Annotated in this window: 49 protein-coding genes and 3 rRNA genes (2 of these 52 only partly in view); 15 read left to right on the forward strand and 37 right to left on the reverse strand. The window is 71.5% G+C overall.

Annotated elements, in window-relative coordinates; translation table 11 throughout:
• Positions 1-1065: the 5' portion of an alanine dehydrogenase gene (ald, locus tag O3597_RS14320; RefSeq protein WP_164450081.1), read on the reverse strand. 51 nt of this gene lie to the left of the window's left edge; 1065 of the gene's 1116 nt are visible here — the first part of the coding sequence; it begins with the start codon at positions 1063-1065; its stop codon lies off the left edge, out of view.
• A gap of 217 nt (positions 1066-1282) precedes the next feature.
• On the opposite strand from ald, the gene O3597_RS14325 reads away from it, so the two are divergent.
• Positions 1283-1615, forward strand: a complete 333-nt coding sequence (locus tag O3597_RS14325) for a TM2 domain-containing protein (RefSeq protein ID WP_348650362.1) — start codon at positions 1283-1285, stop codon at positions 1613-1615.
• 113 nt (positions 1616-1728) lie between these two features.
• On the opposite strand, the gene O3597_RS14330 is transcribed toward O3597_RS14325, so the two are convergent.
• The 13 genes from O3597_RS14330 to O3597_RS14390 form a co-directional block, all read right to left on the reverse strand.
• Positions 1729-2334, reverse strand: coding sequence for an NUDIX hydrolase (locus O3597_RS14330; protein WP_281601456.1), 606 nt, complete (start codon positions 2332-2334; stop codon positions 1729-1731).
• Between the two features lie 70 nt (positions 2335-2404).
• Positions 2405-4144 carry a CTP synthase gene (locus tag O3597_RS14335; RefSeq protein WP_164450078.1) on the reverse strand — a complete coding sequence of 580 codons (1740 nt, stop codon included), beginning with the start codon at positions 4142-4144 and terminating at the stop codon, positions 2405-2407.
• Between the two features lie 135 nt (positions 4145-4279).
• Complete coding sequence (locus O3597_RS14340; RefSeq protein ID WP_348650285.1) at positions 4280-6505, reverse strand: hypothetical protein; 2226 nt, start codon at positions 6503-6505, stop codon at positions 4280-4282.
• Positions 6505-7680, reverse strand: coding sequence for a glycosyltransferase family 4 protein (locus O3597_RS14345; protein ID WP_281601457.1), 1176 nt, complete (start codon positions 7678-7680; stop codon positions 6505-6507). Before O3597_RS14345 ends, O3597_RS14340 begins: the two co-directional genes overlap by 1 nt.
• Positions 7681-7842: 162 nt before the next feature.
• Positions 7843-9477, reverse strand: coding sequence for a lipid II flippase MurJ (locus O3597_RS14350; RefSeq protein WP_281601458.1), 1635 nt, complete (start codon positions 9475-9477; stop codon positions 7843-7845).
• Position 9478: 1 nt separating this feature from the next.
• A complete protein-coding gene (locus O3597_RS14355) occupies positions 9479-10345 on the reverse strand; it encodes a hypothetical protein (RefSeq protein WP_281604539.1) in 867 nt (288 codons plus the stop codon).
• Between the two features lie 173 nt (positions 10346-10518).
• A complete protein-coding gene (locus tag O3597_RS14360) occupies positions 10519-11460 on the reverse strand; it encodes a copper transporter (protein WP_164450075.1) in 942 nt (313 codons plus the stop codon).
• 27 nt (positions 11461-11487) lie between these two features.
• On the reverse strand, positions 11488-12666 hold the full coding sequence (gene steA / locus O3597_RS14365; RefSeq protein ID WP_164450074.1) for a putative cytokinetic ring protein SteA: 1179 nt from the start codon (positions 12664-12666) through the stop codon (positions 11488-11490).
• A 118-nt stretch (positions 12667-12784) separates the two neighbouring features.
• Positions 12785-14542 (reverse strand): DNA repair protein RecN, encoded by a 1758-nt coding sequence (gene recN, locus O3597_RS14370; protein ID WP_281601459.1) that lies wholly within the window; start codon positions 14540-14542, stop codon positions 12785-12787.
• A gap of 57 nt (positions 14543-14599) precedes the next feature.
• Positions 14600-15484 carry an NAD kinase gene (locus O3597_RS14375; RefSeq protein ID WP_164450072.1) on the reverse strand — a complete coding sequence of 295 codons (885 nt, stop codon included), beginning with the start codon at positions 15482-15484 and terminating at the stop codon, positions 14600-14602.
• A 203-nt stretch (positions 15485-15687) separates the two neighbouring features.
• A complete protein-coding gene (locus tag O3597_RS14380; RefSeq protein WP_164450071.1) occupies positions 15688-16548 on the reverse strand; it encodes a TlyA family RNA methyltransferase in 861 nt (286 codons plus the stop codon).
• 16 nt (positions 16549-16564) lie between these two features.
• Positions 16565-16783 carry a hypothetical protein gene (locus O3597_RS14385; protein WP_164450070.1) on the reverse strand — a complete coding sequence of 73 codons (219 nt, stop codon included), beginning with the start codon at positions 16781-16783 and terminating at the stop codon, positions 16565-16567.
• Between the two features lie 67 nt (positions 16784-16850).
• Positions 16851-17477 (reverse strand): hypothetical protein, encoded by a 627-nt coding sequence (locus O3597_RS14390; protein WP_281601460.1) that lies wholly within the window; start codon positions 17475-17477, stop codon positions 16851-16853.
• A 111-nt stretch (positions 17478-17588) separates the two neighbouring features.
• Here O3597_RS14390 and O3597_RS14395 point away from each other — a divergent pair, with 111 nt between their 5' ends.
• On the forward strand, positions 17589-17927 hold the full coding sequence (locus O3597_RS14395; protein ID WP_164450069.1) for an SCP2 sterol-binding domain-containing protein: 339 nt from the start codon (positions 17589-17591) through the stop codon (positions 17925-17927).
• Positions 17928-17932: 5 nt separating this feature from the next.
• On the opposite strand, the gene O3597_RS14400 is transcribed toward O3597_RS14395, so the two are convergent.
• Both O3597_RS14400 and O3597_RS14405 read right to left on the reverse strand, forming a co-directional pair.
• Positions 17933-18946, reverse strand: a complete 1014-nt coding sequence (locus O3597_RS14400) for an HAD-IIA family hydrolase (protein ID WP_281601461.1) — start codon at positions 18944-18946, stop codon at positions 17933-17935.
• Positions 18943-19836 (reverse strand): Replicase polyprotein 1ab, encoded by an 894-nt coding sequence (locus O3597_RS14405; protein ID WP_281604540.1) that lies wholly within the window; start codon positions 19834-19836, stop codon positions 18943-18945. Before O3597_RS14405 ends, O3597_RS14400 begins: the two co-directional genes overlap by 4 nt.
• Here O3597_RS14405 and O3597_RS14410 point away from each other — a divergent pair.
• Positions 19747-21348 carry a hypothetical protein gene (locus O3597_RS14410; RefSeq protein WP_281604663.1) on the forward strand — a complete coding sequence of 534 codons (1602 nt, stop codon included), beginning with the start codon at positions 19747-19749 and terminating at the stop codon, positions 21346-21348. The genes O3597_RS14405 and O3597_RS14410 overlap by 90 nt on opposite strands.
• A gap of 94 nt (positions 21349-21442) precedes the next feature.
• Here O3597_RS14410 and rrf read toward each other — a convergent pair.
• The 4 genes from rrf to tyrS all read right to left on the reverse strand — a co-directional run bounded on the left by rrf (position 21443) and on the right by tyrS (position 28564).
• Positions 21443-21559 (reverse strand): 5S ribosomal RNA (gene rrf / locus O3597_RS14415).
• A 100-nt stretch (positions 21560-21659) separates the two neighbouring features.
• A 23S ribosomal RNA gene (locus O3597_RS14420) occupies positions 21660-24768 on the reverse strand.
• Between the two features lie 369 nt (positions 24769-25137).
• A 16S ribosomal RNA gene (locus tag O3597_RS14425) occupies positions 25138-26652 on the reverse strand.
• Together the 16S, 23S and 5S rRNA genes form the textbook arrangement of a ribosomal RNA operon.
• Positions 26653-27277: 625 nt before the next feature.
• Complete coding sequence (gene tyrS / locus O3597_RS14430; protein ID WP_164445120.1) at positions 27278-28564, reverse strand: tyrosine--tRNA ligase; 1287 nt, start codon at positions 28562-28564, stop codon at positions 27278-27280.
• A 113-nt stretch (positions 28565-28677) separates the two neighbouring features.
• Here tyrS and O3597_RS14435 point away from each other — a divergent pair, with 113 nt between their 5' ends.
• The 4 genes from O3597_RS14435 to O3597_RS14450 all read left to right on the forward strand — a co-directional run bounded on the left by O3597_RS14435 (position 28678) and on the right by O3597_RS14450 (position 31134).
• Positions 28678-29058, forward strand: a complete 381-nt coding sequence (locus O3597_RS14435) for a PaaI family thioesterase (protein ID WP_166457921.1) — start codon at positions 28678-28680, stop codon at positions 29056-29058.
• A 156-nt stretch (positions 29059-29214) separates the two neighbouring features.
• On the forward strand, positions 29215-30441 hold the full coding sequence (locus tag O3597_RS14440) for a divalent metal cation transporter (RefSeq protein WP_281601462.1): 1227 nt from the start codon (positions 29215-29217) through the stop codon (positions 30439-30441).
• On the forward strand, positions 30438-30818 hold the full coding sequence (locus O3597_RS14445) for a hypothetical protein (RefSeq protein WP_164445122.1): 381 nt from the start codon (positions 30438-30440) through the stop codon (positions 30816-30818). Before O3597_RS14440 ends, O3597_RS14445 begins: the two co-directional genes overlap by 4 nt.
• The gene (locus O3597_RS14450; RefSeq protein WP_164445123.1) at positions 30805-31134 is read left to right on the forward strand and encodes a PRC-barrel domain containing protein; all 330 of its coding nucleotides are present in this window, start codon (positions 30805-30807) and stop codon (positions 31132-31134) included. Before O3597_RS14445 ends, O3597_RS14450 begins: the two co-directional genes overlap by 14 nt.
• 40 nt (positions 31135-31174) lie before the next feature.
• On the opposite strand, the gene O3597_RS14455 is transcribed toward O3597_RS14450, so the two are convergent.
• The 3 genes from O3597_RS14455 to O3597_RS14465 form a co-directional block, all read right to left on the reverse strand.
• Positions 31175-32575 (reverse strand): hemolysin family protein, encoded by a 1401-nt coding sequence (locus O3597_RS14455; RefSeq protein WP_281601463.1) that lies wholly within the window; start codon positions 32573-32575, stop codon positions 31175-31177.
• Between the two features lie 123 nt (positions 32576-32698).
• On the reverse strand, positions 32699-33334 hold the full coding sequence (locus tag O3597_RS14460; protein WP_281601464.1) for a hypothetical protein: 636 nt from the start codon (positions 33332-33334) through the stop codon (positions 32699-32701).
• Positions 33335-33382: 48 nt separating this feature from the next.
• Positions 33383-33883 (reverse strand): GNAT family N-acetyltransferase, encoded by a 501-nt coding sequence (locus O3597_RS14465; protein ID WP_164445126.1) that lies wholly within the window; start codon positions 33881-33883, stop codon positions 33383-33385.
• Positions 33884-34012: 129 nt separating this feature from the next.
• Between O3597_RS14465 and ppdK the strand changes: the two genes are divergently transcribed.
• From ppdK to O3597_RS14490, 5 genes are all read left to right on the forward strand, one after another.
• Positions 34013-36673 carry a pyruvate, phosphate dikinase gene (gene ppdK / locus O3597_RS14470; protein WP_281601465.1) on the forward strand — a complete coding sequence of 887 codons (2661 nt, stop codon included), beginning with the start codon at positions 34013-34015 and terminating at the stop codon, positions 36671-36673.
• Between the two features lie 12 nt (positions 36674-36685).
• Positions 36686-37126: a hypothetical protein gene (locus O3597_RS14475; RefSeq protein ID WP_281601466.1), complete on the forward strand. Its 441-nt coding sequence runs from the start codon at positions 36686-36688 to the stop codon at positions 37124-37126.
• A 286-nt stretch (positions 37127-37412) separates the two neighbouring features.
• On the forward strand, positions 37413-40055 hold the full coding sequence (locus O3597_RS14480; RefSeq protein ID WP_281601467.1) for a cation-transporting P-type ATPase: 2643 nt from the start codon (positions 37413-37415) through the stop codon (positions 40053-40055).
• On the forward strand, positions 40052-40948 hold the full coding sequence (locus tag O3597_RS14485; protein WP_281601468.1) for a universal stress protein: 897 nt from the start codon (positions 40052-40054) through the stop codon (positions 40946-40948). Before O3597_RS14480 ends, O3597_RS14485 begins: the two co-directional genes overlap by 4 nt.
• Positions 40949-41014: 66 nt before the next feature.
• On the forward strand, positions 41015-41860 hold the full coding sequence (locus O3597_RS14490; RefSeq protein ID WP_281601469.1) for a universal stress protein: 846 nt from the start codon (positions 41015-41017) through the stop codon (positions 41858-41860).
• Between the two features lie 46 nt (positions 41861-41906).
• On the opposite strand, the gene O3597_RS14495 is transcribed toward O3597_RS14490, so the two are convergent.
• From O3597_RS14495 to O3597_RS14515, 5 genes are all read right to left on the reverse strand, one after another.
• Positions 41907-42530, reverse strand: coding sequence for an FMN reductase (locus O3597_RS14495; protein ID WP_164445128.1), 624 nt, complete (start codon positions 42528-42530; stop codon positions 41907-41909).
• Complete coding sequence (locus O3597_RS14500; protein ID WP_164445129.1) at positions 42527-43666, reverse strand: LLM class flavin-dependent oxidoreductase; 1140 nt, start codon at positions 43664-43666, stop codon at positions 42527-42529. Before O3597_RS14500 ends, O3597_RS14495 begins: the two co-directional genes overlap by 4 nt.
• A gap of 158 nt (positions 43667-43824) precedes the next feature.
• Complete coding sequence (locus O3597_RS14505; RefSeq protein ID WP_281601470.1) at positions 43825-44430, reverse strand: DNA-3-methyladenine glycosylase; 606 nt, start codon at positions 44428-44430, stop codon at positions 43825-43827.
• 101 nt (positions 44431-44531) lie between these two features.
• Positions 44532-45224, reverse strand: a complete 693-nt coding sequence (locus O3597_RS14510) for a response regulator transcription factor (RefSeq protein WP_281601471.1) — start codon at positions 45222-45224, stop codon at positions 44532-44534.
• A complete protein-coding gene (locus tag O3597_RS14515; protein WP_281601472.1) occupies positions 45221-46081 on the reverse strand; it encodes a histidine kinase in 861 nt (286 codons plus the stop codon). The genes O3597_RS14510 and O3597_RS14515 overlap by 4 nt, the downstream gene beginning before the upstream one ends.
• Positions 46082-46205: 124 nt before the next feature.
• On the opposite strand from O3597_RS14515, the gene O3597_RS14520 reads away from it, so the two are divergent.
• Genes O3597_RS14520 through O3597_RS14530 form a run of 3 tightly spaced genes read left to right on the forward strand, consistent with a single transcriptional unit; the run spans position 46206 to position 48426 of the window.
• A complete protein-coding gene (locus O3597_RS14520; protein ID WP_235944344.1) occupies positions 46206-46925 on the forward strand; it encodes an ATP-binding cassette domain-containing protein in 720 nt (239 codons plus the stop codon).
• A complete protein-coding gene (locus tag O3597_RS14525; RefSeq protein ID WP_164445132.1) occupies positions 46922-47707 on the forward strand; it encodes an ABC transporter permease in 786 nt (261 codons plus the stop codon). The genes O3597_RS14520 and O3597_RS14525 overlap by 4 nt, the downstream gene beginning before the upstream one ends.
• The gene (locus tag O3597_RS14530; protein ID WP_281601473.1) at positions 47704-48426 is read left to right on the forward strand and encodes a hypothetical protein; all 723 of its coding nucleotides are present in this window, start codon (positions 47704-47706) and stop codon (positions 48424-48426) included. Before O3597_RS14525 ends, O3597_RS14530 begins: the two co-directional genes overlap by 4 nt.
• A 147-nt stretch (positions 48427-48573) precedes the next feature.
• On the opposite strand, the gene argH is transcribed toward O3597_RS14530, so the two are convergent.
• The 9 genes from argH to O3597_RS14575 form a co-directional block, all read right to left on the reverse strand.
• Positions 48574-50037 (reverse strand): argininosuccinate lyase, encoded by a 1464-nt coding sequence (argH, locus tag O3597_RS14535; RefSeq protein WP_281604541.1) that lies wholly within the window; start codon positions 50035-50037, stop codon positions 48574-48576.
• Between the two features lie 58 nt (positions 50038-50095).
• Positions 50096-50608 carry an arginine repressor gene (locus O3597_RS14540; RefSeq protein WP_164445134.1) on the reverse strand — a complete coding sequence of 171 codons (513 nt, stop codon included), beginning with the start codon at positions 50606-50608 and terminating at the stop codon, positions 50096-50098.
• A gap of 114 nt (positions 50609-50722) precedes the next feature.
• Positions 50723-51649 (reverse strand): ornithine carbamoyltransferase, encoded by a 927-nt coding sequence (gene argF / locus O3597_RS14545; RefSeq protein WP_164445135.1) that lies wholly within the window; start codon positions 51647-51649, stop codon positions 50723-50725.
• The gene (locus tag O3597_RS14550; protein WP_281601474.1) at positions 51646-52932 is read right to left on the reverse strand and encodes an acetylornithine transaminase; all 1287 of its coding nucleotides are present in this window, start codon (positions 52930-52932) and stop codon (positions 51646-51648) included. The genes argF and O3597_RS14550 overlap by 4 nt, the downstream gene beginning before the upstream one ends.
• Positions 52929-53816 carry an acetylglutamate kinase gene (argB, locus tag O3597_RS14555; protein ID WP_164445137.1) on the reverse strand — a complete coding sequence of 296 codons (888 nt, stop codon included), beginning with the start codon at positions 53814-53816 and terminating at the stop codon, positions 52929-52931. Before argB ends, O3597_RS14550 begins: the two co-directional genes overlap by 4 nt.
• Positions 53817-53989: 173 nt before the next feature.
• On the reverse strand, positions 53990-55159 hold the full coding sequence (gene argJ / locus O3597_RS14560; protein ID WP_281601475.1) for a bifunctional glutamate N-acetyltransferase/amino-acid acetyltransferase ArgJ: 1170 nt from the start codon (positions 55157-55159) through the stop codon (positions 53990-53992).
• A complete protein-coding gene (gene argC, locus O3597_RS14565; protein WP_281601476.1) occupies positions 55156-56157 on the reverse strand; it encodes an N-acetyl-gamma-glutamyl-phosphate reductase in 1002 nt (333 codons plus the stop codon). Before argC ends, argJ begins: the two co-directional genes overlap by 4 nt.
• Before the next feature lie 106 nt (positions 56158-56263).
• Positions 56264-57289, reverse strand: coding sequence for an NAD-dependent epimerase/dehydratase family protein (locus tag O3597_RS14570; RefSeq protein ID WP_164445140.1), 1026 nt, complete (start codon positions 57287-57289; stop codon positions 56264-56266).
• An 8-nt stretch (positions 57290-57297) separates the two neighbouring features.
• Positions 57298-57671: the 3' portion of a glycosyltransferase family 2 protein gene (locus O3597_RS14575; protein WP_281601477.1), read on the reverse strand. 406 nt of this gene lie beyond the right edge of the window; only the last 374 of its 780 coding nucleotides appear in the window; its start codon lies beyond the right edge, outside the window; it ends in the stop codon at positions 57298-57300.

The raw sequence follows: 57671 nt of genomic DNA on the forward strand, positions 1-57671 counted from the left end.
GACCGGACCGTAGACCACCTGTCCGTCGTGGGTGTTCAGACCCAGCGCCAGCGCCGGGTCGCGGCGGGCGGCCTCGCGCCAGCCGTGGTTGGCCAGTTCGAGGGCGTACGGGAGGGTGACGTTCGTCAGCGCGTAGGTGCTGGTGTTCGGCACCGCACCGGGCATGTTCGCCACGCAGTAGAAGATCGATTCGTGCACCCGGTAGACCGGGTCGGCGTGGGTGGTGGGTCGCGAGTCCTCGAAGCAGCCGCCCTGGTCGATGGCGATGTCGACGAGCACGCTGCCCGGCTTCATCCGGGAGACCAGCTCGTTGGAGATCAGTTTCGGCGCCTTCGCGCCGGGCACCAGCACCGCCCCGATCACCAGGTCCGCGTCCAGCACCGCCCGCTCGATCTCGTACGCGTTGGAGGCGACGGTCTGCAGGTGGCCCCGGTAGATGGCGTCGGCCTGGCGCAGCCGGCCGACGTTCTTGTCCAGCAGCAGCACCTCCGACTGCAGCCCCAGGGCGATCGCGGCGGCGTTCATGCCGGACACGCCGGCGCCGATGACCACGGTCTTGGCCGCGTACACGCCGGAGACGCCACCGGGCAGCACCCCCCGGCCACCGCCGGTACGCATCAGGTGGAACGCGCCGACCTGCGGGGCGAGCCGTCCGGCCACCTCGGACATCGGGGCGAGCAGCGGCAGCGACCGGTCCGGCAGTTCCACGGTCTCGTAGGCGATGCCGGTGATTTTCCGGTCGAGCAGCGCCTCGGTGCAGTCCCGGGAGGCGGCCAGGTGCAGGTAGGTGAAGAGCACCTGTCCCGCGCGCATCCGGTGGTACTCCTCGGCGACCGGCTCCTTGACCTTCAGCACCAGCTCGGCGGCCGCCCAGACCTCGTCGGCGCTCTCCAGGATCTTGGCACCGGCGGCGGCGAACTCCTCGTCGGTGATGCTCGACCCGAGCCCGGCGCCGGCCTCGACGAAGACCTGGTGACCGCCGCGGGTGAACTCGTTGACGCCGGCCGGCGTGATCGCCACCCGGTACTCGTGGTTCTTGACCTCGCGTGGGATGCCGACCTTCACGATGCTGACACCTCTCTTCGGGGCACGTTCACCCCGACTGCGCGGCGCCGTGGCGGCCCCATTGCCGCCCCGGTCGACCGGTCCCGCCGGCGGCAGTCTAGGCGTGACCGCAGGTCAGCGGAGCCTGCACTGTGACACCTGCTCGCCGTGGCCGTTGACGATGTGTCAGGTGTGAGTACCCTGGCCGGCGGTGTATGTCACATCAGCCGTGCGGACGGTGTTCGGCACCATCGTCCCATCTGGTGCGCACCGGTGCGGACAGCGCCTTAGTGGATCACTATTGTGTCGCTCCATGACTACTCCTCCCATTCCGCCCGGGTACCCCCAGGGCGTTTCCGACAAGAGCAAGGTCGTCGCGGGCGTCCTGCAGATCGTGCTGGGCGGCTTCGGCGTCGGCCGGTTCTACATGGGCGACACCAAGACCGGCGTCATTCAGCTGATCGTCACCTTGGTGACCTGCGGCATCGGCAGCATCTGGGGCCTGGTCGACGGCATCCTGATCCTGGTGAACGGCGGCGTCGACGCCCAGGGCCGGCCGCTGCGCGACTGATCCACGAAACCACGTGTGGGGGGCCGGGCGGCGCACCGCCCGGCCCCCACACCGTTCCCACGAGCCTGACGAAGATCCGGCCCACCCCGTGCCCTGGCACACACCGCGCCGGCTCAGCGGGGCAGCGGGGCGTCCGCCCGGCGCAATCCCGACCAGCCGGCGTCGCGAGCTCGGGCGGCGGCGAGCAGCCCGGCCACGCACGGTCCGTTGCTGATCTCACCGGCCAGCACCATGCCGACCGCCTCGTCCAGGTCGATCCGGACGATCTGCAGGTCGGCCTCCTCGTCGTGCCGGTCGTGTCGCTGTTCGGCGGGCACCTCGCCGAGCTCCCGGGCCAGGAAGACCCGGACCAGCTCGTCGGTGAACCCGGGCGAACTGTGCACGTCGACGAGCACGTCGAGCCGGCCGGCGGTGAGGTCGACCTCCTCGGCCAGCTCCCGCGTCGCCGTCACCGCCGGGTCCTCCCCGGAGACGTCGGTCAGCCCGGCCGGCAACTCCCACAAGCGCCGGCCGACCGGCTGGCGGTACTGCCGGATCAACACCACCTGACCGGCGTCGTCCAGTGCCACCACCGCCACCGCGCCGACGTGTCGCACGAGGTCACGTGCCGCGGTGCCACCGCCGGGCATGTCGACCTCCTCGGTGACCACCTCGAAGATCCGGCCGCGGTAGCGCAGCTCCCGCGAGCGCACCTCGTAACGGTGCTCGACGGCGCTCATCGGCCCACCACCGGGTCACCGGCGCCGGCCTCGGCCCTCATCGCCCCGTCGATTCCTGCGGACCGTCCGCTCACGAGGCCGAGGCCGCCTTCGTGGCGGCGCCGTTGCGGGTGGCCCGCTCGGCGGTGGCCCCGTCCAGATCGACCGGGAGCTGGTCGGCGTGCGAGTACGTCACCGCGGCGTGGACGAAGGCGGCGAACAGCGGGTGCGGCCGGGTGGGGCGGCTCTTGAGTTCCGGATGCGCCTGGGTGGCCACGAAGAACGGGTGCAGGTCCCGGTCCAGCTCGACGAACTCGACCAGCCGACCGTCCGGCGAGGTGCCCGAGATGTGCAGCCCGGCCTTGACGAGCTGGTCGCGGTAGGCGTTGTTCACCTCGTACCGGTGCCGGTGCCGCTCGCTGACCTGGGTACTGCCGTACGCCTCGGCGACGATCGACCCCTCGGTGAGCGTCGCCGGGTAGGCGCCCAGCCGCATCGTGCCGCCCAGGTCGCCCTTGCCGGCGACGATGTCCTGCTGGTCGGCCATGGTGGCGATGACCGGGTGCACCGCCTCGGCGTCGAACTCCAGGGAGTTGGCCCCGTCCAGGCCGGCCAGGTGCCGGGCCACCTCGATGGTCATGCACTGCAGGCCCAGGCAGAGCCCGAGCAGCGGAATGCCGTTCTCCCGGGCGTACCGGGCGGTGCCGATCTTGCCTTCGATGCCCCGGACGCCGAACCCACCGGGGATGACGATGCCGTCCACCCCGGCCAGGGCCGCCGCCGCGCCGGTCGGGGTGACGCAGTCGTCGCTGGGCACCCAGCGCAGCTGCACCCGGGCCCGGTGGCCGAAGCCGGCCGCCCGGATCGCCTCGCTGACCGACAGGTACGCGTCGGGCAGGTCGACGTACTTGCCGACCAGCGCGACGGTGATGGTGTGCCGGGGCTGGTGCACCCGCTCCAGCAGGTCGTCCCAGCCTTCCCAGTCCACGTCCCGGAAGGAGAGGTTCAGCCGGCGCACCACGTACGCGTCGAGCCCCTCCCGATGCAGCACCTTCGGGATGTCGTAGATGCTGGGCGCGTCCGGCGCGGCGATCACCGCCTCGGCGTCGACGTCGCAGTAGAGGGAGAGCTTGTGCTGGAGCTTCTCCGGAATGTCCCGGTCGGAACGGCAGACGATGGCGTCGGGCTGGATACCGATGCTGCGCAGCTGGGCCACCGAGTGCTGGGTGGGCTTCGTCTTCAGCTCGCCGGAGGGGGCGAGGTAGGGCACCAGCGAGACGTGCAGGTAGAAGCAATTGTCCCGGCCCAGGTCGTGGCGGACCTGGCGGATCGCCTCCAGGAACGGCAGCGACTCGATGTCACCGACCGTGCCGCCGACCTCGGTGATCACCACGTCCGGGGTACGGCCGTCGTCGTCCGGGTCGGCCATGGCCAGGATCCGGGACTTGATCTCGTTGGTGATGTGCGGGATCACCTGGACCGTGTCGCCCAGGTACTCACCGCGCCGTTCCTTGGCGATCACCTCGGAGTAGATCTGGCCGGTGGTGACGTTGGCCTTGCCGGACAGCGCCCGGTCCAGGAAACGCTCGTAGTGGCCGACGTCGAGATCCGTCTCGGCACCGTCCTCGGTCACGAAGACCTCACCGTGCTGGAACGGGTTCATCGTGCCCGGGTCGACGTTGAGGTACGGGTCGAGCTTCTGCATCACCACGCGCAGTCCGCGCGCGGTCAGCAGGTTGCCGAGGCTGGAGGCGGTGAGCCCTTTACCCAGCGAGGAGGCGACGCCTCCGGTGACGAATATGTGCCTGGTCGTCCGTGCTGAAGGGGCCAAGGCCTGCTCCCGTGTCGTCCGTCGCGGTCGTGCAGACCGCCGAGCCGATCAGCGAAGTGATCACGCGATCCACGGGATTCCACGGTAACACCTCCCCAACGGCCCTCCGGTGGCGCACCCGGTACCGTCGCCGAGTCACCCGGTCGCGACCTCGGCCGACGACCGCCCGCCCGAACCGCCACCGTCCGGATCGCCACCGCCCGTAACGCCACCGTCCGGATCGCCACCGGACGGCCCGCCGTCAGCCGGGCGGTCCATCCCCGGCCTGGTCCGGTCCGCCGAGTGGTCGAGCACCCGCAGCGCCGACAGTGCCGCCATCGGCACCACCACGGCCGCCGCGGCCCCCGCCACGTCCAGCGCCGCGGCACCCAGCAGACCGCCGATCACCGCCGCCACCGCGGTGCCCGCCATCGCCGCCCGGATCGCCGGGTAGATGCCGAACAGCCGCATGAGCCCGCCCCAGGGTTGCAGCAGCGCGAACCAGACCAGCAGCGCCCCCGCCAGCGCCAGCACCGTCAGCGGGCTGTTGACGAGCGTCTCGAAGCTGGCGGCGCTGGACCGTTGCACGGTCAACCCGCCGGTGCCGTCGCCCAGCGCGGCCAGGAACCGGCCGAGGCTGCCCCGCTCCGCCGGGGCCCGGCCCAGATCCACCACCGCGAACCCGACCGTCAGGGTCAGCCCGGCCATGGTCGCCCAGGCGAGCCGGGTCAGCGTCAGCCAGCCACCCGCGCTGACCGCCGCCGCCACGCCCACTCCGGCGGTCAGGGCGATCGCGCCGATCGAGTCGGCGCCCAGGTACGGGCTGCCGACGACCACCACGGCGGCCCCGCCCACGATCACCATGACGGTCGGTCGCCAGCCACGGCGTACCCGCTGGGCGAGCCAGCCGGCGCTGAGCAGGGCAGCGGCGACGAACACGCCGAGCCCGACGGTGCCCAGGCCGGCGTAGCGGCCACCCTCCAACGCGGAGTAGCCCACCACCCCGTTGAGCTGCAACCGGGCACCGGTGACGACGTCCAGGCCGACGGCCAACGTGGTCAACCCGGCCACCGCGCCGAGCGGGCCCAGCGTGCTGCGGTAGCCGGGGGCGAGCCGCACCAGCAGCGTCGTGGCCGCCAGCAGCACGGCGGTCAGCCCGGCGAACGAGGCAGCCGGATGGGCGAACCGCCACCACGGAGCGGCCTCGGCGACCAGCGCCGCCGGTATCGCGAGTGCGGCGGCGACCAGCAGCACCTCCACCGTCGCCACCACCGCACGCGGCACCGGTTTCGGTCCGTACGGTCCGGCGTGCCGGCGGGCCCGCCGCAGCAGCGGCAGCACCGCCACCGCGAGCGCCACCTGAACGACGGCCAGCAGGACGAAGAACCCGCCGGCCACCTCCCGCTGGGCGGCGGCCTCCCGGTCCGCGTCGGCCGGCTCGGCGATCGCGGCGGACAGGTCGGCGGGCCGGTCACCGACCGACTCGGCGGGCCGGCCGAGGAAGGGCCGGTCCGGCATCGGGCGGCCCAGGGCGGCCAGCGCGGTCGGGGCCAGGTCGATCAGTTGCAGGTAGCCCCGACGGTCCGTGCTGGGCGAGGTCAGCCAGCCCTCCTCCCAGCCGGGACCGTGGGCGACCGCCACGTGCAGCCGGGACGGCCGCTCGGTGTCGGAGACCCCGGCGACGATCACCAGCGAACGTGGCGGTCGACCGGCCAGCACCCGGGCCAGTTCGGCGTCGGCGGACTGGGCCGCCGCCGCCCGCACCGCCGGATCGTCGCCCGCCACCGTGCCGAGGTCGACGATGCTGAGCACACAGGAACCGAGCAGTCCGGCCGGTTCCTCGGGCAGCGTCGGCGCGTACCGGTCGACCCGGCCGAACGGGCGGGCGGCGGCCACCGCCGCGCCCGGTCCGACCGCCACCGAACACCGCACCGACTCCGACAGCGCACCGGGCACCGTGCCCCACGGCAGCCGCTCCTGGTTGTGCAGGACGACGCTCTCCTGGTCCGGCAGGTTCGCACCGATGCCGTCCGGCTGCTCCACCGTCACGTCGACGGGCGCACACTGCCCGTCCCCGGCCCGGTTGCCGGGCCAGGCGGCGAAGCTGCCCGCGCCGAGGGTCAACCAGCCGTCCACGGGACAGGTGGGGCGGTGCGCCGAACGCACCGACAGCGACCCGATCGAGCCTTCCCGGGCCAGCCGCCACAGCGTCGGCGTACGCTCCGGGTCCACGTCGTCCCAGCGCAGCCCGGCCACCCCGACGAGGACCACGTAGTCGGCGCTCGGTCGAGACGGTGGAGTCTGCGGGCGGACGGCCAGCGCGGTGACCCCGAGCGCCACCACCAGCACGGTGAGCAGGATCGGCGCGATACGGCGCAGCATCACCGGCGTCCCGTCGACGGGGTGTCGGCGCCCGGCGTCGCCGGCCCGGCCGGGCCGGGCACCAGCTCGGCGTAGAGCGCCAGCATCTGGGCGAGGGTCTGCGTCTCGGTCGGCCAGGTCGACGCCCGCTCCGCGCCGCGCCGCGCCAGCTCGGCGCGGCCCGTCTCGTCGTCAAGCAGGCCCCGCACCGCCGCGTCGACCGCGTCCACATCGCCCGGGGACACCAGCACCGCCGCGTCGCCGACCAGTTCCGGCAGCCCACCCACCGCGGTCGCGACCAGCGGTACGCCGGCCCGCAACGCCTCCTGCGCGAACAGTTGACGGGCCTCCCAGTCGCTGGTGACCACCGCGAGGTCGGCACCGGCGAGCAGATCAGCCACGTCGGTGCGGTGCCCCAGCAGGGTGACCGGCGCCCGGGCAGCGCTGATCCGCGCGGCCAGCGGCAGGTAGGCAGGTCCGCTGCCGGCGATCACGACCACCGGCGGCGGGGTGCGCTCACGCCAGCGGGCGGCGGCGTCCACCAGCACGTCGTACCGCTTCTGCGGATGCAGCCGGCCGACCGACAGGATCAACGGCTGGTCGGCGGCGACGGCGAACTCGGCCCGCACGGCGGCCCGGCGACGACGCGGCGCGGGCAGTTCCGGAGCGGCGACCGGGGCGAGCCGGGCATCCCGGGCGCCCAACGCGACGGCCCGCGCCACCAGGTCGGCGGAGGCACCGAGGGTCACCCGGGCACCCCGCGCCACGATCCGCTCCACCAGCCGGGACACGACACCGCGTACCCCGCCGGCCAGCACCGCGTTGTGCCAGGTGACCACGAGCGGAGCAGCCGGCCGGGCCAACAGCGCCACCAGCCCGGCGCGCAGCCCGTGCGCGTGCACCACGTCGGCCTGCTCGGCGGCGAGCAGCCGGCGCAGCGTGCCGACCGCCCGGCCGTCAGCCGGCGTGGGACTCGCCGGGATCTCCACCGGCCGAAACCGGGCACCGGCAGCCACGAAGTCGAACTGGTCCTGGGTCGCCGCCGGCCCGCAGACCAGCACCGGCCGCCCGGCCGCGACCAACCCCCGTGCCACCGACCGGACATGCTGGCCGACCCCGCCGGTGCTGGACGCCAACAGCAGCACCACCGTCCCCGGCCCACCCGCGACGGCCGCCGACCCGTTCGACGCACTCACCGGACCGACCCTTCGTTCGCGACTGCGGGGCTCGCAAGCTCACTCCTCGCGCTCACCGAACCAGCCTTCCGTTCGCGACTGCGGGGCTCGCAAGCTCACTCCTCGCGCTCACCGGACCGACTCCGTTCGCGACTGCGGGGCTCGCAAGCTCACTCCTCGCGCTCACCGGGACGCCTCCTCCTTCCGGTCGGCTGGCCGGGCCCGGCGTAGGCGTCGACCCAGGCCGGTCAGCAGTGGCCGCAGGTCCTGCCGGTCGACCAGCCACACCACGGCGAGGAACACGACAGCGACCAGGACTCCGGACAGCATGCCCTGCATCAGTGCCGTCCACCGCGCCGGGGGGTCGCCCCCGGCGTTCAGCAGCCGCAGCGTCGCCACCGCCACGACGGCGGCCGTACCGCCGGCCAGCAGACCGGCACCGGCGGCCCGACCGGCACCGGCGAGCGCCTCCCGCCCCGCCGACCGGGCGACCGCGACCAGCAGCAGCGCGCCGAGCAGCAGCATTCCCGCCGAGTTGGCCAACGCCACCGCCAGCACCCGATCGGCCACCGGGAGCAGCGCCGACAGTGGAAGCAACACCAGCGGCACCGCCAGCCAGCCGGCGGTGATGGTGACGGTCGCCGCCCGCGTCGCACCTCGGGCGTACAACGCGCGCGACAACACCGCGAACAACCCGTACCCGAGCAGCCCCGGCGCATAACCGGCGATCGCGGCGGCGGTCGCGTCGCTGTCGAGCGGGAAGAACCGGCCGATCGGACCGGCCGCACCGACCAGCGCCGCGGCACCGAGGAAGCTGCACAGCAGCACCCCGCGCAGCGTCGCCGACAGCACGTCCCGGTAGGTCCGCTCGTCCGCGCCCGCCGCCGTGGCCAGGGCCGGGTACGCGGCGGTGGCCAGCGGGACCGCCAGCACCGCCCAGGGCAGCAGGTAGAACGTCTGCGCCAGGTTGAACACCTGGAACGCCTCGGTCCGACCGCTGGAGAGCCGATAGAGGATCACCGCCAGCGCGACCTGCTGGGCGGTGACCGTCACCACACCGGCCACCGCCAGCCCGCGCACCCGGGCCCGGGCGTCGGGAGGCAACGCGTACCCGGGGCGCAGCGTCAGTCGCAGCCGACGCAGCGGGACCAGCAGCGACAGCGACAGCACCACGACGCCGAGGGTGGTGCCCACCGACAGGACCAACTCACCGCCACGGCCCGCCTGCGCCACGCTGGCTCCGGTACCGGCGACTTCGGCGAAGACCAGGTAGACGACGACCACCGTGAGACTGGACAACAGTGGGGCGATCACCGGCCAGGCGAACCGGCGGTGCGCCTGGAGCACGCCGGTGAGCACGATGCCGACGCCGTACAACGGCAGTTGCGGCGCGAAGACCCGCAGCATCCGGGCGGCGGCCGCCAACTCCTCCGGCGACCGGCCGTCGCCGAGCGCGTCGATGATCGGGCCGGCGCCCAGGGCCACCAGCGCCGCGAGCGGCACGAGCAGCGTCACCGTCCAGGTGAGCAGCGCGCCGGTGGTGGCCGCGACCGTCCGTCGGTCCCCCGCCGCGACCGCTCCGGCGAGCAGCGGTACGACCAGGCTGGCCAACGCCCCACCCGCGACGATCTCGAAGATGATGTTCGGGATGGTGTTCGCGAGCAGGTACATCGCACCCAGGTCGCTGTCCTGCACCACCCAGGTGAACACGGCGGTACGCCCGAACCCGGCCAGCCTGCTGAGCACGGTGAGTGCGGCGATGAGGGCCGCCGCTCCGGCCACCCGGCCGGCGCCGGCGAGGGGGGCCGGTCTGGTCACGTCAGTCGGCGCGTCGGCCCAGCGCGTCGAGTTCACGCAGCCCCGGCGTGCTCGCGATGACCTTCGTGAAGCTCACCTTCTCGCTGGCGGCGGTGAGCCCGGCGAGGACGGCCAGCAGCCCGGCCCGGCCGACCGGGCCGGTACGGGCGGCCAGCGCCACCCCGAGCACCGCGCCGAGGGCGTTCGCACCGCTGTCGCCGAGCATCACGTCCTCGGCGAGGTCGGCGGGGAGCAGCCCGGCGGCGGCACCGGCCGCGCCCGAGGCGATCCCGCCGTGGCGGCCGCCGCTCAGCGGGGCACCGAGCAGCAGACCCGACTTCAGCGCCCGTCCCGGGCGCAGGTCGAGCAGGTTGACCAGGTTCGCCGTGCCGGCCACCACCCCGGCGCCGAGCAGCACGTCGACGCTGCGCCCCACCGCGCCCTGTCGGCGCCGACGGGGATGCCCCGCCACGTCGCGATCGGCGGCGAGCAGGACCGCCGCCCCCAGACCGGCCGCACCCACTCCGACGATCTTGACGAGGCCGGCGGTGACCCGGCCCTGCCGCAACGCGGCCAGGTGCCCGGCGAAACCCTTGGCCGCCTTCTGCTCCGGGCGGGCACCGACGATGTCGTCGTAGAGACCCACGGCACCGGCGCCGAGCCCGGCGACCAGGGTGGCCGCCCCAGCCGGCACACTCGCCGCCCCGCAGGCCGCGGCGCCCGAGGCCCCCAGCGCGAGGGCCGGTCCGCCGGCCAGGGTCACGGTGCGTCCCCGGAAGTTGGTCCGTTCCAGGGCCGGCGCGGGCGGTGCGGTACGGATGACGCGGAGCGCGTACCGGGCGGCGACCGCCCCGGCCCCGGCCACCAGGAGTCGACCGAAGACCGTCACGTCACCGTCCCGCTCACTCACGCCATCCCCTCCCGCCGGCCGGCGGAGATCGTCGGATCGGGCACCTGGTGCCCCGTCAGACCACTGAACCCCTCGTCAGCCCGCCCCGCTCGGCCTAGGCGCCCGCCGGCGACCCGCCCGACACGTCGGCCCGTGCGGAGGGCGAGAAGGGTTCACTGGGGCAGTCTAGGCACCAGCGAGGCAGCGCTGTCACCGACGCCGAAGTGACCGGCCTTACGGTCGGCGAGCTGCTGCACCAGCGCCAGGGTGGTGACCAGCTGCCCCTGAACGGTGTTGGCGTTGTCGATGGTCGAGATGGTCTGGGCGAGCACCGCGTCGCCCCGGACGAAGGCCACCAGGTTCCCGCCGGCCGAACCGTTGCCGGCCACCACGATCGCCCCGGTCCGGTCGAACTGCTCGGCGATCTTGACCACGGACTCGTCCTTCTTGGCGGAGTCCTTGTCCACGTACGGCTGCCCGCTGACCACCACGACGGCCTCCGCCGGTGCGGTGATCCGCTCGCCGGTGGTCAGGTAGTTGGCGTTGCCGTACGCGGCCAGCACCGCCCGCCGGTCGGCCTCGGTGACCGGCTCGGCGCCGGCCGGCTGGTCCAGCAGCACGGTGGCCAGCAGGGCGCTGGAGGTCTCGACGCCGTGGCCGTTGCCGGGTAGCCCCGCGGTCGGCGCGTCGGTCGGCCGGGCCGCGGTGACCGCCAGTTCGAGCAGGTCGTTGTTGTTCTCCGGGTTGATGAACTTGTCCTGCAGGTCGACCCGCCCGGTGACGTCGGCGCCGGCCAGCTGGAGCATGTTGAGCACCCCCTCGGTGTGCTCGCGACCGGTGGGCAGGCTGAGCACCAGCACCCGCTTGCCGCTGAGCGTGCCCGGCAACATCACCTGGGCCATCTCGGCGGCGAACTCCTCCTCCAGCTCCAGTTCCCGTTGCATGTTCTGGACCGCCTGGCGCATCTGCTGGTTGTCCTTGCGCAGTTCGTTGACGGTCTCCCGGAGCGAGTCCGCGACCGGACCGTTGAGCGCGGCGGTGCCCACCACCAGGCCGATCGCCAGGGCGAGGAAGACCGCGGTCAGGGACACCACGTGGTACCGGAAGTTGATCACGCTTGAAGCCTCTTGATCGGTCGGGAGCTAGAAGAGCTGGCCGAGCTGGAACACGAAATTGTCCCACCACTCGGAGACCACGCCCAGGTACGCCTTGCCGACGGTGGAGACGGCCACCGCCGACGCCATGGCGGCCAGCGCCGACAGGACCAGCAGCAGCAGGGACGACCCCGAGATGCTCTGCCGGTACAGCCGGCTGACGCCCTTGGCGTCGACCAGCTTGCCACCGACCTTGAGCCGGGTGAGGAACGTCGACGCCATGCCGCCGCGCCCCTTGTCGAGGAACTCGACGAGCGTGGCGTGGGTACCCACCGCGACGATCAACGAGGCGCCCTTCTCGTCGGCCAGCAGCATGGCGAGATCCTCGCTGGTGGCGGCGGCGGGGAAGGTCACCGCCGGCACGCCGAGGCCGTTGACGCGGGGCAGTCCCGGCGCCCGCCCGTCCGGGTACGCGTGCACGATCACCTCGGCGCCGCAGCGCAGCACGTCGTCGGTGACCGAATCCATGTCGCCGATGATCATATCGGGCGTGTAGCCCGCCTCGACCAGAGCGTCGGCGCCCCCGTCGACGCCAATCAGCACCGGCTTGAACTCCCGGATGTACGGGCGCAGCACGTCCAGGTCGGCCTTGTAGTCGTAGCCCCGGACCACGATCAGACAGTGCCGGCCCTGCACCTCGGTGGCGATCTCGGGCACGCCGACACCATCGAGCAGCAGGTCGCGCTCCTGCTTGAGGTAGTCCATCGTGTTGGCGGCGAACGCCTCCAACTGCACCGACAGGCCCTCCCGGGCGTCGGTCATCGCCTTGGCCACGCTCTCGGCGTCCTGGAGGCTGCCGTGTGCCACCGGATCGTCGTCCAGGTAGACGGTGTTGCCCTCGATGCGCACCGTGTCACCCTCACGGATCCGCTCGAAGACGCCCTCACCGAGGTCGTCGAGCAGCGGGATGCCCGCCGAGATCAGCACCTCCGGCCCGAGGTTGGGGTAACGGCCGGAGACCGACGGCTTGGCGTTCAGCACCGCGCCGACACCGACCGCGACGAGCGAGTCGGCGGCGACCCGGTCCAGGTCGACGTGGTCGAGGACCGCGATGTCGCCGGGGCGGAGCCGGCCGACCAGCCTTTTCGTGCGGCGGTCCAGGCGCGCGGTGCCGAGGATCTGTCCCGGTTCCGCATTCCGGGCCCGGCGCAACGTGGGTAGACGCATCGTGACCATCCTGGCATGTGAGGCAGGGGAATCTGTCGCGACATGCCTGAGCAGGGCCGCCTACCCAGGGAAGCACACATGGGCGAAGGCCGGTGTGCCTCCGCTCACAATCGCGGTCTCAGGACCGCCGTTCCCTGGCCGCCACGGCCAGGAGTTCCTCGGCGTGGGCAATACCCAGATCCGAATCCGGCAAACCCGCGAGCATCCGGGCGAGTTCCCGGGCCCGCTCGGTGTCCTCCACCACCCGGACCCCGCTGGTGGTGACGGCGCCGCCGGTGTCCTTGGCCACCACCAGGTGCCGGTCGGCGAAGGCGGCGACCTGCGGCAGGTGGGTCACCACCAGGACCTGGTGGCTGCGGGCCAGCCGGGCCAGCCGGCGGCCGATCTCCACCGCCGCCTGGCCACCCACGCCCGCGTCGACCTCGTCGAAGACCAGGGTCGGTGGGCCGCCGGATCCGGCGAAGACCACCTCGATGGCGAGCATCACCCGGGACAGCTCGCCGCCGGAGGCACCCCGTTGCAGGGGCAGGGACGGCGCGCCGGGGTGGGCCAGCAGCCGCAGCTCGACCTCGTCACCGCCGTCGGGTCCGACGCCGACGTCGACCCCGTTGACCGGCAACGTGGGTTCGGCCCGACCGGCGGGTCGGGGCAGCACCGCCACCTCGATCCGGGCGTGCGGCATCGCCAACCCGGCCAGCTCGACGGTGACCTGCTCGGCGAAGCGCGCCGCCGCCTCCTGCCGGGACACCGACAGCCGGCCGGCAAGCTCGGCCACCTCACCGGCCAGCCGGGACGCCTCCCGATCCAGCTCGTCGAGCAGCTCGTCGGAGTTGTCCAGCTCGGACAGTCGGGTCCGGGCCCGCTCCGCCCAGGCGATCACACCGTCGACGTCGTCGGCGTACTTGCGGGTCAACGCGCGCAACGCGGCCCGTCGCTCGTAGAGGGCCTGCAGCCGGGCCGGGTCGGCGTCCAGGCCGGCGAGGTACGTGGACAGCTCCACCGACACGTCGGCGACGAGCGTGGCCGCCTCCTCCAGGCGCACGGCCAGTTCACCGAGCGCCGGATCGGTGCCGGACTGTGCCTCGAGTGTGCGCCGGGCGGTGCCGAGCAGCGTCGAGGCGTCGGGCGTGTCGTCGGTGGCCTCCAACCCCCCGGCCACGCACTGGTGGGCCAGCTGAGCCGCGGTACGCAGACCTTCGGCGTGCTCCAGTCGCTGCGCCTCCGCCTTCAGCTCGTCGTCCTCACCCGGCTGCGGATCGACCCGGGTGATCTCGTCGAGGCCCAGCCGCAGCAGGTCGGTCTCCTGGTGGCGTTCCCGCGCGTTGCGTCGCCGGTCGGCCAGGTCGTCGACCACCCGACGCCACCGGGTGAACGCGTCCCGCGTCGCGTCGAGCAGCTTCTCGTGCTCGGGGCCGGCGAACCGGTCCAACGCGGCCCGCTGCTCCGCCGGGCGCAGCAACCGCAACTGGTCGGACTGGCCGTGGACCGCGACCGCCTGCTCACCGACCTCGCCGAGCATCGACACCGGCATCCCGCGACCACCCAGGTGGGCCCGGGACCGACCCTCCACCGTGACCGTACGGCTCAGCAGCAGACAGCCGTCCTCGTCGGGTTCGCCTCCGGCGTCGGTGATCCGGGCGTGCACCGTCTCGGCCACCCGGCCACCCAGACGCAGCCGGCCCTCGACGACGGCGCGGCCGGGTTCGGCGCGTACCCGGCCGGCGTCGGCCCGACCACCGAAGAGCAGGCCGAGCCCGGTCACCACCATCGTCTTGCCGGCACCGGTCTCGCCGGTGATGACGTTCATGCCGCCGGTCAGCGGCAACGTCGTGTCCTCGATGACACCCAGTCCGGTGATGCGTAGCTCCTCCAGCACAGCAACCGACAGTAGACGCGTGGCCCGACACTTGACCAGCCGGCGCGGCCGCCGACGTCAGCGACGGTTGCCCCGCCAGCCGTGCACCGGAAGGTCGAACTTGGCCACCAGACGCGCGGTGAACGACCGGTCCCGCAGCCGGACGACGCGTACCGGCAGGGCGCCCCGCCGCACCGTGACCCGGGCGCCGGGAGGCAGGTCGTAGACCCGCCGCCCGTCGCAGCAGAGCACAGCCAGCGTGGTGAACGGGTCGACGGTTATCGTCATGGTGGAGGTGGGGGCCGTCACCAGCGGCCGGCTGAACAACGCGTGCGCGCTGATCGGCACCAGCAGCAGCGCCTCCACCTCGGGCCAGACCACCGGCCCCCCGCCGGAGAAGGCGTACGCGGTGGAACCGGTGGGCGTGGCGCAGACCACGCCGTCGCAGCCGTACCGGGACAGCGGCCGCCCGTCGACGTCCACCAGCAGTTCCAGCATCTGGGCCCGCTCGCCCTTCTCGACGCTGATCTCGTTGAGGGCCCACGACTCGATGGTCGGCCCGCCGTCGAATTCGGCGGTCACGTCGAGGGTGAGTCGTTCGTCGACGCTGTAGTTGCGGCTGACCACGTCACGGACCGCCACGTCGAGATCGTCGATCTCCGCCTCGGCGAGGAACCCGACCTTGCCGAGGTTGATGCCGAGCAGCGGCACCTTCGCCGGCCGGGCCAGTTCCGCGGCGCGCAGGAACGTGCCGTCCCCGCCGAGGGCGAAGACGATCTCGGCTCCCTCGGCCGCCTCCGGCCCGGTCACCGGTACCGTGCCCGGCAGGTCGAGGTCCTCGGCCTCCTCGGCCACCACCCGCACCTCGAATCCGGCGGCGATCAGGTCCGCGGCAACCGTACGGGCATGCTCGGTGCTGCGCCGTCGGCCGGTGTGCGTCACCAGCAGGGCGGTGCGGGTCACCGTGGCCCCTGCCCGGGAACACCGCGCCGATGGTCGGCTCGCCGGGACCGGCTCACGCGGCCGCCCCGCTCCGCGCACCGGCGGCCCGAGCCGCCACGCCGCTGTGCCAGACGGTTCGCTCGCTCACGCCGCCGCCCCGCTCCGCGCGCCGGCGACGCGAGCCGCCACGCTGCTGCGCCAAACGGTTCGCTCGCTTCGCTCGCTCACGTGGCCACCTCCTCCGTCGCCTCGTCCGGCCCGTCGCCGGACGGCACCGGGCCGCGTGGCCCGGCCGTCACCACGGTCCGTACCCGGTCCGGGTCGGCCGGTGGCGCATCCCGGCGTAACCATACGAAGAACTCGACGTTGCCGCTCGGCCCGGGCAGCGGGCTGGCCGCCAGGTCCGCCAGCCCCAACCGCAGCGTCGCCGCCGCCGTGGCGACGTCCAGCACCGCCTGCGCCCGAAGCTCCGGATCGCGCACCACCCCACCGGCGCCGACCCGCTCCCGACCCACCTCGAACTGCGGTTTGACCATCAGGGCCAGGTCACCGTCGGCGCGGGTGCACGCCGCCAGGGCCGGCAGCACCAGCCGCAACGAGATGAACGACAGGTCGGCGACGGTCAGGTCGACCGGGCCACCGATCGACTCGGGAGTCAGCGTCCGCACGTTCGTGCGTTCGTGAACCCGCACCCGGGAGTCGTTCCGCAGCGACCAGGCCAGCTGGCCGTAACCGACGTCGACCGCGACCACCTCGGCGGCGTCGGCGCGGAGCAGCACATCGGTGAAGCCGCCGGTGGACGCGCCGGCGTCGAGGCAGCGTCGACCGGCCACCACCAGCCCGGCGGGGGCGAAGGCGGCGAGCGCGCCAGCCAGCTTGTGCCCACCCCGGGAAACGTACTCCGAGGTCGGGTCGGCACCGCTGACCAGCAGCGGATCGGCCGGATCGACCATGGCGGCGGCCTTGCGGGCCGGCACCCCACGCAGCTGCACGCGGCCGGCCTCCACCAGCGCGACCGCCTGCTCGCGGGAGCGGGCCAGACCGCGACGGACGAGTTCGGCGTCCAACCGGTTACGCCGTGCCATGGACGGACGCGCCTCCTCAGGCCTGGTCGATGGTGGCCAGCGTCTCCCGCAGCGTCTGGTACGCGGCCTCGTACTGGGCGATCTGGTCGGCCGGGCCCAGCGTCGCGGCGTTGGCGATCGCCCGCACGGCGGCCTCGACGGCCGGATGAGCGTCGTCCTGCCCGTTCTCACCGGTCCAGCGCTGCGGCGGTGGGCCGGGGCGTGGACCGGTCGGACCCGGTCGGGGCGCGGTCATGCCGCCACCGTGCGCGGGGCCGGACCAGCCCGGTGGCCGGGGACCGTGTCGCCGACAGGGCGGCCGGTCACGCGACACCGTCCGGGCGCGGCGGGCGCGGCGGTGCGGCCTTGGCCGGTCGCGGCGCCGGCTCACCATCGGCGGTACGCACGACCGTTCCGCCTCCCTTCGTGCCCACGGTCTTCTTCGCCACCGCCTTCTTCGCCACCGCCTTCTTCGCCACCGCCTTCTTGGCGACCGCCTTCTTGGCGACCGCCTTCTTGGCGACCGCCTTCTTGGCGACCGCCTTCGTCGGTGGGGCCGCGGCGGCGGTCGGCGGGGTGCCCACGGAGGGGCTGTCGGCGGAGCCTGCGGTTGTCGCGAGGCCGGGCGCGGTGCCGCTGGCGGGGGCCCCGCCGGTAACCCGGAGTTGGCGTTCCAGCTCCCGCACCCGGCGGTCCAGCTCGGCGACCTCCTCGGCGGTGGCCAGGCCCACCACACCGAGCGCCCGCTCGACCTCGAACCGCACCAGCTTGGTCAGGGCCTCGCGGTTGGCCGCGCCGGTCGACCGCAGCTCCTCGGCCAGGGTCTGCAGCTGTGCGGCCGTGGCACCGGTCGATCCCATCGCTCGGCGTACCGCGTCCTGTGCCTTCTTTCGGGGCGCCTCCGTCAGGCCCATGGCCAGTTCGAGGTAGGCGCGCCACGCGTCCTGCATGCCTGAGTCCTTTCGCCCGACGGCTGTGCACGTGTCACGCTACCGGGCCGTCGGAACCGTCCCGTGGGGTACGGTGCCGGGAGACGACGTGGTGTGGCGAGGAGGCGATCGGTGGCCACGGTGGACGAGTGTCGGCAGGCGTTGCAGGATCTGGCCGCCCGGCTCGAACGCAACGCGGAGACCGTCCGTGATCGCGTGGACCTGGATCGCACGCTGGCCTGCCGGATCACCGACCTCGAGACCGCCTTCCACGGTCGGATCACCGGCGGCCGGCTGGTGGAGCTCGCCGACGGCGACGACCCGAAGGCGAAGATCGCCATGAGCACCACCAGCGACGATCTGGTGGCCCTGGTGCGCGGTGACCTCGACGTCACCCGCGCGGTCGCCAACCGCCGCGTGTCGATCAAGGCCAACCCGTTCGACCTGATGAAGCTGCGCAAGCTGCTCTGAGCCGGTCAGGAGACCAGGCCGAGTCGCTCCAGCGCCTGCCCCGCCGCCGGCGACGCCGGCCGGACCGGGCCGGCCCGGTGGCCGCGCCAGGCAGCCGCACAGAGCGCGGCGAGCGCGTCCAGTGCACGCCCCGACCCGGACAGTCGCCACTCGTCGGTTCCGGTGCTCACCTGCCAGCCGCCGTGGTCGGCGTCCGGTGCCGGCACCCGCACCACACCATCGGCGTCGAAGAGCCCGGTCAGGTCCCACGAGACGTACGTCGGCCGTCGCTCGGCGGGCGCGGCGAGCAGCTCGGCGGCGTCACTGACCCCGGTGAGGACCAGCAGGCTGTCCAGGCCGGCCCGGTTCGCGCCCTCGATGTCGGTGTCCAGCCGGTCACCCACGACCACCGTCCGGCCACCGTCCGCCCGCCGAGCGGCGGTGGCGAACAGCTCGGGTGCGGGCTTGCCGACGATCTCGTCCGGGTCCCGGCCGAGCGCGGTGGCCAGCGCGGCCACCAGGGCGCCGTTGCCGGGCAACGGGCCACGCCCGCTGGGCAGGGTGCGGTCGGTGTTCGTGGCCACCCAGGTCGCGCCGGCCCGTACCGCCACCGCCGCCTCGGCCAGATCGGCCCAGCCCACCTGCGGGCCGTACCCCTGGATGACCGCGACCGGGGCCTCGTCGGCGGTGGCGACCGGCTTGAGGCCGGCCTCGCTGATCTCGGCACGCAGCGCCTCGGCCCCCACCACGAGCACCTTCGCGCCGGCCGGCAGCCGCTCACCCAGCAGTTGGGCGGCCGCGGCGGCACTGGTGAGGACCTCCTCCGGTCGGGCCGGCACGCCCATCCCGGTGAGCAGGTCGGCCACGTCGGCGGCGCGACGCGAGGCGTTGTTCGTCGCGTACGCGACCGCGCGGCCCTCACCGTGCAGCCGCGCGACCGTCTCGACCGCGCCGGGAATCGGCTGGTCGATCAGGTAGATCACCCCGTCCAGGTCGAAGACGACCAGGGCGTAACCGTCGACCAGCCGGTCCCCGCTCATCGCTGCCGTGCCTCCGGTTCCTCGGTCCCCTCCGCCTCGCGGGAGGTCCCGGGTGCCGCCTCCGCGTCCGCGTTCCGCTCATCGTCGGTGCCCGGCGGGTCGGCCGGCGGGTTCTGGGCCGTGGGGTCCGCGTCGCCCGTCGCCTCGGCCACCGGCTCGTCGGACCCGAGGTCGTCCTGGTCGCCGTCTGCGGTCATGCTCGACGCGTCGGCGTCCGGACGGGCCGGCACCGCGCCAGGGGCACCCGGACCAGCAGCCAGTTCCTCGGCCACCTCGTCCTCGTCGTCGCCCTCGATGACCACACCGTCGAGTTCGAGCAGCCGCTCGGCGGCGTCGGTCTCCGCCTCGGCGTCCACCTCCGCCGCACGGGAGAACCACTCCCGCGCCTCGGTCCGCCGTCCCACGGCCAGCAGAGCGTCGGCGTACGCGTACCGCAGTCGTGCCGTCCACGGCTGCACGGCGTCGGTGGTCAGCTCGGGAACCTGGAGCATCGCCACGGCGGCGTCCCGCTGGCCGAGATCGCCACGGGCGCCGGCAGCGACGATCAGCAGTTCGATGGCGACGGCCGGATCGAGCTTCTCCTGGTCGGCACCACGGAACAGGTCGATGGCGCGCTCGGGTCGGCCCAGTGCCCGCTCGCTGTCCGCGATCACCGCAAGGTGGCTCTGCGCACCGCTCATCCGGTGGTACGTCCGCAGCTCGGCGATCGCCGACTGCCACTCCCCCGCGTGGTAGGCGGCCAAGCCGACAGCCTCCCGTACCGCGGCGATCCGTGATGCGAGCCGTCGAGCGGCAAGTGCGTGGGCGAGCGCCTCGGCCGGGTCCTCGTCGATCAGTTGCCCGGTCGCCACGAGGTGCCGGGCAACGGTCTCCGCGACCGGCTTCGCCAGCGACAGCAGCTCGGCGCGGACGTCCTTGTCCAGGTCGGTCGCGACGATCTCATCAGGCAGCGCCGGCGCCTCCGTACGCCCCTCCTCGGCCGAGCCGGGTCCGTCCGCACGCCGTCCAAAGCGACGCTCACCGTCCCGGTCGTCCCGGAATCCGCCGCCACGGCGGTCGCCGCCACGCTCATCCGCGCCACGACGGAATCCACCGTCGCGGCGCTCGGCGAAGCCACCCGCTCCGCGAGCACTCTCCCGGTCCTGGAAGCCACCCTCACGGCGCTCACCCCGGAACCCGCCCTCGCGCCGGTCGCCCCCACGGAAGCCACCGTCACGCCGGTCACCGCTACGGAAGCCACCCTCACGACGGTCGTCGCGGTCACCGCCCCGGAAGCCGCCCTCACGCCGGTCACCATCGCGGAAGCCGCCCTCACGACGGTCGCCGCCCCGGAAACCACCGTCGGGACGCTCGCCGCCGCTAGCACGATCGCTGCCCCGGAAGCCGCCCTCACGCCGGTCGCCCCCACGGAACCCGCCCTCACGCCGGTCGCCCCCACGGAACCCGCCCTCACGCCGGTCGCCCCCACGGAACCCGCCCTCACGCCGGTCGCCCCCACGGAAGCCGCCCTCACGACGGTCGCCGCCCCGGAAACCACCGTCGGGACGCTCGCCGCCGCTAGCACGATCGCTGCCCCGGAAGCCGCCCTCACGCCGGTCGCCCCCACGGAAGCCACCGTCACGCCGGTCACCATCGCGGAAGCCGCCCTCACGCCGGTCGCCCCCACGGAACCCGCCCTCACGCCGGTCACCGCCCCGGAAACCACCGTCACGCCGGTCACCATCGCGGAAACCGCCCTCACGACGCTCACCGCCACGGAAACCGCCCTCACGACGCTCACCGCCACGGAAACCGCCCTCACGACGCTCACCGCCACGGAAACCGCCCTCACGACGCTCACCATCGCGGAAACCGCCCTCACGACGGTCACCGCCACGGAAACCACCGTCGCGGCGCTCGCCGTCCGCGCCGCGATCGTTGCCCCGGAAGCCACCCTCACGGCGGTCTCCGTCTCGACGGAAGCCGCCGCCGTCACGGCGTTCGCTACGGAACCCGCCGGTTGCGCGGTCGCCGCTGCGGAAGCCGCCGGAGCGCTCGCCGTCGTCGCGGCGGAACCCGCCCTCACGGCGGTCGGAGTCGCGACGTTCTCCGGCTCGGAAGCCGCCGGTGCCACGGTCCCGGTCGCCGGAGCCGTCGCGCCCGCGGAAGCCACGGTCACTGCGGTCGCCCCGGTACCCACCGCCCGAGCGGTCACTGTCCCGGGAGCCGCCCTCACGGCGGTCACCGTCTCGACGGAAGCCGCCGGACCGGGAGCGGTCGCTGCCGTACCCGCGGTCGTCGCGAGAACCTCGATCCTCTCCCCGGTCCTGGCGCGACGGGCGGTCGTCGCGGCGAGGTCCGCCGTCCCGATCCGCCGGTCGACCCTGGTAACCCCGGGGGCGGTCCCCGCCCTGAGGTGCTGAACTCACAGGTACATCCTTCCTGAGTACGCCGTATCAACGACGCAACGCAGTCGAGGGCCGACCCGATTCCGGGTGGCCCTCGACTGTGACGTGTGTCCGGCGGTGTCCTACTCTCCCACACCCTCCCGGGTGCAGTACCATCGGCGCTGGAGGGCTTAGCTTCCGGGTTCGGAATGAGACCGGGCGTTTCCCCTCCGCCATGACCGCCGTAACCTTATCAACATGTCAAACAACACCGTTCGCCGACACCATCGTGTCAGGGGTGTGTTGTTTGTTTGTTGTGAGTTACACAGTGGACGCGAGCGATCGTTGTAGTCAAGTCCTCGGCCTATTAGTACCGGTCAACTGAACCCGTTACCGGGCTTACATTTCCGGCCTATCAACCCAGTCGTCTAGCTGGGGGCCTTACCCACCCGAAGGTGGTGGGATACCTCATCTTGAAGCAGGCTTCCCGCTTAGATGCTTTCAGCGGTTATCCCTTCCGAACGTAGCTAACCAGCCGTGCCCCTGGCGGGACAACTGGCACACCAGAGGTTCGTCCGTCCCGGTCCTCTCGTACTAGGGACAGCCCTTCTCAAGTATCCTACGCGCACGGCGGATAGGGACCGAACTGTCTCACGACGTTCTAAACCCAGCTCGCGTACCGCTTTAATGGGCGAACAGCCCAACCCTTGGGACCTGCTACAGCCCCAGGATGCGACGAGCCGACATCGAGGTGCCAAACCATCCCGTCGATATGGACTCTTGGGGAAGATCAGCCTGTTATCCCCGGGGTACCTTTTATCCGTTGAGCGACACCGCTTCCACACGCAAGTGCCGGATCACTAGTCCCGACTTTCGTCCCTGCTCGACCCGTCAGTCTCACAGTCAAGCTCCCTTGTGCACTTGCACTCAACACCTGATTGCCAACCAGGCTGAGGGAACCTTTGGGCGCCTCCGTTACCCTTTAGGAGGCAACCGCCCCAGTTAAACTACCCACCAGACACTGTCCCTGAACCGGATAACGGTCCGAAGTTAGATACCCGAATCAACCAGAGTGGTATTTCAAGATTGCCTCCACCCATACTGGCGTATGAGCTTCACCGGCTCCCACCTATCCTACACAAGCCGACTCAAATACCAATGTCAAGCTATAGTAAAGGTCCCGGGGTCTTTCCGTCCTGCCGCGCGTAACGAGCATCTTTACTCGTACTGCAATTTCGCCGGGCCTGTGGTTGAGACAGTGGGGAAGTCGTTACGCCATTCGTGCAGGTCGGAACTTACCCGACAAGGAATTTCGCTACCTTAGGATGGTTATAGTTACCACCGCCGTTTACTGGCGCTTAAGTTCTCCGCTTCGCCCCGAAGAGCTAACAGGTCCCCTTAACGTTCCAGCACCGGGCAGGCGTCAGTCCATATACATCGAATTACTTCTTCGCATGGACCTGTGTTTTTAGTAAACAGTCGCTTCCCCCTGCTCTCTGCGGCCATACAACGCTCCACCCGCGCGGGGCTTCACGTCTCCGGCCCCCCTTCTCCCTAAGTTACGGGGGCAATTTGCCGAGTTCCTTAACCACAGTTCGCCCGATCGCCTCGGTATTCTCTACCTGACCACCTGTGTCGGTTTGGGGTACGGGCCGCTCGAAACTCGCTAGAGGCTTTTCTCGGCAGCATAGGATCACTGACTTCACCTGAATCGGCTCGGCATCACGTCTCAGCCTCATGACGTGCGGATTTGCCTACACGTCGGCCTACACGCTTACCCCGGCACAACCACCGGCCGGGCTCAGCTACCTTCCTGCGTCACCCCATCGCTTGACTACTACCCGCCAGGTTCCCACGCTCCCCACCCTCAACCCGAAGGTCTTGGATGGTTTGGGTGGTTAGCACAACGAGGTTCGTCAGGGACGCTCCTTCGCGGGTACGGGAATATCAACCCGTTGTCCATCGACTACGCCTCTCGGCCTCGCCTTAGGTCCCGACTCACCCAGGGCGGATTAACCTGGCCCTGGAACCCTTGGTCATCCGGCGGAAGGGTTTCTCACCCTTCTTTCGCTACTCATGCCTGCATTCTCACTCGTGCCGCGTCCACAACTAGGTCACCCTGCTGCTTCACCCCCGGCACGACGCTCCCCTACCCACCCACACACCTGCACACCACCCCGAAGAGTGATGCGAAGTCATAGTGTGAGTGCCACAGCTTCGGCGGTGTGCTTGAGCCCCGCTACATTGTCGGCGCGGAACCACTTGACCAGTGAGCTATTACGCACTCTTTAAAGGGTGGCTGCTTCTAAGCCAACCTCCTGGTTGTCTATGCGACCCCACATCCTTTTCCACTTAGCACACGCTTAGGGGCCTTAGCTGGTGATCTGGGCTGTTTCCCTCTCGACTACGAAGCTTATCCCCCGCAGTCTCACTGCCGCGCTCTCACTTACCGGCATTCGGAGTTTGGCTGATTTCGGTAAGCTTGTAGGCCCCCTAGACCATCCAGTGCTCTACCTCCGGCAAGAAACACACGACGCTGCACCTAAATGCATTTCGGGGAGAACCAGCTATCACGGAGTTTGATTGGCCTTTCACCCCTAACCACAGGTCATCCCCCAACTTTTCAACGTTGGTGGGTTCGGCCCTCCACACGGTCTTACCCGCGCTTCAGCCTGCCCATGGCTAGATCACTCCGCTTCGGGTCTAGAACATGCGACTCAAACGCCCTCTTCAGACTCGCTTTCGCTACGGCTCCCCCACACGGGTTAACCTCGCCACATGCCACTAACTCGCAGGCTCATTCTTCAAAAGGCACGCCGTCACCCCGCAAGGCTCCGACGGATTGTAGGCGAACGGTTTCAGGTACTATTTCACTCCCCTCCCGGGGTACTTTTCACCATTCCCTCACGGTACTCGTCCGCTATCGGTCACCAGGAAGTATTTAGGCTTACCAGGTGGTCCTGGCAGATTCACGGCAGATTTCAGGAGTCCGCCGCTACTCGGGAACACCCACAGAAGACCAGCTGCTTTAACCTACCGGACTATCACCGTCTACGGTCAGCCTTTCCAGACCATTCAGCTAACAACTGGCTTTATAACTCCTTTGGTGGTTGTCAGCCCACCACATGAGGTCCCACAACCCCGACCACGCAACCCCTGACAGGTATCACACGCAACCGGTTTAGCCTCAATCCGCTTTCGCTCGCCACTACTCACGGAATCACTATTGTTTTCTCTTCCTACGGGTACTGAGATGTTTCACTTCCCCGCGTTCCCTCCACACACCCTATGAGTTCAGGTGCAGGTGACATCACATGACTGATGCCGGGTTACCCCATTCGGACACCCTGGGATCACAGCTCGGTTGACAGCTCCCCCAGGCCTATCGCGGCCTCCCACGTCCTTCATCGGCTCCTGGTGCCAAGGCATCCACCGTTCGCCCTTGACAACTTGACCACAAAGATGCTCGCGTCCACTGTGCAATTCTCAACAAACAACCAACCCACAACCCACCGTCTCCCACCAGCCCGGCCACCGCCGGCGGTATGAGAAACCAGGCCATGCCTGGCGCCTCGACAAGCTCCCGCTCGCCACAAGGCTCCGAAAGACCAACCACCATCGGTTGTTCCTTCAGGACCCAACAGGGTGCCCTACATCCCTCCCAGCCGCACCGGAACCCCGTTCCCACCACCACAGTGGCTGTACTAAGAAAACTCCGGCCGTTGCCAGGACAAGACTCGCCAGTGTCTCCGCCAACGAGCACCCCACCATCACACTCGGACAGTGCGGGCTCCATACCCGCCTTCGCGGGATGGTGCTCCTTAGAAAGGAGGTGATCCAGCCGCACCTTCCGGTACGGCTACCTTGTTACGACTTCGTCCCAATCGCCAGCCCCACCTTCGACGGCTCCCTCCACAAGGGTTGGGCCACCGGCTTCGGGTGTTGCCGACTTTCGTGACGTGACGGGCGGTGTGTACAAGGCCCGGGAACGTATTCACCGCAGCGTTGCTGATCTGCGATTACTAGCGACTCCGACTTCACGGGGTCGAGTTGCAGACCCCGATCCGAACTGAGACCGGCTTTTTGGGATTCGCTCCACCTCACGGTATCGCAGCCCATTGTACCGGCCATTGTAGCATGCGTGAAGCCCTGGACATAAGGGGCATGATGACTTGACGTCATCCCCACCTTCCTCCGAGTTGACCCCGGCAGTCTCCCATGAGTCCCCAACCGAATTGCTGGCAACATGGGACGAGGGTTGCGCTCGTTGCGGGACTTAACCCAACATCTCACGACACGAGCTGACGACAGCCATGCACCACCTGTCACCGGCCCCGAAGGACCCCACATCTCTGTGAGATTTCCGGCGATGTCAAACCCAGGTAAGGTTCTTCGCGTTGCATCGAATTAATCCGCATGCTCCGCCGCTTGTGCGGGCCCCCGTCAATTCCTTTGAGTTTTAGCCTTGCGGCCGTACTCCCCAGGCGGGGCGCTTAATGCGTTAGCTGCGGCACAGAGAACCGGAGAGGCCCCCCACACCTAGCGCCCAACGTTTACAGCGTGGACTACCAGGGTATCTAATCCTGTTCGCTCCCCACGCTTTCGCTCCTCAGCGTCAGTATCGGCCCAGAGACCCGCCTTCGCCACCGGTGTTCCTCCTGATATCTGCGCATTTCACCGCTACACCAGGAATTCCAGTCTCCCCTACCGAACTCTAGCCTGCCCGTATCGACTGCAGGCCCGCAGTTGAGCCACGGGTTTTCACAGTCGACGCGACAAGCCGCCTACGAGCTCTTTACGCCCAATAAATCCGGACAACGCTCGCGCCCTACGTCTTACCGCGGCTGCTGGCACGTAGTTGGCCGGCGCTTCTTCTGCAGGTACCGTCACTCGCGCTTCGTCCCTGCTGAAAGAGGTTTACAACCCGAAGGCCGTCATCCCTCACGCGGCGTCGCTGCATCAGGCTTCCGCCCATTGTGCAATATTCCCCACTGCTGCCTCCCGTAGGAGTCTGGGCCGTGTCTCAGTCCCAGTGTGGCCGGTCGCCCTCTCAGGCCGGCTACCCGTCGTCGCCTTGGTAGGCCATCACCCCACCAACAAGCTGATAGGCCGCGAGCCCATCCCAAGCCGAAAAACTTTCCACCCACAAACATGCGTCCGCAAGTGAATATTCGGTATTAGCCCCGGTTTCCCGGGGTTATCCCAAAGCCTAGGGCAGGTTGCTCACGTGTTACTCACCCGTTCGCCGCTCGAGTACCCCGAAGGGCCTTTCCGCTCGACTTGCATGTGTTAAGCACGCCGCCAGCGTTCGTCCTGAGCCAGGATCAAACTCTCCAACAAAAACCTGTTGAACAATCCATCCCAGCAACAAACAAAATTGTTGCCAAAGGAACCCGAACCAACCAGCAAAACTGGCCAGCCCGGAACATAAAACCAATTTGGCACTGGCTTATCAAGCACCCTGTTGAGTTCTCAAAGAACAACCACACACCATCAGACAACCCACCACAGGCCACCATCCGGGGCACCACACCCGACCACAACCGCACCGGGCACTTTTACTACGTTACCCGCTGGTTTCTGTCGTGTCAAACCGACTTGCATCGGTCTGTCGCAACTTCCACCCATTTCTCCGGGCACCACGATCAAGCCGGCTCTCGCCATTCCTGTCGTGGTTGTGGCAGGCCAGCCGTTGCGGTCTCCCGCGAGCGCGCCTGGGGCCCTGCCGGTCGTCAACCATACCCGGTCGGTTTCGCCCCGCCAAATCCGCCTCCCGACGAATCTGGGGCACCACCCGGTTCGAGCGCCTGGCCGTAGCCTCTTGGCCCGAAAGGTCTACCTGCACTCCGGCCTGAGGCTTTCGCCCCGTTCGTCCGTTCCGCGCTGGCAGAGAGAAAGTTACGCGCCCGGCGGATTGATCGTCAAATCCGTCAGGCGCGTCCCGCGTCACACCTGCTGGGCAGGGTCAGGACTCGACCTCCACACCGGCGAAGGAGCGCTTGCCCCGCCGGAGCACGAGGTACCTGTCGTGCAGCAGATCCGCCGGCGAGACCACAGCGTCCGCCGCGACGACGCGGACGTTGTTGACGTAGGCGCCGCCTTCGGCGATCACCCGCCTGGCCTCCTTCATGCTCGGCACCAGGCCGGACTCCTTGAACAGGGTGGCCACGTCCGGCAGGTCGGCGAGGCGTACCAGTCCGGCCTCGGTGAGGGCGGCGCGCAGCGTCACCGCCGACAGCTCGTCAAGTGAGCCCCGACCGAAGAGCGCCTGACTGGCCGCTACCACCTGTGCCATCTCCCGCTCACCGTGCACCAGGGTGGTCAACTCCTCGGCGAGAGCGCGCTGAGCGGCCCGGGACGCCGGCCGCTCCGCCGTCTCCTTCTCCAGCTCCTCCAGTTCCTCCCGGCTGCGGAAACTGAAGTAGCGCAGGTAACGGCCCACGTCCCGGTCGTCGACGTTGATCCAGAACTGGTAGAAGGCGTACGGGCTGGTCATCTCGGGATCGAGCCAGATCGCGCCGCCCTCGGTCTTGCCGAACTTCGAGCCGTCCGACCTGGTCACCAGCGGGGTGGTGAACGCCTGGACCGGCCCGAGCCCGCGTCGCCGGACGTAGTCGACTCCGGCGGTGATGTTTCCCCACTGGTCCGAGCCACCGAACTGGAGCTGGCAGCCGTGCCGCCGGTGCAGCTCGAAGAAGTCGTTGGCCTGGAGCAGCTGGTAGCTGAACTCGGTGAAGCTGATCCCGCTCTCCAGCCGGGCCCGGACCACCTCACGGGCCAGCATCCGGTTGACGGGGAAGTGCTTGCCCACGTCACGTAGGAACTCCACCACCGACATCTCGCCGGTCCAGTCCAGGTTGTTGACCAGGCGGGCGGCATGGTCCCCGGTGTACGACACGAAGGGCGCGAGCTGGTCACGGATCCGCTGCACCCAGCTCGCCACGACCTCCGGCGGGTTGAGGGTCCGTTCCGCGCTCTCCTTCGGATCGCCGATCTGACCGGTCGCCCCGCCGACCAGCAGCAGCGGCCGGTGCCCGGCGAGTTGGAGGCGACGGGCGGTGGTGACCTGCATCAGGTGGCCGACGTGCAGGCTCGGCGCGGTCGGGTCGAAGCCTACGTAGAAGGCGGCTCCCGGGCCGTCGAGCAGCGTGCGCAGCTCGTCCGGATCGGTGGAGTCCTGGAGCAGACCCCGCCAGCGCAGGTCATCGGTCAGGGAGTCCCGCCGGACCGGCGGGAGGGTGCTGTCGGTCACGGTCACCGATTGTCCCCCATCAGCCCGGTCCGGCCCTACCGGGTTCCGGCGACAGGCACCGGCACTAGGCTGACGAGTCCAAGATCGTGGAGGTGGCCGTGGACGTGTCGACGATGTCGGGTGGCTTCTTCGCCCTGCTCGGACTGGAGTTGGACGAGATCAGCGGGGACCGGGTCACGATCCGCTGGCGGGTCCGCCCGGAGCTGCACCAGCCGTACGGCATCCTGCACGGCGGGGTTCACTGCTCGGTGGTGGAGACGGCGGCGAGCCTGGGGGCCGGTGTCTGGCTGGGTGAGCGCGGGCGGGTGGTCGGGGTGTCCAACCAGACCGACTTCCTACGGGCCGTGGGCGAGGGTGAGCTGGTCGCGGTCGGCACCCCGGTGCACCGGGGGCGGAGTCAGCAACTGTGGCAGGTGGAGATCACGGACGCGGACGGGCGGCTGGTCGCCCGCGGCCAGGTCCGCCTGCAGAACCTCTACCCGACCGCCGACTGACAGGGCGGGTAGAACACCGTCGGCCCGGGAACCGGGCGCACCCCGACCGCCGCTCATCGTCGCCGCCATGCCTGAGCGGCGCTGAAGGCGGTTTCGGGTAGATGGCGGCTTTCGCGGCGTTATCGTCGCGTCGATGACCGAGCCCGCACCGCCGACGTGAGGAAGCTTCTCGCCGCCACGCTCGGCATCCTGTCCGCGGTCGGCGGCTTCGTCGACATCGGCGACCTGGTCGCCGCCGGTCAGGCCGGGGCCCGCTTCGGCATGGCGCACACCTGGGTGCTGCTGCTCGGGGTCGTCGCCATCTGCGCGTACGCGGAAATGGCCGGACGGATCGCGGCGGTGACCGGGCGGGCGGTGTTCGACCTGGTCCGGGAGCGGCTCGGCGCGCGGATGGCACTGCTCAACCTGGTGGCGTCGTACCTGGTCACGGTGATCACCCTGGCCGCCGAACTGGGCGGGGTGGCGCTGGCGTTGCGGCTGGCCACCGGCGTGCCGTACCTGCTCTGGGTGCCGGTCGCCGGGATCGCGGTCTGGCTGGTGCTGTGGCGGATGCGGTTTCCGGTGATGGAACGGGTCTTCGGGCTGGCCGGACTCGCCCTGGTGGTGTTCGCCGTCGCCCTGTTCTGGCTGCCGACCGACTGGGCGGCGCTCGGCCGCGGTGCGGTGACACCTGGCGACTCGGGTCAGGGATGGGGGGCGTACTGGTTCGTCGCGGTGGCGCTGTTCGCCTCGACGGTCAGCCCGTATGAGGTCTTCTTCTTCTCCTCAGGTGGGGTCGAGGAACGGTGGAGCGCCACCGACCTGGCCGACGCCCGCTTCGGCGTGCTCGTCGGCTTTCCGATCGGCGGCTTCCTCGCGCTGTCCCTGATCGCCACGGCGACGGTGGTGCTGCGTCCCGCCGGCCTGTCGGTGGACGGCCTCGACCAGGTCGCGCAGCCGGTGGTGCTGGCCTTCGGCTCGGCCGGCCTGGCCGTGGCCGCATTGGCGTTCTTCGCGGTCACCTTCGGTGCCGCGTTGGAGACCGGTCTGTCCGCCGCGTACGCCGCCGCGCAGTACTTCGGCTGGCAGTGGGGCAAACGGGTGAGCCCGCACGAGGCGGCCCGCTTCCACACGGTGCTGCTGGTAAGCGTGCTGCTCGGGGTGCTCATCCTGCTCACCACGGTCGACCCGGTGACCCTCACCGAATACATGCTGATCATCAGCGCGGTGGCGTTACCGCTGATCTACCTGCCGATCCTGGTGGTCGCCAACGACCGCACGTACCTCGGTGACCGGGTCAACGGCCGAGCTCTCAACCTGCTGGGCGCGGTGCTGTTGCTGGTCATCCTCGCCGCCTCGATCGTCGCCGTGCCGCTGGCGATCGGTACGAGGATGGGCCAGTGAGGATCCAGATCAGCCAGGAGCTGCTCGACCGGCAACTGGTCGACCGGGACGGGCGGCTGATCGGCAAGGTCGACGACGTGGAGTTCGCGCTCGACGCGGACGGGGTGCCGTACCTGCGGTCGTTGCTCAGCGGGCCGGGCGCGCTCGGGCAGCGGGTCGGCGGTCGCCTCGGCCGGATGCTGGTGCTGACCGCCGAGCGATTCGTCACGGACCGGCCGATGGCGCCGCTACGCATCCCGTACGCGCTCGTCGAACGGGTCGACAGTGCGGTGTGGCTGCGGGTGCGGGCCGACGAACTGCCCACCTCGCCGGTGGAGCAGTGGTTGCGCCGGCACGTGATCGATCGGATTCCGGGAGCGCACCGTGCGAGCGGGTGACCTGTTGGGGCGTACCGCGTACGACCCTCAGGGCCGGCGCGTGGGTCGGGTGGTGGACCTCGTGCTGCGCGGCCCTGCCGACGGCCCGCTGCGGCTGACCGACCTGGTCGTCACCCGGCACTGGTACGGCCGGTTGAGTGGACGGCTCATCGGTCCGCAGCGGCACCCGTCCGGCCCCTGGGCGATCCGCGCGCTGGCCCGACTGCTCGCTCGGAGCACCTGGCAGGTGCCGGTGCACCGGGTGCGGTTGGACCCACCGCTGCCTGGTCGGCCCGATCCGGGTCGGCCGCACGACGCCGACCCGGATCCTGCCTGAGCAGGCCGTGCGTGGCTGCGCCGGCGGCCGGCACGGTTTCTCAGTGCCGGGTGCCGTCCAGCACCGACGGGGAGTCGGCCGGCGGGCCCGCCGCGTCGTCCGGCTGCGCCTCGGGCTCGTCCAACGTCGCCGGCCCGGTCGTCTCGGCAGCGTCCGGGTCCGCGGATCCCGTTGCCGTACGACGCAGCCGCACCCCGGAGACCGCGCGGTCGTCGGCGAGCGTCACCTCCAGCCGCCAGCCGTCAACGGTGAGCTGCTCCCCGGCGTGGGGGATCCGGCCGAGACCGGCCAGCAGCAGCCCGGCCACGGTGGTGTAGTCGCCGTCCGGCCGCCCGGGCAGCTCCACGCCGATGTCGGGCAGGTCGTGGACGGGGAAGGTGCCCGGCAGCAGCAGCGCCCCGTCGGCGTCGGTGCGGACCGCACCGACATCCCGGTCGGTCTCGTCGTAGATCTCCCCGACGATCTCCTCGAGGATGTCCTCCAGCGTGACGATGCCCTCGACGGCGCCGCGCTCGTCGACCACCAGGGCCATGTGCTGGCGTTCGGCCTTGAACCGGCGCAGCGCGTCGACCACCGGCACCGAGTCCGGCAGCAGCAGCGGCGGGCGGGCGTACTCGTCGACCGGCTGATCGTCACCGACGCCGACCAGATCCCGCAGGTGGATGACGCCCACCGAGTCGTCCAGGCCGCCGTGGCGTACCACCGGCGCGCGGGAGTGCCCGGAGGCGGCCAGCACGAGTCGGGCAGCCTCCGCGGTGGTGCCGCTGTCCAGGCAGAAGACCCGCAGCCTCGGCACCAGCACCGCCCGCAGCCTGCGCTCGGCGATCTCCACCGCGCCGGCGATGATGGTCTGCTGCTCCTTGGTGAAGCCGTGGTGGCCGGCCACGATGTCGCGCAGCTCGTCCGGACTGATCTCGTCCCGCTCGGGCTTGGGGTCCAGGCCGACCAGCCGTACCACCAGGTCGCTGGTGGCACCGAGCACCCAGACGACCGGCCGGGTGAAGGCGGCGAGCAGATCCAGCGGACGGGCGACGAGCAGCGCCCACCGCTCCGGGACCTGCATGGCGATCCGCTTCGGGGCCAGCTCACCGAAGACCAGGGTGACGAAGGTCAGCACCAGCGTGACGAGCACCACGGAGATCGGGCCGGCGGCCCGGCCGAAGACGCCGTCCAGCAGGGGAACCAGCGGCTTGGCCAGTGACACCGCGGCGGCGGCCGAGGCGAGGAACCCGGCAAGCGTGATGCCGATCTGGATGGTGGCCAGGAACCGGTTCGGATCGCGGGCCAGCCGGGCCAGCACCCGACCCGTGCGCCCGCTGCGTTCCAGTCGCTGGACCTGGCTGTCGCGCAACGACACCAGCGCCAGCTCGCTGCCGGCGAAGATCGCGTTCACCACGATCAGGACCGCGACCAGGGCCAGCTGGCTCCAGTAGCTCTGCACGCCTGGTTCTCCCTCGCTGGACCACGCCCCGTGGCGCCGCCGGTGGCGGCCCCGCCGGCGTAGCGGAGCCTATGCCCACTCGCTCCGGCGGTGAATCATCACCAGGTGGGGCGGGGGCGCGCTTCAGCCCTGCGGCAGCGCCGGCGCCGGCAGGTCCAGCACGTACGACTCCCCCGCGCGGCGGAACCCGAGGCGGTGGTAGTACGGGGCGATCATGCCCGGCGGGCTCAGCACCTGACGGAACCCACGGTCGGTGAACAGGCTGCTGCGCCGGTAGACGAACTCGCCGGGGGTGAAGTCACGAAACGGTGGGGTGACGTAGTCCAGGTCGACCTGGGCCACCCCGTCGCCGACGTCGCGGACCAGCACCACACCGACGACCTCGTCGGCGCGTACCACGAGGAAGGCCGAACGATCGACCGGCCGGTCCGGACGGAAACCCGGGTTGAACCGGGCGATGTCGGCGGCGTGCACCCGCAGCGTGTGGGCCAGGAACGCGTCGTCGGCACCCACCTGCACCACCTGGTAGGTCTGCTCGTCGTGGCGGGTGGTGAGCAGCCGCCGCAGGTACCAGATGTTGATCACGGCCAGCACCACGTTCAGCCCGACCATGGGCCACACCCGGATCGTGGCGTTGTAGCCGATCAGGACGGCACAGCCGACCAGGTTGAGGGCGCGCAGCCGCAGAATGCGCGTCTGCAGCAACGACCAGACCAGCAACGCGGAGCCGGCCCAGCCGACCAGTTCCAGCCAGTTCACCCCGCGAGGGTAGTCGCTGCCCTGGTCAGGCCGGGTGCCAGGGGCGGATCACGCCGGGTCGGTGTCGGGTGCGGCCGGCAGTTCCAGGACGTACTCGTCGACGTCGTGACCGCGACCCGGGGCGTACGCCCGGTCGGTTCCCCGGACGACGAAGCCGCAGCGGCGCAGCACCGCCAGCGACGCGGCGTTGTCGGTGACCGTCCGCGCGAACAGTGGCCGGCGGGTGACCTCCCGCAGCAGCGCGGTCAGGGCGCGGGTGGCGTAGCCACGGCCCCAGTGCGCCCGGTCGATCCAGTAGCTGACCTCGAACTCGTCGCCGACCGGGAAGGCCAGCACGTGACCGACCACCGTGCCGTCGACGGTCACCGTGCGGGCCAGGTTGTCCGGGCCGGTGAGGATGCGGACCCAGTGCGCGGCGAACGCCCGCCGGTCCGTCGGGTCCGCGGCGCCGAACGCGGCCATCCGGCTGGCCTCCGGGTCGAGCTGGTGCGTGAAGAACTCCACCAGGTCGTCCTCACGCACCGGGCGCAGCCGCAGGTCATGGGTCACCGGCCGACCATACGCGTTCCGATTGGGGACCACCGACCCGGTTCGGATCGGCTTTCGGCCCTGACCCCGCCAGCGGCGGTGTTGCTACCAACGAGGCAGAGGCATCGACGGCGAAGTGGAGGCCCGGTCATGACCAGGTACGTGTACGACTTCATCGAGGGTGGCCGAGAAATGGCCGGCCTGCTCGGCGGCAAGGGCGCCAACCTCGCCGAGATGACCCGGCTCGGGCTACCGGTGCCGCCCGGCTTCACCGTCAGCACCGACGCCTGCCGGGCGTACCTCGCCGACAAGGCGGTGCCCGACGGGCTGTTCGACGAGGTGAACGCTCATCTGCGGGAGGTCGAGGTGCGGCTGGGCCGGCGGCTCGGCGACCCGGCCGAGCCGCTGCTGCTGGCCGTCCGTTCCGGCGGGCGCTACTCGATGCCCGGGATGATGGAGACGATCCTGGACATCGGGCTCAACGACGCCACCGTGACCGGACTGGCCCGGATCAGCGGCGACGAGCGGTTCGCCTGGGACTCGTACCGCCGGTTGATCCAGATGTTCGGTCGGACGGTGCACGGCGTGCCGGCCGAGGAGTTCGACCGGGAACTGGACGCCTTGCGGGCCACCGCCGGGCCGGACGGGCCGACCGCGGAGCAGTTGCACGGGCTGGTCGAGACGTACAAGAAGGTGTTCGCCGACCGGGTCGGCCACGACTTCCCACAGGCCCCGCACGAGCAGTTGTATCTGGCGATCCGGGCGGTCTTCGAGTCGTGGAACGCCTCCCGGGCGGTGCTCTACCGACGCCGCGAGCACATCTCCGACGACCTGGGCACGGCGGTAAACGTGATGGCGATGGTCTTCGGCAACCTGGGCCCGGACTCGGGTACCGGGGTGGCGTTCACCCGCGATCCGGCCACCGGCGCACCCGGCGTGTACGGCGACTACCTGTCCGACGCCCAGGGTGAGGACGTGGTGGCCGGGGTCCGCAACACGGTCGGGCTGGACGAGTTGTCCCGGCTCGACCCGGCCAGCTACCGGCGGCTGACCGGGATCATGACGACCCTGGAGCGGCACTACCGGGACCTGTGCGACGTGGAGTTCACCATCGAACGGGGCCGGTTGTGGATGTTGCAGACCCGGGTCGGCAAGCGGACCGCGGCGGCGGCGTTCGTGATCGCCGCGCAACTGGCCGACGAGGGTCTGATCAGCTGGGACGAGGCGTTGACCCGGGTCAGCGGGGCCCAACTGGCCCAGCTGATGTTCCCCACCTTCGACCCGCAGGCCACCCCCGAGCCGCTCGCCACGGGCGTCGGTGCCTCGCCCGGGGCCGCCGCCGGCCGGGTGGTCTTCGACAACGCCGCCGCGACCGCGGCGGACGGGCCGGTGATCCTGGTCCGCCGGGAGACCAACCCGGACGACCTGCCCGGCATGATCGCCGCCGCCGGGATCCTCACCGCCCGGGGCGGCAAGACCTCGCACGCCGCCGTGGTCGCCCGAGGCATGGGGCGCACCTGCGTCTGCGGGGCGGAGGCACTGGAAATCGACCCGGAGCACGGCGAGTTCCGGGTCGGCGACACCACGGTCCGGGCCGGTGACCTCATCTCCATCGACGGCACCACCGGGCGGATCTATCTCGGCGAGGTGCCGGTGCGCCCCTCCCCGGTGACCCGCTACCTCGCCGGTGAGCTGGCGCCGGAGTCCGACCGGCTGGTCTCGGCGGTGGACCGGCTGCTGCGGCACGCCGACTCGGTGCGTCGGCTCGGCGTACGCGCCAACGCCGACACTCCCGTCGACGCGACGCGGGCGCGGGCGCTCGGCGCGGACGGGGTGGGGCTGTGCCGGACCGAGCACATGTTCCTCGGTGCCCGCCGGGCCCTGGTGGAGCGGTTGATCCTGGCCGACGGCCTGGATGAGGTCCACGGCGCGCTGGCGGAGCTGCTGCCGTTGCAGCGGGAGGACTTCGTCGCGATCCTCGCGGAGATGGACGGCCTGCCGGTGACCATCCGACTGCTCGACCCGCCGCTGCACGAGTTCCTCCCCCCGTTGCCCGAACTGGCTGCGCGGGTGGCCCGGGCAGAGGCGCTCGGGCAGCACCCGGGTCGCGACGCGGTGCTGCTGGCCGCCGTCCGCCGGATGCAGGAGAGCAACCCGATGCTGGGCCTGCGCGGGGTCCGTTTGGGTCTGGTGGTGCCGGGCCTTTTCGCGATGCAGGTCCGGGCCGTGGCCGAGGCGGCGGCGCGGCGGGTGGCCGAGGGCGGCGACCCGCGCCCGGAAATCATGGTTCCGCTGGTCGTCGACGTGCACGAGCTGGCCGCGGTGCGGGCCGAGGTGGCCGACGTGCTGGCCACCGTGCCGGGTGCGCCGCCGATCCCGGTCGGCACGATGGTCGAGACGCCGCGCGCGGCGCTGACCGCCGGGGCGATCGCGGGCGAGGCGGAGTTCTTCTCCCTGGGCACCAACGACCTGACCCAGACCACGTGGGCGTTCTCCCGCGACGACGGGGAGGGCTCGTTCCTCGGTGACTACCTGGAGCGGGGCATCGTCGAGGCGTCACCGTTCGAGACCATCGACGTCGCCGGGGTGGGCCGGCTGGTCCGCCTGGCGGTGGCCGAGGGCCGCGCGGCGCGACCCGGGCTGACGGTCGGGGTCTGCGGCGAGCACGGCGGTGACCCGGAGTCGGTGGAGTTCTTCGCCGAGGCCGGACTCGACTACGTCTCCTGCTCGCCGTACCGGGTGCCGATCGCCCGCCTGGCCGCCGGCCGGGCCGCGGTGGCACCGGACTGCGTCGGCTCCGACGCCCGATAGGAGGTACCCGAGATGACCGCCATCTTCAATGCCACCGGGTCGGTGCCGCTGGCCCAGCCCCGACCGGCCCCGGAAACGGCGCCGCAGCCGGCAGTGCCGCTGTCGGTCGGGCCGGTGCTTGAGCTGCCCGGCACGCCGCCGGCCGCGCTGGTGCCGGTGACCCGCGACGGACGTCCGGTCGGCGTGTTCGTCGCCACCGGCGGGCGCGTCCGGTACCGGCCGCTGCCCGATCCGGACCGGCTGCTGGTCGCCGCGGCGGGGGTGTTGACCGTCGGACTGGTCACCGCCGGCGTCACGGCGCTGGGCCGGCGGCGACCACCCGCCGTCGGTCGGCTGAGCATGGGACCGGGCGGCTGGGTCAGCTTCCGGGGCGTCCGCACACCGCCGCCGCGGGCCGCCCGCCCCTGGTGGGCCCGCCTGCTCCGGGCCCACCGGCTGGTCGCCGAACGCTGACTTCGGCCCCGGCGAGCACTTCCGGTGACGGTGCTGCCTCCTCCTCGGACGCAGGCAGCACCGTCACCGATGTTGCACGGATCGTGCACGACGTCGGCCGAGCCGTCGGTACCCGGCCCCGGGCGAGCAGCGTGCCGGCGTCACCGACGTGGGAGGGGCCGGCAGGGCCGTTGGTCCCGAGGCGCGCGGGCGGATCGCCCCTGCCGGGCGGCACCGGCCTCGGCGAGGCTGGTGTCGAAAGGGGCGGGCCGTCGGGGTGCGCCCGATACACAGGGCGGAGCGGACGGTGACCGGACAGGTCCAGGTCGCGGACGGTGACGTACGCGGGGAGAGCATCGTCGTGACGGCACCCGCCACCGGGCTCAGCTCGACCGAGGCCGCCCGGCGGCTACAGGCGGACGGCCCCAACGCCGCCGCCGCACCGCCCCGCCGACATCTGGCGACCCGGATCCTGCATCAGCTCTCCGACCCCCTGGTCGCCCTGCTGCTGGCCGCCGCCGTGGTCACCACGGTGCTGCGGGACTACCCCGACACCGTGGTGATCCTGCTCGTGGTCGCCGTGAACACGGCGATCGGGGTGGTGCAGGAGGTACGCGCCGACCGGGCCATCGCCGCGCTCGACCAGCTCGCCGCACCGACCGCCCGAGTGGTGCGGGACGGCCGGGACGCGGTGCTGCCCGCCACCGATCTGGTCCGGGGCGACCTGGTCCGGGTCGAGGCCGGCGACGTGGTCCCGGCCGACCTGCTGCTGCACGACACGAGCCGGCTGCACCTGGACGAGTCGGCGCTGACCGGCGAGTCGGTACCGGTGTCCCGGGCGGCGGGCGAGGAGGCCAGCGCCGGCACGGTGGTGACCACCGGTCGGGCCGTCGGCACGGTGGTGCGCACCGGCGCGACGAGTGCGCTGGGGCGGATCGCCACCCTGGCGGCCAGCACCCGGCCGACGGCGACCCCGTTGCAACGCCGGCTCGCCTCGCTCGGCCGGTTCCTCGGCGTCGTCGCCGTGGTGTTGTCCGGGCTGGTCTTCGCCGTCGGCGTGCTCAGCGGTCGCCCCCTGGTGGACATGGCGGTCACTGCGGTGAGCCTGGTGGTCGCCGCGGTGCCGGAGTCGCTGCCGGCGGTGGTGACGCTGGCGCTGGCGCTGGGGGCACGTCGGATGGCGGCGGCCCGGGCGATCCCCCGCCGGCTGCACGCGGTGGAGACGCTCGGCTCGGTCACCGTGATCGCCTCGGACAAGACCGGCACCCTGACCGAGGGACGGATGGCCGTGCAGTCGGCGGTCACCGGCGACGGTGCCGTCTTCGGTGTCACCGGCAGCGGGTACGCCCCGCACGGCACGGTGCACCGCGACGGCGCGCCGGTGGCGGTGCCGGACGAGCTGCGTCGGTTGGCCCGGGCGGGGCTGCTCTGCAACGACGCGACCCTCGCCCCGCCGACCGAGCAGCGACCCCGGTGGGGTGCGGTGGGCGATCCGCTGGAGGCGGCCCTGGTGGCCTTCGCGGCCCGTTGCGGCCTGGATCCACAGACCACCCGCAACGCCTGGCCCCGGGTCGCCGAGCACCCCTTCGACCAGCAGTTGCGCCGCATGACCACGGTGCACCGCTCCTGCGACCGTCGCTACCTGGTGGTGTGCAAGGGCGCCCCGGAGAACGTGCTCACCGCGCCGCTGCTCGACGCCGACGCCGACGAGTTGGCCGCCCTGACCGCCGCGGCGCACCGGCTGGCCGGTGCCGGGCTGCGGGTGCTGGCGTTGGCCGCCGCCGTGGTGGACACCGCGCCGGCCGACCCCGCGTATCCCGAGGGGTTGCGCCCGCTGGGTCTGGTCGCCGTCGGCGATCCGCTGCGCGCCGCGGCGCCGGACATCGCCGACGGTTTCGCCGACGCCGGCGTGCGGCTGGTGCTGGTCACCGGCGACCATCCGGCCACCGCGGCGGCCATCGCCGGTCAGCTGGGGCTGTGGAGCGAGGGCGACCCGGTGGTACGCGGCGACGACGGTGATCCCGCCGCGGCACCACCGGCGACCCGGGTGTACGCGCGTACGCAGCCGGAGCAGAAGCTCGACATCATCGCCGGGTTGCAGTCCCGGGGGCATGTGGTGGCGATGACCGGCGACGGCGTCAACGACGCGCCGGCGTTGCGCCGGGCCGACATCGGGGTGGCGATGGGTGGCGGTACCGAGGTGGCCCGGCAGGCGGCCGACCTGGTGCTGGTGGACGACGACCTGTCCACGGTGACCGCCGCGATCGGTGAGGGTCGCCGGATCTACGACAACATCCGCCGGTTCCTGCGCTACGCCCTCTCCGGTGGGGTGGCCGAGATCGCGGTGATGCTGCTCGGGCCGCTGTTCGGCCTGCCCGTGCCGCTGCTGCCGGCCCAGATCCTCTGGATCAACCTGCTCACCCACGGGGTGCCCGGGGTGGCGCTGGGCGCCGAACCGGCCGAGCCGGGCTCCCTGCGGCGGGTGCCACGCTCGCCGCAGGAGTCGGTGCTCGGCGCGGGGCTGGGCCGGCAGATCCTGGTCGGCGGAGCGCTGATCGCGGCGGTGACCCTGGGCGCGGGCGTGCTCGCCGCCCACTGGGACCGACCCTGGCAGTCGGTGATCTTCATCGTTCTCGGCCTGGCGCAGCTCGGGGTCGCGCTGGCGGTCCGCGCGCCACGACCGGCCGGACAGCGGCGGGGCAACCTGGCGCTGCCGCTCGCGGTCGCCGCCTCCGCGCTGCTCCAGGTGGCCGGGGTGCTGCTGCCGCCGCTGCGGGAGCTGCTCGGCACCGAGGTACTCGGCGTCACCGAGCTGCTGGCCTGTGCCGCGGTGAGCGTCCTGCCCGGCCTGGCGCTGCGGCTGACCCGGCGTACGTCGGGCACGGATCTGTCCACCCTGACGCCGTCGGTACGCGAGGCTGACAGCGGAGTCGAGAAGGAGATGCGATGACCAGCAACACCGGCGCCCCCGTCGTGGTGGGCGTGGACGGTTCCGAGATCGCCCTGCACGCGGTGCGCGCCGCCGCGCGGGAGGCCGCGTACCGGCACCGTCCGCTGCGCGTCGTGCACGCGTTCATCTGGCCGCTGATGGGCGTGCCGCTGGGTCCCGCGCCGGGCGCGCCGGCCGATGGTGGGCTACGCAACCAGGCCGAGCGGCACCTCGCCGACGCCGTCGCCGAGGCCGGAAAGGTCGCCCCTGAGGTGGCGGTGACCGCCGAGGTGGTCGACGGGTCGGCGAGCAGCGTCCTGCTCGCCGAGGCCCGGGACGCGGCGCTTGTCGTCCTCGGCAACCGTGGCCTGGGCGGCTTCGCCGGGTTGCTGCTCGGCTCGGTGGCCGTGCAGGTCAGCGCCCACGCCGACGGACCGGTGCTGGTGGTGCGGGGCGAGTCGCGGGCGGACGGGCCGGTGGTGGTCGGCGTCGACGGTTCGGAGCTGTCCCAGGAGGCCGTCCGGTTCGCCTTCGAGGAGGCGGCGTGGCGCGGCACCGAGCTGGTCGCGGTGCACGCCTGGCTCTATCCGACGCCGGTCGGTCCCGGTGACATCCTGCCCCTGGTCTACGACCTGGACGCCTTCCGGGACGAGGAGGAGCGCGTCCTCGCCGAGGCGGTGGCCGGCTGGTCCGAGCGGTATCCGGAGGTGCCGGTGCGGCGGCGGTTGGTGCGCGGTTCCCCGGGCCGGGCGCTGGTGGAGGAGTCCCGCACCGCCCAGTTGGTGGTGGTCGGCGCGCGGGGACGTGGCGCGCTGGGTGGGCTGCTGCTCGGCTCGGTCAGCCACGCCGTGCTGCACCACGCCCACTGCCCGCTGGCAATCGTCCGGAAGCTGCGTACGGTCGAGGGGACCTGACCGGTGGTGTGTCGACGCGTGCCGGCGGCGGGACGCGTCGACAATGAACCCTGACCGACCCATGGAGTGACGATGACCCGACCTGTCGTGGTGGGGGTGGACGGATCACCGCCGAGCCTGGTGGCCGCGGAGCACGCGGCACAGGCGGCGGTGTGGCGTTCCCGCCCGCTGCACCTGGTACACGGATACCTGCACCCGCTCGGCTACGGCGTGCCGATCAACCCGTACGAGGTGGGTGTGCCGGCGGCGTCGGAGGACGGCCGCAAGATGCTCGAACAGACCGCCGCCGAGCTGGTCGACCGGTGGCCGGGGCTGACGGTCGAGGTGCGTCAGGTGGCCGGCGGACCGGGTGCGACGCTTGTCGAGGAGTCCCGCCGGGCGGAGTTGGTGGTGGTGGGCAGCCGGGGCCTGGGCGGCTTCGCCGGGCTGCTGCTCGGCTCGGTCGGCACCCAGGTCGCCGCGCACGGGCACTGCCCGGTGCTGGTGATCCGCCCGCCCGACCGTCCGCTGCCCACCGAGGGGCCGGTGCTGGTCGGTGTGGACGGTTCGGAGTCGGCCGAACTCGCCGTCGGTTACGGCGCCGAAGAGGCCGGCCGGCGCGGCGGAACGCTGGTGCTGGTGCACGTCGCCGACGACGGCGACGACGCCGGGGAGGCCGCGGCCCTGCTCGCCACCGCCGGTGCGGCGGCGCGCGGAAGTCGCCCGGGACTGACCGTGCAGGAGCGGTTGATCGTCGCGCCCAAGGCGGACCAGGCGTTGATCGAGGCGACCGGGGACGCGGCGCTCGTGGTGGCCGGATCCCGCGGTCGGGGTGGCTTCGCCGGGCTGCTGCTCGGCTCGGTCAGCCAGACGCTCGTGCACCACGCCCGTTGCCCGGTGCTCATCGCCCACCCGTACCAGCCGGAGCAGTGACCACCGCCGGCCGGCCCGCCGACGAATGGCGGCCCGGCCGGCGGGATCAGCCGTCGCGGCCGTGGAGCAGTTGGTCGAAGCTCGTGGTCAGGGCGAACGGGTCGGCGGGTCCGCTGGACGGGGCGCTGCGCCGTACCAGTTCGGCGAGTTCCCTACCGGCGCGCTCGATCCGGGCGCGCAGCGCACCGTCGACGGTCCCGCCGGACCAGTCCTCCGGTGCGGCGAAGACCGCGGTCGGTGCCACCACCGCCCGCAGGTAGGTGAACATCGGACGCAGCGCGTGCTCCAGCGCCAGGGAGTGCCGTGCGGTGCCGCCGGTCGCGCCGAGCAGGACGGCACGGCCGCCGAGCGCGTCGGCGTCGACCAGGTCGAAGAACGACTTGAACAGCCCGTTGTACGAGGCGTTGAAGATCGGACTGACGGCGATCAGCCCATCGGCGCCGGTGACCTCGTCCAGCACCTGCCGCAACGGTTCCGCCGGAAAGCCGGTGAGCAGGTGGTTGACGATGTCGTGGGCGTGTTCGCGCAGCTCGACCGGGCGCAGCTCGACCTGCTCGCCGTGCCGGACCAGCTCGTCGCGGGTGGCCGCGGCGAGCTGGTCGGCGAGCAGCCGGGTCGACGAGGGCTGGCTGAGACCGGCCGAGACCACGGCGAGGGTACGCACGGTCATCGGGCGGCCTCCGGTGCCCGGCCGGTGACGTCGTCGACGGCGTGGACGGTGCTGTCGCTGCCACCACCGGCGGCGGCCAGCAGCGAGGCGTGGGTCGGCGCCAGCGGCACGTGCGCCGGCCGCAGCGACTCGAACTCCTTGCGCAGCACCGGCACGACCTCCTCGCCGAGGAGATCCAACTGTTCGAGGACGGTCTTCAACGGCAGCCCGGCGTGGTCGACGAGGAACAACTGCCGCTGGTAGTCACCAACGTAGTCGCGGAAACCGAGCGTACGGTCGATGACCTGCTGCGGGCTGCCCACGGTCAGCGGGGTCTGGGCGGTGAACTCCTCGAGCGAGGGGCCGTGACCGTAGACCGGCGCGTTGTCGAAGTAGGGGCGGAACTCACGCACCGCGTCCTGGGAGTTGCGGCGCATGAACACCTGGCCACCGAGACCAACGATCGCCTGGTCGGCGGAGCCGTGGCCGTAGTGCTCGAAGCGCTGCCGGTACAGACCGACCATCCGCCGGGTGTGCTCGGCGGGCCAGAAGATGTGGTTGGCGAAGAAGCCGTCGCCGTAGTACGCGGCCTGCTCGGCGATCTCCGGGCTGCGGATGGAGCCGTGCCACACGAACGGTGGTACGCCGTCGAGCGGGCGCGGCGTCGAGGTGAACGACTGCAACGGAGTGCGGAACCGACCCTTCCAGTCGACCACGTCCTCGCGCCACAACCGGCGCAGCAGGTCGTAGTTCTCGATGGCGAGCGGGATGCCGTTGCGGATGTCCTGCCCGAACCAGGGGTAGACCGGACCGGTGTTGCCCCGGCCCATCATCAGGTCGACCCGACCGTCGGCGAGGTGCTGCAGCATCGCGTAGTCCTCGGCGATCTTCACCGGGTCGTTGGTGGTGATCAGCGTGGTCGCGGTCGACAGCAGCAGCCGCTCGGTGCGGGCGGCGATCCAGCCCAGCATGGTGGTGGGCGACGAGGGCACGAACGGCGGGTTGTGGTGCTCGCCCGTGGCGAAGACGTCGAGGCCGACCTCCTCGGCCTTCAGCGCGATGGTGACCATCGCCTTGATCCGCTCGGCCTCGGTGGGCTCCCGGCCGTTCGTCGGGTCGACCGTGACGTCGCCGACGGTGAAGACTCCGAACTGCATGACCGCTCCCTCGTGTCGTCCGACCCGGGCGGTGGTGCCCGACGCCCCCGACAACATATTTGACGAGTCAACTATTCCGCGAGCCCGCCGCACACCAGTGTCCCCCGTCACGTCCGTCCCATCCCCGAGCCCGAGCGCCGACGGCCGCGGGGCGGCCCTCAGGCTCGTCGCCGTGGCACGTGCCGCCGGTACGGACTGACCGTGGGGTCGCCGGTGATCCAGAAGCGCCAGGGCACGTCGTGCGCGGCGGCCACGCCGACCCGCGGACCGGCCGAGACGGCCGACGCCCCCACCGGGCGGGCCGGTGGCGTCAGCAGTAACGGCCCGGTCCCGTCGACCATGCAGGTGCCGTTCGCCGACGCCTCGACGCCGAGCGCGACCACCAGCCGGGCCGGCCCCCGGGCCAGGTCCCGGTCGGCCACCTCACCGCGCCGCTTGCGGGCCAGGTCCACACCCTCGACCACCTCACCGGCGCGCAGCAGGACCGCCGCCGCCTCCCCCGCGCCGCCGCAGACGACGTTGAGGCACCAGTGCATGCCGAAGACGAAGTAGGTGTACGCGTGCCCCGCCGGGCCGAACATCACCGTGGTGCGGGGCGTCGGTCCGCGATGCGCGTGCGAGGCGGGATCCACACCGGTGCCGGCGTACGCCTCGACCTCAGTCAGCCGGATCCGGACCCCGTTCGCCGCCACCTCCCAGCCAAGCAACGCTCGTGCGGTCTCGGCGACGTGTGCGGCGGGAGCGCGCAGCCAGGAATGGTCCACGGATCCAGGTAACCCGGCCCGGGACCCAACCGGCAAGCCGCGCTCCGATGCCGATCCGACCGGGCCACAGCCGCCGACACCCGGCAGGCAGAACGCGAGGATCACGCGGAGGATCGAGGTGCGACGAGATCGTTCTCGTAGGCGGCGATGACGAGCTGGGCTCGATCACGGGCGTCGAGCTTGGCGAGCAGGTTGCCGACGTGCGTCTTGACGGTCTTGACCGAGATGGTAAGTGTCCGGGCGATCTCGTCGTTGGACAGGCCGCGGGCCACGAGAGACAGCACCTCGGTCTCGCGGCCGGTCAGCCTGTCGATCTTACGGACCTCGGGCGGGCCGGGCCGGTCGAGGTAATGCGCGACGAAGCGGGTGAGAATGCTGGGCGCGAAGAGGGACTCGCCCGCGTGGGTCCGTCGGATCGCGTCGACGAGTTGGTCCGGGTGGGCGTCCTTGAGCAGGAAGCCGTGCGCCCCGGCGCGCAGCGCGGCGGCCACGTACTCGTCGAGGGCGAACATGCTGAGCACGAGGATCCTGGTACCGCTCAGGTCGGTGGCGGCGGCGATGCGTCCGGTCGCTTCGATGCCGTCGCCGTCGGGCATCCGGATGTCCATCAGGACGACGTCGGGGCGGCGTTCCCGGGTGAGCGACACGGTCTCGTGTCCGGTGGCGGCCTGACCGACGACGGTGAGGCCCGGGGTACCGTCGATGAGCAGGGCGAGGCTGTGCCGCAGGAGCGGCTGGTCGTCCGCGACGAGCACCCGGATGCTTGTGGGTGGGCCTCCTGGATCAGTTGTCATCCGGACCGCCGAGCCGGCAGGCGCGCCGTGAGCTGAAAGCCCGGCCCGGCCGGGCCGGCACGCAGGGCGCCATCGAGCATGCTCACCCGCTCGCGCAGCCCGTCCAGGCCGTGGCCGGCCCCGGGGCGGGGTCGCCAGCCCGGGCGGGGACCGGCGTCCCGTACCTCCACCACGATCGCGTCGCCGTCGCGATCCACGGTGACGTGCACGCAGGTCGGCCCGGCGTGCCGGGCCGTGTTGCTCAGGCCCTCGCGGACGATCGCGCACACGGCGAGCTGGACGCCCGGTGGCACCTCGCCGACCTTCCGCACCTCGACGGTGGCGGCGAGCCCGGCGGCGGTCGTGGACCGCACGATCTCCGGTAGTGCGTCGAGTGTGTCGGGCGGCCGCAAGGGAGCGGGCTCGGCGCCAGGTGCGCGGAGCACGTCGAGCATCCGCCGCAGTTCGGCCGTGGTCTCCCGACCGACCTGTTCGATGTCGGACAGGGCGTTCGCCCGTTCGGCCTCACCGGCTGGCCCGGTCACCCGAGCGGCCGTGGCGGCACGCACGGTGACCAGGCCCAGGCCGTGCGAGACGAGATCGTGAAGCTCACGGGCGATGCGCAACCGTTCCGCCGCCGCGGCCCGCTCAGCCGCCCATGCGGTCAGCCGGTCCTCGTACACCCGCCGTTGCTGACGAGCGCCGATCAGCGCCCAGAGCAACGCTGCGACGGCGGTCGTGGTGATCAGCGTCAGCAGGAGTGTCCCGGCCGGCCCCACGGTGCCCGCCGTCATCAGGCAGAGGAGCAGAGCCACCGGCACCGATACGGCGACGGCGGACAGCCACGGCCGCCATGTCGGTCGCCCGTCAGGTGCCATCTCGCGAGTCTAGGAACCCGGGCCGTGACCTGACATCGGACCTGGGTCGGAGCGACCTGAGGTGGGCGGGCTGGCGGAAGTCCCGGCTCTGGCCCGATGACGCGGACCGGCACGCTGAGCTGACATGGTGCTCATGCTGTCAGTCGAGCGTCTGGTCAAGCGGCGCGGCTCCCGCGAGATCCTCACCGATGTCACCTTCCGGGCCGCACCGGGCCGGGTGACAGGTCTGCTGGGGCCCAACGGTGCGGGCAAGTCATCCACCCTGCGCATCCTGTTGGGCCTAGACCGCGCGGATGCCGGCACGGCCCTGGTCGACGGCCAACCGTACCGGCGCCTGCGCCAGCCGTTACGCACCGTCGGGTCGATGCTGGAGGGCTCCGGCGCACACCGCTCCCGTACCGCGCGCAACCACCTCACCTGGATGGCGCGCAGCAACGGCATCCCGATCCGACGGGTGGCCGAGGTGCTCGATCAGGTCGGGCTCGGTGCCGCCGGAGGAACCAGGGTCGGCCGGTTCTCGCTCGGCATGTGCCAGCGGCTCGGGCTGGCCGCCGCGCTGCTCGGCGAACCTCGTGCACTCGTGCTCGACGAGCCGGTGAACGGGCTCGATCCCGAGGGCATCCGCTGGATCCGCGTTCTGCTGCGCGGGCACGCGGACGCCGGTGGCACCGTGCTGCTCTCCAGCCACCTGATGAGGGAGGTGGACGAGATCGCCGACGACCTGGTCGTCATCGCCCACGGCCGGGTTGTCGCCGCCGGTCCGATCCGCGAGGTCACGGCCGGCTACCCGACCCTGGAGGACGCCTTCTTCGCCCTCACCGGGCCGACGGCAGGTGGGCGATGACCTTCTTCGACACGGTCGCCGCCGAGATTCGAAAGACGGCGACGCTGCCGGCGACCGCTGTCGCGCTGGCCGTCACGGTGCTCGGTCCGGTCGCGATCACTCTGATCAACGCCGTCGGTGTCCGCGCCGCGCTGCGCAGCGGACGGCCCGAGCTGACGGCCTACACCTCGCCTGCCGAGGCGGTCTTCTCCGCGGTGCCGATCGGCACGGTCGGCGCGGTGGTCCTCGGCGTCGTCGCCGTTGGCGGCGAATACACCGCGAACAGTGCCAGGATCGGCGGCGGTCGGCAGATCACCACGACCCTCACCGCCATCCCCAACCGCCTCGCCGTGCTGGCCGCCAAGGCCGTCACCGTCGTCCTGCTGGTCGCGGTCGCGGCTCTGGTGGTGATTCCCGCCTCGTTGGCGCTGGCTGGCGGGATAGTTGGCACCGATGCTCCGCCGGCCCCGGGAGGGGTGCTGTCCCGCTCTGTCGGTGCCGGGATCTACTGGCTGCTCACGGCGTTGATCGCCCTCGCGGTCACGGTCTTCACCCGCAACGGGATCGTCCCGATCATCGTGCTCGTGGTGAACAGCACGCTCGTCTCGGTCTCCGTGCTGCTGTCACACCTCACCCCGCTCGCCAGGTTCCTGCCCGATCTCGCGGGCATGAGCATGTTCGCCGGTGACCTGTTGGCGTTCGACGACGCGCTCGCCCCGGTCACCGGCGGCCTGGTCATGGCCACCTGGACGGCAGCGCTGCTCGCGCTGGCCAGTGCAGTTTTCCTGCGGCGGGACGCGTGATCCGCTCCTGCGCCCGTGCCACCGTCGCCGAGTTGGCCAAGCTGTCCGGCCTGCCGGCGGCGCTGGCGGCGGTCTTCGGCACGATCGGCACAGCCGTCGCCATCACCGGGGCGTTGGCCGCCTCACCGGTCGGGGCGAACGAGCCGGTCGCAGTCGTCCTCCAGGCGGTGCCGTACCTCCAGGCCGGCACCATCACGCTCGGCGTCCTCGCGGTCGGGACCGAGTACGCCGATGGGCAGCTCCACACCACCCTGCGGTGCGTGCCGGACCGCCTGGTCGTACCGGCTGCCAAGGCCCTCGCCTACCTGGCCTGGGCTGCCGGAACCGCCGTCGCGGCGCTCGCCGTCGGGCTGCTCACGGCCCGAATCGCGCTGGCCACGCGGGACGTCCCGGTGGTCACCGACGGTCTTCCGTGGAACGTCGTCGGCGCGGCGGCCTACCTCGCGCTCATCGGGTTGCTGGGGTTCGCTCTTGCCGCACTCCTGCGGGCCGTCGTTTCCGCTCTCGTCGTCACGCTCAGCCTGGTGCTGGTCGTTTCGCCGGTGCTGGACGCCGTCACCCCGCACGCTCGTTACCTGCCGGATCGCGCGGGTGGCCTGCTCTACCTTCCCGACCAGGCACAGGTCCTGACGCCCGCCACCGGCCTGCTCGTTCTGCTCGGTTGGGTTGTTGTCCTCGCGAGCGGGGCGCTGGCTGCCTTCCGACGCCGAGACGCCTGAGTCCGCCTTCATCCTCACCCTGATTTGTGGAGAGGCACCTGAACCGAGCGCGTCGAGGCGGCAGATTCGGGGAAACTGTCCTCTCAGGATGCCTGGAGGCGACAGTTTCCCCGAAACTGCGCGGAAGAGACCGCGAAGGGGTGCGGGTCAGCGGGGGACGACCTGCTCGGCGGACCATTCGCGCCAGGTGGTGAGCTGGTCGGCGGCGGTGGCTAGTTGGTCGGCGACCGGACCAGGGCCGGTGGAGCCGGGGGTGATCCGGGCCGCGAGGGCCGAGCGGACCGACAGCACGTCGCGTACGGCCGGGTCGAGGTGTTCGCTGACCGTGGCCAGGTCGGCGTCGGAAACCTCGTCGAGGGCGCAGTCCCGGGCCGCGCAGAGCGCCACCAGCTTGCCGGTGATCTCGTGCGCGTCGCGGAACGGCACACCCTTGCGGACCAGCCAGTCGGCCACCTCGGTGGCCAGGGAGAAGCCCACCGGCGCGGCGGCGACCAGGCGGTCGACGCGTACCGTCATCGTGGAGATCATCCCGGCGAGCGCCGGCAGCAGCAGTTCCAGGGTGTCGACCGCGTCGAAGGCCGGCTCCTTGTCCTCCTGCATGTCCCGGTCGTACGTCATCGGTAGGCCCTTGAGCATGGTCAGCACCGCGACCAGCCCGCCGACCAGCCGACCCGACTTGCCCCGGGCCAGCTCGGCGATGTCCGCGTTCTTCTTCTGCGGCATGATCGACGAGCCGGTGGCGAAGGCGTCGTCCAGCTCCACCCAGCCGAACTCCTGCGACGTCCAGAGCACCACCTCCTCACCGAGGCGGGACAGGTGCACCCCGATCATCGCGGTGACGAAGAGGAACTCGGCGACGAAGTCCCGGTCGGCCACGGCGTCCATCGAGTTGGCGAAGGACGTCCGGAACCCCAGCTCCTTCGAGACCGCCCCCGGGTCCAGCGGCAGCCCCGAACCGGCGAGCGCGCCCGCGCCGAGCGGACTGACCGCCGTCCGGTGGTCCCAGTCGCGGAGCCGCTCCAGGTCCCGCAGCAACGGCTGCACGTGGGCGAGCAGCCAGTGGCCGAAGGTGACCGGCTGGGCGTGCTGCAGGTGCGTCATGCCGGGCGCGGCGGTGTCCACGTGCCGACCGGCCTGCTCGACCAACGCCTCGGCCAGCTCCACCAGCCGCGCGGCCACCCCCCGGGCGTGGTCGCGCAGATAGAGCCGCAGGTCGGTGGCTACCTGGTCGTTGCGGGACCGGCCGGCGCGCAGCTTGCCGCCGAGACTGCCGAGCCGTTCCAGCAGGCCACGCTCCAGGGCGGTGTGCACGTCCTCGTCGTCGACGGTGGGACGGAACGCGCCCGAGGCGCAGGCGGCCTCCAGGTCGTCGAGGGCGGCGAGGATGCGGCCCAGTTCCTCCGGGTCGAGCAGGCCGGCACCGGCCAGCACCCGGGCGTGCGCCCGGGAACCAGCGATGTCGTACGGGGCCAGCCGCCAGTCGAACTGCACGCTCACCGACAGGCGGGCCAGCGCCTCCGACGGGCCACCGGCGAACCGACCTCCCCACAGGCTCGTCCGGTTGGCCGCTGCGCTGTTCTCGGTCAAGCTCTTGTCGTCCACCCGGTCAATTGTGGTCCCCACGATCAGCCTTCCCCCAACCGGACACCCGCGTCCGGCACGACCTCGGTCATGGCGTACTCCCTTCGGCACTGTCGTCCCGGCGGGCCCAGCTGGCGAGCCGTTCACCGAGCGCGGCGCCACCGTCGGCGGCACGTGCCACGACGAAAATGGTGTCGTCGCCGGCGATGGTGCCGACGACCTCCGACAGGCCCGCCCGATCCAACGCGCTGGCCAGGTAGTGGGCGGCCCCCGGCGGAGTACGCAGGACCGCGATGTTGCCGCTGGAATCGACCTCGTTGAGCAGCTCACGCAGCAGCCGCACCAGCCGGGCCGGTGCCGCCTCGGCGTCGCGCAGCGGCCGGTGACCATCCTCGGGAATCACGTAGACGGCCCGGCCGTCACCGCCCCGCGCGGTGACCGCGCCGAGTTCCTTCAGGTCCCGCGAGAGGGTGGCCTGGGTGACCTGGACGCCCTCCGCGCCGAGCAACTCGGCCAACTCGGTCTGCGAACGGACCGCCCGGTCGCGGATCAGCTCGACGATGCGGGCGTGGCGGGCGCCCCGGGTCAGCGGTGCGGTCACCGGGCCCACCTTTCGTTCCCGACTGCGGGACTCCGCTGCGCTGCGTTCCTCACGGTCACCGGGCCCACCTTTCGTACCCGACTGCGGGACTCCGCTGCGCTGCGTTCCTCACGGTCACCGTGACTCCTGCAGCAGGAAGGTCAGCAGCGCCTTCTGGGCGTGCAACCGGTTCTCCGCCTGGTCGAAGACGGCACTGCGCGGGCCGTCGAGCACCTCGTCGGTGATCTCCTCGCCGCGGTGCGCCGGCAGGCAGTGCAGCACGATGGCCTCCGGCGCGGCGTGCCCGAGCAGTGCCTTGTTCACCTGGTACGCCAGGAACGGGGTGCTGCGGTCCATGCCGTCAGCCTCCTGTCCCATCGAGGTCCAGGTGTCGGTGGCCACCACGTCGGCGTCGCGGACGGCGGCGACCGGGTCGGTGAGCACCCGGACCGAACCGCCGGTGCCGGCGGCGATCGCCTCGGCACGGGCCACCACGTCCGCGTGCGGGTGGAAACCCACCGGGCCGGCGACCCGCACGTGCATGCCGGCGGTCGCGCCGGCCAGCAGGTACGAGTGGGACATGTTGTTCGCCGCGTCCCCCACGTAGGCGAGCGTCCGCCCCACGGTGCCGCCGCACCATTCCCGGATGGTGAGCAGGTCGGCGAGCAGTTGACACGGGTGGAACCCGTCGGTCAGCGCGTTGACCACCGGCACGGTGGCTCCGGCGGCGACCTCCGCGATCCGGTCGTCGCCATGGGTACGCAGCACGATCGCGGCCACGTAGCGGGACAGCACCCGGCCGGCGTCGCCGAGCGACTCACCCCGGCCGAAGTGGGTGACCTGGGTGTCCACCACCAGCGGGTGACCACCCAGTTCGGCGATGCCGGCGTCGAAGGAGATCCGGGTGCGCAGGCTCTGCTTGTCGAACAGCACCGCCACCGAGCGCGGCCCGGCCAACGACGCGAACGCGAACCGGTCGGCCTTCATCCGGCCGGCAAGGTCCAGCACCGCGGACTGCTCGGCCGGCGACAGGTCGTCGTCACGCAGGAAATGCCGGATCACGCGGAAGCCTCCCTCGGTGCCACCGGGCTGGTCGAGAGCCCGGTCGGCGCACGCCCCTCGGCGGGAGCGACCGGGATCGCACCGCCGGACGGCGCGACCGGGGCAACCCGATCCGGAGCACTGGACGCCGCCAGGGCGGCCGGCAGCGCCGCCAGGAAGGCGTCGACCTGAGCGGCGGTGAGGATCAACGGCGGGGCCAGCCGGATCACGTCGGGCTGGATCGGATTGACCAGGAAGCCGGCCTCGCGCAGCGCCCCGGCGAGCGCGGCGGACACCGGTGCGGTCAGGGTGACGCCGAGCAGCAGCCCCGCACCGCGCACGCCGGCCACCAGCGGATGACCCAGCGCCTCGATACCCCGACGCAGCCGCTCACCGAGCCGCTTGACGTGGTCGAGCAACCCCTCACTGGCGATCGTGGAGATGACGGCCAGAGCGGCGGCGCAACTGACCGGGTTGCCGCCGAAGGTGCTGCCATGCGAACCGGGACCGAGCAGGTCGGCGGCCGGGCCGAAGGCGAGCGTCGCGCCGATGGGCAACCCGCCACCGAGCCCCTTGGCCAGGGTCACCACATCCGGTTCGACGCCGTCGGCCTGATGGGCGAACCAGTGCCCGGTCCGGCCGACGCCCGTCTGCACCTCGTCGAGCACCAGCAGGGCACCGTGCCGGGCGGTGATCCGGCGAGCCGCGGCGAGGTAGCCGGCCGGCGGGACGACCACACCGTTCTCGCCCTGGATCGGCTCCAGGATCACCATGGCCGTGGCGTCGCTCACCGCCGCGGCCAGGGCGGCCACGTCACCGTACGGGACATGGGTCACCTCGCCCGGCAGCGGCCGGAACGGGTCGGCCTTGGCCGGTTGACCGGTCAGGGCGAGGGCGCCCATCGTACGGCCGTGGAAGCCGCCGACGGTGGCCACCACCCCGGTGCGGCCGGTGCACCGGGAGAGCTTGAACGCCGCCTCGTTGGCCTCGGCTCCGGAGTTGGCGAAGAACACCCGACCCGGCCGGCCGGCGAGGGCCAGCAGCAGTTCGGCAAGCGCCACCGGCGGTTCGCAGACGTACAGGTTGGAGACGTGGCCGAGCGTGGCGACCTGCTTCGACACGGCCGCCACCACCGCCGGGTGCGCGTGCCCGAGGGAGTTGACGGCGATGCCGCCGAGCAGGTCGACGTACTCCCGGCCGGCCTCGTCGACCACGACGGCGCCGGAACCCGACACCAGCGCCAGCGGCGGCGTGCCGTAGTTGTCCATCATCGCCTGCCGCCACCGGCTGACCAGGGCACTCATGAGGGAATCACCATCGTTCCGAAGCCTTCCGGGGTGAACACTTCCAGCAGGGTGGAGTGGGCGACCCGACCGTCCACGACGTGTGCGGCCGGCACTCCTGCGTTGACGGCCCGCAGGCACGCCTCCATCTTCGGCACCATGCCCGACTCCAGCGACGGCAGCAGCTTCGCCAACTCGTCGGTGTTGATCTCACTGAGCAGGCTGGACGTGTCCGGCCAGTCGGCGTACAGGCCGGGCACGTCGGTGAGCACGACCAGCTTGCGCGCCCGCAGGGCGACCGCGAGTGCGGCGGCGGCGGTGTCGGCGTTCAGATTGTGCAACACCCCGTCCGCGTCCGGCGCCACCGTGGAGATCACCGGAATCCGGCCGGCCGCGATCAGGTCGTCCACCGCCGAGACGTCCACCGACTCGACGTCGCCGACCTGACCCACGTCGACCGGCTGCCCGTCGACGTACGCGGACCGCCGCACCGCCCGGAACAGCCCGGCATCCTCACCGGACAGACCGACCGCGAACGGACCGTGCGCGTTGATCAACCCGACCAGTTCGCGGCCCACCTGCCCGAACAGCACCATCCGGACCACGTCCATCGCCTCCGGGGTGGTCACCCGCAGGCCGCCCCGGAACTCGCTGGCGATACCCAGCCTCTTGAGCATGGCCGAGATCTGCGGTCCGCCGCCGTGCACCACCACCGGCTTGAGGCCGACGTAGCGCAGGAACACCATGTCGGCGGCGAAGGCCCGCCGCAACTCCGGGTCGCTCATGGCGCTGCCGCCGTACTTGATCACGACGGTGGCACCGGACAGGCGGGCCAGCCAGGGCAGCGCCTCGATCAGCGTGGCCGCCTTGGCCTGGGCAAGGGCCAGATCGGAGCTCAGATTCACCGGATCCGCCTTCCGTTCGCGACTGCGGGACTCCGCTGCGCTGCATTCCTCGCGCTCACCGGGCCAGCCTTCCGTTCGCGACTGCGGGACTCCGCTGCGCTGCATTCCTCGCGCTCACCGGGCCAGCCTTCCGTTCGCGACTGCGGGACTCCGCTGCGCTGCATTCCTCGCGCTCACGTTGAGTAGGCCGAGTTCTCGTGCACGTAGGCGTGCGACAGGTCGTTCGTCCACACCGTCGCCTCTGCCGCACCGGCGTGCAGGTCGATCCGGATGGTGACGTCCCGGCCCGAGAGATCGACCTTCGAGCGGTCCTCGGCGGCTGCGCCGGACCGACAGACCCAGATGCCGTTGACCGCCACGTCGACGGCGTCCGGCTCGAAGGCGGCGGCGGTCGTGCCGACGGCGGCGAGGATCCGGCCCCAGTTCGGGTCGTTGCCGAACAGCGCGGTCTTGACCAGGTTGTTGCGGGCCACCGACCGGCCCACCTCGACCGCGTCGTCCTCGTCGGCGGCACCGACCACCTCGATGGCGATCTCCTTGGTGGCGCCCTCGGCATCGGCGAGCAGTTGCCGGGCCAGGTCGTGGCAGGCGGCGGTGACCGCCGAGGCCAGCTCCGCCTCGCTCGGCGCGACACCCGAGGCACCACTGGCCAGCAGCAGCACCGTGTCGTTCGTCGACATGCAGCCGTCGGAATCGACCCGGTCGAAGGTGACCCGGGTGGCCGACCGCAGCGCGGCGTCGAGTGTCTCCGGCCCGGCCACCGCGTCGGTGGTGAGGACGCAGAGCATGGTGGCCATGGCCGGGGCCAGCATGCCGGCACCCTTGGCCATGCCGCCGACGGTCCAGCCGGCACCGGCGACGACGGTGGTCTTGGGCCGGGTGTCCGTCGTCATGATCGCCTCGGCGGCAGCGGCGCCGCCGTTGTCACCCAGGCTCTCGACAGCGGCGGCGACCCCGGGCAGAAGCCGGTCCATGGGCAGCCGCTCGCCGATCAGGCCGGTGGAGCAGACGGCCACCTCACCGGCACCGATCTGGTAGGCGCTGGCCGAGGTCAACGCGGCGGCGGTGTGCTCTGCGGTGGCATGGGTGTCCTGGAAGCCGGCCGGACCGGTGCAGGCGTTCGCACCACCGGAATTGAGCACCACCGCCCGCACGATGCCGCCCCTGACGACCTGCTCGGTCCAGAGCACCGGCGCGGCCTTGATCCGGTTGGCGGTGAAGACACCGGCGACTCCGGCGTCGGGGCCGTCGTTGACCACCAGCGCGACGTCAGGTGCGCCGCCGGTCTTGAGGCCGGCGGCAACGCCGGCCGCCCGGAATCCCTCGGGAGTGGTCACGGTCATGGCGCGGTCCCCCACACGGACAGGCCCGTGGTTTCGGGCAGACCGAACATCAGATTGGCGTTCTGCACCGCCTGGCCCGCAGCACCCTTGCCGAGGTTGTCCAGCGCGGCGACCACGATCAGCCGGCCGGAGTCGACATCGACGCCGGCCTGCAGGTGGCAGGAGTTGCCGCCCACCGTGGCGGCGGTGTGCGGCCACCGTCCCTCGGGCAGCAGGTGCACGAACGGTTCGTCCGCGTACGCCCGCGCCAGCACCGCGCGCGGGTCGGCCTGGCCGGTCGGCAGCGCGGTGACCGTGGCCAGGATGCCGCGCGGCATGGGCGCCAGCACCGGAGTGAACGACAGCCCGGTCGCCCCGGTGGCCTGCTTGATCTCGGGTACGTGCTGGTGTGCGCCCACCTTGTAGGGCGACAGGTCGCCCATCACCTCACTGGCCAGCAGGTGAGCCTTGGCGACCCGGCCCGCGCCCGACGTGCCGGACGCGGCGACGACCACCACGTCGTCGGGTCGGGCGGCACCGGCCGCGATCAGCGGCGCCAGCGCCAGGGTGATCGCCGCCGCGTAGCAGCCGGTGTTGGCCACCCGTTCGGCGGCGACGATCCGCGCCCGCTGGCCGGGCAGCTCGGGCAGGCCGTAGGTCCACGCACCCGCGTGCGGGCCACCGTAGTAACGGGCCCAGGCGTCGGCGTCGGCGAGCCGGTGGTCGGCGCCGAGATCGACGATCCGGACCCCGGCGGGCAGTCGCGCCGCCAGGGCGGCGGACTCACCGTGCGGCAGGGCGAGGAAGACCAGATCGGCCTCGGCCAGCACCTCCGGCGTGGTCCCGCCGAGGGTCATCTCCAGCCCGGTCAGCTGCGGGTGGACGGCGTCGAGTGGTTGCCCGGCCTGGCTGTGCGCGGTCGCGGCGACCAGGTCGAACTCGGGGTGCCCGGCGAGCAGACGGAGCAGTTCACCACCGGCGTACCCGCTCGCCCCGGCGACCGCAGCCCGAATCCCCATACCCACCTCCGCATGAATATGCAGAGAAGGTTAGCAGGAGCACACCTCAGACTGCAAGTTCATACAGGAAGCCGTATGGTAATGAACCACGATGGGTGCCGGTGTGCTAGAGGCGGCCCTCGGCGACCGCGTCGGTCACCCAGGGGATGACCTCGTCGAGCATCTCATCCAGGGACGTGGTGGCGGTGAAGCCGAGCACCTCGTGGGCCTTCGTGGTGTCCGGCACCCGCTTCTGTACGTCATGCTGGAAGGGTTCGTCGCTGACGTACCGGAACGGCACGTCCGGTCCCTTGATCTTGCGCCAGATCAGCTCGGCCAACTCCAGCACGGTGGTCGACTCGGCGGTGGAGAGGTTGAAGTCCTCGTTGGCCGCCGCCGGATGCTCGATGGCCAGCGCGATGCCCCGGGCCAGGTCCCCGCCGTAGGTGTAGTGCCGCACCTGGTCGCCCTCACCGAGGATGTGCAGCGGATCCTGCCCCTTGACGATCTTCTGCACCAGGTCGGGCACCACGTGCGACATGGCCAGCTTGACGTTGCCGGAGAGCACCTCGGCCTGGCCCAGCGCCCGCCCCTCCCCCACGCCGACGCAGTTGAACGGCCGCACGATCGTGTAGGGCAACCGGTACTGGTCCCAGGCGGCGCGGGCGTAGTACTCCACGGCCAGCTTCTGGAAGCCGTACGAGGACAGCGGCGGCGGAATGCGTCGCTCGTCGCCCTCCCGGCTGGGCCAGTGCTCGGTGGACTCGAACACCATCGAGGAGGAGAGGTAGGTGACCTTGGACAGCCGACCGTCTCGGTGGGCTCGGATCGCCGCGTCACAGGTCGCCGCCATGATCCGCTCGTTGGTGGCGAGCAGGTCGTAGGCGTAGGCGTGGAAGTAGGAGATCCCGCCGATCATCGCCGCCCCGGCGACCAGGTGGTCGCAGCCGTCGAGCAGCCCGGTCAGCAGATCGGTGTCGCGGGCGTCCCCCTCCACGAACCGGAACCGGGGGTTTCCCTCGTGGCTCTGGGCGACCGGACCGTACTTCGAGAAGTTGTCGACACCCACCACCTCGTGGCCGCGGTCGAGCAACTCCGCGACGAGATAGCCGCCGATGAAGCCGGCCGAACCAGTTACCAGGATCTTCGCCACGGACGCTCCTATGCCGTCTTCTCGTACTCGGTGCCACGCGGAGCCGGCACGGTCGCCGTCCGCACCCGGGCGGTCAACTTCTCCCGGCTCAGCCGTCGACCGTAGGCGAACAGGTACCAGCGCAGGTAGCCGGGGAGGAAGCGGCCCAGGTCGAAGTGGGACTCGCCGAGCGGACGGTCCAACCAGATGGTCGGAATCTCCGCCACCGGCAGGCGCAGCCGGGTGGCCTTCGCGGTCAGTTCCAGCCCGATCTCGAAGCCGGTCCGCGACTCGATGCCGACCTCCCGGACGAACGCCGTGTCGTACGCCTTGAAGCTGTTGGTGGCGTCGCGGGTGCCGGCCCGGGCGAAGGTGTAAAGGCTTCGTCCCGCCCAGCGGGACA

It is taken from the genome of Verrucosispora sp. WMMA2044, from assembly GCF_027497155.1.
GTDB classification, from domain to species: Bacteria; Actinomycetota; Actinomycetes; order Mycobacteriales; family Micromonosporaceae; genus Micromonospora; species Micromonospora palythoicola.

Excerpts from the sequence above, each read along its gene's own strand:
- O3597_RS14510 (WP_281601471.1), bottom strand. The coding sequence starts at position 45,224 with ATGACAACTGATCCAGGAGGCCCACCCACAAGCATCCGGGTGCTCGTC.
- O3597_RS14520 (WP_235944344.1), top strand. The coding sequence starts at position 46,206 with ATGGTGCTCATGCTGTCAGTCGAGCGTCTGGTCAAGCGGCGCGGCTCC.
- O3597_RS14330 (WP_281601456.1), bottom strand. The coding sequence starts at position 2,334 with ATGAGCGCCGTCGAGCACCGTTACGAGGTGCGCTCGCGGGAGCTGCGC.
- ppdK (WP_281601465.1), top strand. The coding sequence starts at position 34,013 with ATGACCAGGTACGTGTACGACTTCATCGAGGGTGGCCGAGAAATGGCC.
- O3597_RS14495 (WP_164445128.1), bottom strand. The coding sequence starts at position 42,530 with ATGACCGTGCGTACCCTCGCCGTGGTCTCGGCCGGTCTCAGCCAGCCC.
- O3597_RS14340 (WP_348650285.1), bottom strand. The coding sequence starts at position 6,505 with ATGCTGCGCCGTATCGCGCCGATCCTGCTCACCGTGCTGGTGGTGGCG.
- O3597_RS14525 (WP_164445132.1), top strand. The coding sequence starts at position 46,922 with ATGACCTTCTTCGACACGGTCGCCGCCGAGATTCGAAAGACGGCGACG.
- argJ (WP_281601475.1), bottom strand. The coding sequence starts at position 55,159 with ATGACCGTGACCACTCCCGAGGGATTCCGGGCGGCCGGCGTTGCCGCC.
- O3597_RS14550 (WP_281601474.1), bottom strand. The coding sequence starts at position 52,932 with ATGAGTGCCCTGGTCAGCCGGTGGCGGCAGGCGATGATGGACAACTAC.
- O3597_RS14485 (WP_281601468.1), top strand. The coding sequence starts at position 40,052 with ATGACCAGCAACACCGGCGCCCCCGTCGTGGTGGGCGTGGACGGTTCC.
- O3597_RS14500 (WP_164445129.1), bottom strand. The coding sequence starts at position 43,666 with ATGCAGTTCGGAGTCTTCACCGTCGGCGACGTCACGGTCGACCCGACG.
- O3597_RS14400 (WP_281601461.1), bottom strand. The coding sequence starts at position 18,946 with ATGAGCGGGGACCGGCTGGTCGACGGTTACGCCCTGGTCGTCTTCGAC.
- O3597_RS14380 (WP_164450071.1), bottom strand. The coding sequence starts at position 16,548 with ATGGCACGGCGTAACCGGTTGGACGCCGAACTCGTCCGTCGCGGTCTG.
- O3597_RS14435 (WP_166457921.1), top strand. The coding sequence starts at position 28,678 with ATGTCGGGTGGCTTCTTCGCCCTGCTCGGACTGGAGTTGGACGAGATC.
- O3597_RS14385 (WP_164450070.1), bottom strand. The coding sequence starts at position 16,783 with ATGACCGCGCCCCGACCGGGTCCGACCGGTCCACGCCCCGGCCCACCG.
- steA (WP_164450074.1), bottom strand. The coding sequence starts at position 12,666 with ATGCGTCTACCCACGTTGCGCCGGGCCCGGAATGCGGAACCGGGACAG.
- O3597_RS14475 (WP_281601466.1), top strand. The coding sequence starts at position 36,686 with ATGACCGCCATCTTCAATGCCACCGGGTCGGTGCCGCTGGCCCAGCCC.
- O3597_RS14390 (WP_281601460.1), bottom strand. The coding sequence starts at position 17,477 with ATGCAGGACGCGTGGCGCGCCTACCTCGAACTGGCCATGGGCCTGACG.
- argC (WP_281601476.1), bottom strand. The coding sequence starts at position 56,157 with ATGGGGATTCGGGCTGCGGTCGCCGGGGCGAGCGGGTACGCCGGTGGT.
- O3597_RS14515 (WP_281601472.1), bottom strand. The coding sequence starts at position 46,081 with ATGGCACCTGACGGGCGACCGACATGGCGGCCGTGGCTGTCCGCCGTC.